General features: G+C 42.8%; 44 protein-coding genes. 19 read left to right on the forward strand and 25 right to left on the reverse strand.

The genetic code is table 11. The features are described 5' to 3' along the window. Positions 1-61 precede the first annotated feature (61 nt). The 3 genes from EO93_RS08970 to EO93_RS08980 are packed head-to-tail and all read left to right on the forward strand — an operon-like array spanning position 62 to position 2,844. A complete protein-coding gene (locus EO93_RS08970) occupies positions 62-586 on the forward strand; it encodes a tryptophan transporter (RefSeq protein ID WP_048135124.1) in 525 nt (174 codons plus the stop codon). Positions 587-589: 3 nt separating this feature from the next. Next, positions 590-2,062: an ABC transporter ATP-binding protein gene (locus EO93_RS08975; RefSeq protein ID WP_048162110.1), complete on the forward strand. Its 1,473-nt coding sequence runs from the start codon at positions 590-592 to the stop codon at positions 2,060-2,062. Next, positions 2,059-2,844 (forward strand): energy-coupling factor transporter transmembrane protein EcfT, encoded by a 786-nt coding sequence (locus EO93_RS08980; protein ID WP_048135128.1) that lies wholly within the window; start codon positions 2,059-2,061, stop codon positions 2,842-2,844. Before EO93_RS08975 ends, EO93_RS08980 begins: the two co-directional genes overlap by 4 nt. Positions 2,845-2,987: 143 nt before the next feature. On the opposite strand, the gene EO93_RS18160 is transcribed toward EO93_RS08980, so the two are convergent. The 4 genes from EO93_RS18160 to EO93_RS16530 all read right to left on the reverse strand — a co-directional run bounded on the left by EO93_RS18160 (position 2,988) and on the right by EO93_RS16530 (position 8,002). Then, a complete protein-coding gene (locus EO93_RS18160) occupies positions 2,988-4,628 on the reverse strand; it encodes a PGF-pre-PGF domain-containing protein (protein ID WP_052735415.1) in 1,641 nt (546 codons plus the stop codon). 295 nt (positions 4,629-4,923) lie between these two features. Further along, the gene (locus tag EO93_RS08990) at positions 4,924-5,232 is read right to left on the reverse strand and encodes a DUF2769 domain-containing protein (protein WP_235284181.1); all 309 of its coding nucleotides are present in this window, start codon (positions 5,230-5,232) and stop codon (positions 4,924-4,926) included. 1,413 nt (positions 5,233-6,645) lie between these two features. Then, positions 6,646-6,957: a hypothetical protein gene (locus tag EO93_RS09000; protein WP_048162116.1), complete on the reverse strand. Its 312-nt coding sequence runs from the start codon at positions 6,955-6,957 to the stop codon at positions 6,646-6,648. Between the two features lie 709 nt (positions 6,958-7,666). After that, positions 7,667-8,002: a hypothetical protein gene (locus EO93_RS16530; RefSeq protein WP_052735416.1), complete on the reverse strand. Its 336-nt coding sequence runs from the start codon at positions 8,000-8,002 to the stop codon at positions 7,667-7,669. Between the two features lie 255 nt (positions 8,003-8,257). Here EO93_RS16530 and EO93_RS09015 point away from each other — a divergent pair, with 255 nt between their 5' ends. From EO93_RS09015 to EO93_RS09030, 4 genes are all read left to right on the forward strand, one after another. Continuing rightward, entirely contained in the window at positions 8,258-9,622 is a 1,365-nt protein-coding gene (locus EO93_RS09015; RefSeq protein ID WP_048162118.1) for an NAD-dependent succinate-semialdehyde dehydrogenase, read from the forward strand. 64 nt (positions 9,623-9,686) lie between these two features. Continuing rightward, positions 9,687-11,324, forward strand: a complete 1,638-nt coding sequence (locus tag EO93_RS09020; RefSeq protein ID WP_048162119.1) for an acetolactate synthase large subunit — start codon at positions 9,687-9,689, stop codon at positions 11,322-11,324. Between the two features lie 169 nt (positions 11,325-11,493). Beyond that, a complete protein-coding gene (locus EO93_RS09025; RefSeq protein WP_052735417.1) occupies positions 11,494-12,261 on the forward strand; it encodes a succinate dehydrogenase/fumarate reductase iron-sulfur subunit in 768 nt (255 codons plus the stop codon). A 34-nt stretch (positions 12,262-12,295) separates the two neighbouring features. Continuing rightward, positions 12,296-13,705 carry an aspartate ammonia-lyase gene (locus EO93_RS09030; RefSeq protein WP_048135157.1) on the forward strand — a complete coding sequence of 470 codons (1,410 nt, stop codon included), beginning with the start codon at positions 12,296-12,298 and terminating at the stop codon, positions 13,703-13,705. Between the two features lie 489 nt (positions 13,706-14,194). Here the strand turns inward: EO93_RS09030 and eif1A (EO93_RS16855) are convergent, their stop codons facing one another. The 6 genes from eif1A (EO93_RS16855) to EO93_RS16860 form a co-directional block, all read right to left on the reverse strand. Then, a complete protein-coding gene (gene eif1A / locus EO93_RS16855) occupies positions 14,195-14,527 on the reverse strand; it encodes a translation initiation factor eIF-1A (RefSeq protein ID WP_082106045.1) in 333 nt (110 codons plus the stop codon). A gap of 299 nt (positions 14,528-14,826) precedes the next feature. Continuing rightward, the gene (locus EO93_RS09040; RefSeq protein WP_048135151.1) at positions 14,827-15,042 is read right to left on the reverse strand and encodes a CxxC-x17-CxxC domain-containing protein; all 216 of its coding nucleotides are present in this window, start codon (positions 15,040-15,042) and stop codon (positions 14,827-14,829) included. Positions 15,043-15,550: 508 nt separating this feature from the next. Further along, a complete protein-coding gene (locus tag EO93_RS09045; RefSeq protein ID WP_048135153.1) occupies positions 15,551-15,751 on the reverse strand; it encodes a CxxC-x17-CxxC domain-containing protein in 201 nt (66 codons plus the stop codon). Between the two features lie 913 nt (positions 15,752-16,664). Beyond that, positions 16,665-16,988 carry a translation initiation factor eIF-1A gene (gene eif1A, locus EO93_RS09050; RefSeq protein WP_082107615.1) on the reverse strand — a complete coding sequence of 108 codons (324 nt, stop codon included), beginning with the start codon at positions 16,986-16,988 and terminating at the stop codon, positions 16,665-16,667. A gap of 481 nt (positions 16,989-17,469) precedes the next feature. Next, positions 17,470-17,685: a CxxC-x17-CxxC domain-containing protein gene (locus EO93_RS09055; RefSeq protein ID WP_048141258.1), complete on the reverse strand. Its 216-nt coding sequence runs from the start codon at positions 17,683-17,685 to the stop codon at positions 17,470-17,472. A 451-nt stretch (positions 17,686-18,136) separates the two neighbouring features. Next, complete coding sequence (locus tag EO93_RS16860; protein WP_082107613.1) at positions 18,137-18,382, reverse strand: CxxC-x17-CxxC domain-containing protein; 246 nt, start codon at positions 18,380-18,382, stop codon at positions 18,137-18,139. A gap of 483 nt (positions 18,383-18,865) precedes the next feature. Between EO93_RS16860 and EO93_RS09065 the strand changes: the two genes are divergently transcribed. Next, positions 18,866-19,192, forward strand: coding sequence for a multidrug efflux SMR transporter (locus EO93_RS09065; RefSeq protein WP_048131401.1), 327 nt, complete (start codon positions 18,866-18,868; stop codon positions 19,190-19,192). Positions 19,193-19,308: 116 nt separating this feature from the next. Here EO93_RS09065 and EO93_RS09070 read toward each other — a convergent pair whose 3' ends face one another. After that, entirely contained in the window at positions 19,309-19,992 is a 684-nt protein-coding gene (locus EO93_RS09070; protein WP_048162125.1) for a class I SAM-dependent methyltransferase, read from the reverse strand. A gap of 1,482 nt (positions 19,993-21,474) precedes the next feature. Here EO93_RS09070 and EO93_RS09080 point away from each other — a divergent pair. Next, positions 21,475-22,023 (forward strand): tetrahydromethanopterin S-methyltransferase subunit A, encoded by a 549-nt coding sequence (locus tag EO93_RS09080; protein ID WP_048162128.1) that lies wholly within the window; start codon positions 21,475-21,477, stop codon positions 22,021-22,023. Between the two features lie 174 nt (positions 22,024-22,197). On the opposite strand, the gene EO93_RS18665 is transcribed toward EO93_RS09080, so the two are convergent. Further along, the gene (locus EO93_RS18665; protein ID WP_394297248.1) at positions 22,198-22,368 is read right to left on the reverse strand and encodes a DUF6544 family protein; all 171 of its coding nucleotides are present in this window, start codon (positions 22,366-22,368) and stop codon (positions 22,198-22,200) included. 447 nt (positions 22,369-22,815) lie between these two features. Between EO93_RS18665 and EO93_RS09085 the strand changes: the two genes are divergently transcribed. Continuing rightward, positions 22,816-23,409, forward strand: a complete 594-nt coding sequence (locus EO93_RS09085) for a tetrahydromethanopterin S-methyltransferase subunit A (RefSeq protein ID WP_082105875.1) — start codon at positions 22,816-22,818, stop codon at positions 23,407-23,409. A gap of 127 nt (positions 23,410-23,536) precedes the next feature. Here EO93_RS09085 and EO93_RS09090 read toward each other — a convergent pair whose 3' ends face one another. From EO93_RS09090 to EO93_RS09130, 9 genes are all read right to left on the reverse strand, one after another. Next, positions 23,537-23,731, reverse strand: coding sequence for a YwbE family protein (locus EO93_RS09090; RefSeq protein ID WP_048131411.1), 195 nt, complete (start codon positions 23,729-23,731; stop codon positions 23,537-23,539). Between the two features lie 58 nt (positions 23,732-23,789). Then, positions 23,790-24,041, reverse strand: coding sequence for a hypothetical protein (locus tag EO93_RS09095; protein WP_048131396.1), 252 nt, complete (start codon positions 24,039-24,041; stop codon positions 23,790-23,792). Positions 24,042-24,222: 181 nt separating this feature from the next. Then, the gene (locus EO93_RS09100; protein ID WP_048162129.1) at positions 24,223-27,105 is read right to left on the reverse strand and encodes a heavy metal translocating P-type ATPase; all 2,883 of its coding nucleotides are present in this window, start codon (positions 27,103-27,105) and stop codon (positions 24,223-24,225) included. Between the two features lie 41 nt (positions 27,106-27,146). Then, the gene (locus EO93_RS09105; protein ID WP_048131394.1) at positions 27,147-27,344 is read right to left on the reverse strand and encodes a heavy-metal-associated domain-containing protein; all 198 of its coding nucleotides are present in this window, start codon (positions 27,342-27,344) and stop codon (positions 27,147-27,149) included. Positions 27,345-27,514: 170 nt separating this feature from the next. Then, the gene (locus tag EO93_RS09110; RefSeq protein WP_255350209.1) at positions 27,515-27,736 is read right to left on the reverse strand and encodes a heavy-metal-associated domain-containing protein; all 222 of its coding nucleotides are present in this window, start codon (positions 27,734-27,736) and stop codon (positions 27,515-27,517) included. A gap of 335 nt (positions 27,737-28,071) precedes the next feature. Continuing rightward, positions 28,072-28,320, reverse strand: coding sequence for an SHOCT domain-containing protein (locus EO93_RS09115; protein WP_082105873.1), 249 nt, complete (start codon positions 28,318-28,320; stop codon positions 28,072-28,074). A gap of 246 nt (positions 28,321-28,566) precedes the next feature. Further along, positions 28,567-28,773: a heavy-metal-associated domain-containing protein gene (locus EO93_RS16870; protein ID WP_156161081.1), complete on the reverse strand. Its 207-nt coding sequence runs from the start codon at positions 28,771-28,773 to the stop codon at positions 28,567-28,569. Positions 28,774-29,054: 281 nt separating this feature from the next. Then, positions 29,055-29,654: a class I SAM-dependent methyltransferase gene (locus EO93_RS09125; protein WP_048162130.1), complete on the reverse strand. Its 600-nt coding sequence runs from the start codon at positions 29,652-29,654 to the stop codon at positions 29,055-29,057. A 16-nt stretch (positions 29,655-29,670) separates the two neighbouring features. Beyond that, positions 29,671-30,153, reverse strand: a complete 483-nt coding sequence (locus EO93_RS09130) for a PGF-CTERM sorting domain-containing protein (RefSeq protein WP_156161274.1) — start codon at positions 30,151-30,153, stop codon at positions 29,671-29,673. 508 nt (positions 30,154-30,661) lie between these two features. Between EO93_RS09130 and argH the strand changes: the two genes are divergently transcribed. The 4 genes from argH (at position 30,662) to EO93_RS09145 (ending at position 35,925) form a co-directional block, all read left to right on the forward strand. Further along, positions 30,662-32,137, forward strand: coding sequence for an argininosuccinate lyase (gene argH / locus EO93_RS09135; RefSeq protein WP_048162132.1), 1,476 nt, complete (start codon positions 30,662-30,664; stop codon positions 32,135-32,137). Positions 32,138-32,305: 168 nt separating this feature from the next. Continuing rightward, positions 32,306-33,580 (forward strand): Glu-tRNA(Gln) amidotransferase subunit GatD, encoded by a 1,275-nt coding sequence (gene gatD, locus EO93_RS09140; RefSeq protein WP_048162133.1) that lies wholly within the window; start codon positions 32,306-32,308, stop codon positions 33,578-33,580. A 428-nt stretch (positions 33,581-34,008) separates the two neighbouring features. Beyond that, complete coding sequence (locus tag EO93_RS17955) at positions 34,009-34,167, forward strand: symporter small accessory protein (protein WP_200894968.1); 159 nt, start codon at positions 34,009-34,011, stop codon at positions 34,165-34,167. Positions 34,168-34,266: 99 nt separating this feature from the next. Beyond that, on the forward strand, positions 34,267-35,925 hold the full coding sequence (locus EO93_RS09145) for a sodium:solute symporter (protein WP_048131389.1): 1,659 nt from the start codon (positions 34,267-34,269) through the stop codon (positions 35,923-35,925). A 414-nt stretch (positions 35,926-36,339) separates the two neighbouring features. Here EO93_RS09145 and larA read toward each other — a convergent pair whose 3' ends face one another. Next, positions 36,340-37,599: a nickel-dependent lactate racemase gene (gene larA, locus EO93_RS09150; protein WP_048162151.1), complete on the reverse strand. Its 1,260-nt coding sequence runs from the start codon at positions 37,597-37,599 to the stop codon at positions 36,340-36,342. Positions 37,600-38,224: 625 nt separating this feature from the next. On the opposite strand from larA, the gene EO93_RS09155 reads away from it, so the two are divergent. Both EO93_RS09155 and cooS read left to right on the forward strand, forming a co-directional pair. Continuing rightward, positions 38,225-39,982, forward strand: a complete 1,758-nt coding sequence (locus tag EO93_RS09155) for a hypothetical protein (RefSeq protein WP_235284183.1) — start codon at positions 38,225-38,227, stop codon at positions 39,980-39,982. A 454-nt stretch (positions 39,983-40,436) separates the two neighbouring features. After that, positions 40,437-42,341 carry an anaerobic carbon-monoxide dehydrogenase catalytic subunit gene (gene cooS, locus EO93_RS09160; protein WP_048162135.1) on the forward strand — a complete coding sequence of 635 codons (1,905 nt, stop codon included), beginning with the start codon at positions 40,437-40,439 and terminating at the stop codon, positions 42,339-42,341. 130 nt (positions 42,342-42,471) lie between these two features. On the opposite strand, the gene EO93_RS09165 is transcribed toward cooS, so the two are convergent. After that, a complete protein-coding gene (locus tag EO93_RS09165; protein ID WP_048162136.1) occupies positions 42,472-43,164 on the reverse strand; it encodes a metal-dependent hydrolase in 693 nt (230 codons plus the stop codon). 166 nt (positions 43,165-43,330) lie between these two features. Here EO93_RS09165 and EO93_RS09170 point away from each other — a divergent pair, with 166 nt between their 5' ends. Beyond that, entirely contained in the window at positions 43,331-44,509 is a 1,179-nt protein-coding gene (locus EO93_RS09170) for a DUF2117 family protein (RefSeq protein WP_235284184.1), read from the forward strand. 171 nt (positions 44,510-44,680) lie between these two features. Then, positions 44,681-45,721: a Fic family protein gene (locus tag EO93_RS09175; RefSeq protein WP_048162137.1), complete on the forward strand. Its 1,041-nt coding sequence runs from the start codon at positions 44,681-44,683 to the stop codon at positions 45,719-45,721. 128 nt (positions 45,722-45,849) lie between these two features. On the opposite strand, the gene EO93_RS09180 is transcribed toward EO93_RS09175, so the two are convergent. Continuing rightward, positions 45,850-46,140, reverse strand: coding sequence for a nucleotidyltransferase family protein (locus EO93_RS09180; protein WP_048162138.1), 291 nt, complete (start codon positions 46,138-46,140; stop codon positions 45,850-45,852). A 184-nt stretch (positions 46,141-46,324) separates the two neighbouring features. On the opposite strand from EO93_RS09180, the gene EO93_RS09185 reads away from it, so the two are divergent. Beyond that, positions 46,325-47,074, forward strand: coding sequence for a KilA-N domain-containing protein (locus EO93_RS09185; protein WP_200898101.1), 750 nt, complete (start codon positions 46,325-46,327; stop codon positions 47,072-47,074). Between the two features lie 1,200 nt (positions 47,075-48,274). Here the strand turns inward: EO93_RS09185 and EO93_RS09190 are convergent. Then, positions 48,275-49,267, reverse strand: coding sequence for a hypothetical protein (locus tag EO93_RS09190; protein WP_048162139.1), 993 nt, complete (start codon positions 49,265-49,267; stop codon positions 48,275-48,277). Positions 49,268-49,543: the final 276 nt, after the last annotated feature.

A 49,543-nucleotide genomic window follows, 5' to 3' on the forward strand; every position in this document is an offset into this window, starting at 1 on the left:
TTGTGGCATTTATGAACTCAGGAAAGTTCTCCTAAAAAACTGATGCAGGAAGATGGTTTTAATGAAATCTCAGGATATTGCTATTGTTGGAATTTTACTCGCAGTCGGTGCAATTGTGCGCTATTTATCCCTTGTTATCCCGGGACCCATAGTCTCGAATCTCGTAATAGCCTTTTACTGTCTTGCAATTATCCTTGTCGTACCCAAATTCACGGAAGTAATAGGGATAGGGATCGTAGCAGGCATCGTATGTGCCCTTCTCAGCCATTCAATTTTCCCACCTGCAAACCTTATCAGCGAACCAATAGGGGCAGTCACATGCCTGTTCACATATAAAGCTCTCAGTAACAAGCTATCGGTCTCTCCGGCCCTTTCAACCCTGCTCGGGACCCTTGCCAGCGGGACAAGCTTTGTAATCATTGCAATGCTTCTTGTTGCCCCTACAATCATGTCAAAGTTTGAGACCATGGGAGCTTTTGTCGGTGCTATAATCCCCATCGTAGTGTTGACTGCAATTGCTAACGCCGTTATTGTCCAGATCCTCTATGTTCCCGCTTCAAAGGTACTTGCCCGGGGGAAAGCATAAATCATGATTGAACTCAAAGACTTCTCGTATACCTATGGCACAGCTGGAAACCCGGCTCTGGATCGCATCAACCTTGAAATCCAGGCCGGGGAACTGCTCCTGGTCACCGGACACAGCGCAGCAGGAAAATCAACGCTTGCCTTTGCAATGGCAGGGATTCTCCACCATGAAATAGGGGGCCGGATCGAAGGAGACCTCTCTTTCAAAAGAAAGGATATCCGGGGCTTTGACGGCATGAAGGAACTGAGCCGGCATATAGGGATGGTTTTTGATGATGCTGAGTCCCAGCTGATTTTCACCACCGTCGAAGAAGAAATCCGCTCAGGGCTCGAAAACCGCTTCCACTCCGAAGCCGAAATAGGGCGCAGGTTAAAAGAGGTAATGGAACTCTGTGAAATCAGCCACCTGAAACACCGGGCTCCTCACGCTCTGTCGGGCGGGCAGAAGCAAAAAGTTGCCCTTGCAGCAACCCTTGCTCTGGATACGGAAGTTCTGATCCTTGACGAAGCTACCGCCGAACTGGATACAAAAGCTGTAAGAAAAGTATTTTCCATCCTGAAGCGCTTAAAAGAAGCCGGAAAGACGATTATAATCGTCGACCACAATATAGAGGACTTCCTGGAAATAGGGGATCGAGTCGTGCTTCTTGAAAAGGGTAAAATAAAGGCCATAAAAAGCCCCTCGGAATTTACAGCAACCTCTCACACACATGAGGAAGGTACAACAGGCCTTCCCCTTTCAAGAAAAGATGGACAGCCGATTATTTCCGTAAAGAAACTCACCCAGCGTTATGGAGAAGTCCTGGCGCTCGATAGCATTGACCTTGATATCTACCCTGGGGAGCTCGTTGCCATCCTGGGAGAAAACGGCTCGGGAAAGACTACTCTTGTGAAACATTTCAACGGCCTTCTGCGCCCTTACTCCGGAAACGTAACCTTAAAGGGTCTAGATGCCTCCGCAGTTCCCATAAACGAGCTCGTGAAGCACACAGGCCTGGTCTTCCAGAACCCGGACAACATGCTCTTTGAAGATACCGTGGAAGCCGAAATTAATTTCGGGCTGAATAATATTGGAGTAAAAGGGCCTGAAGCAGCAAGAGCAATCCTCCATTCCCTGGAACTCGTAAACCTGAGTGAAAAGCAAAAAGTCTTCCCCCGCCACCTTAGCCGCGGAGAGAGGCAGAGGCTGGCTGTTGCCTGCGTAGTTGCAATGAAACCTGAACTGATAGTGCTTGACGAGCCCACCACGGGCCTGGACGCCGAAGAGTCAGACCGGATGATGCAGCTCATGCGAAAGCTCCAGCAGGAAGGCCACACCATAGTCATGGTGACTCATAACCTGCAGATCGTAAGAGACCATGCAGAAAGGGTTATTCGTATGGAGTCAGGAAAAATTGTGGAAGATTCGGTTAACAGGAAAGTTTCCAGTAAAGAATGTGTCAGTAAAGAATGTGTAAGAGGAGGCACATGCGCATGAAAGAGATTATGCAGTACATAAACAGGGACAGCTTTTTACACCGCATGAACCCGCTTTCGAAGATCGCTGCAGTAACGGGCATAATAGCCCTGAGCGTGTTCACAACAAACCCCGAAGTCCTTGCCTTTATGGTGCTTGGGATTTTTCTGGCTTCCTTAAGAGCCGGGCTCCAGCAGGAACTCCTCAAGCAGCTAAAACTCCTGGTCTTCCTGAGCGTCACCCTGATCCTGCTCACCGTCTTCACCCTGAAAAGCGGGGAAACTGTCGGCTACCTGGTTCCCGCCGGTACCCTGACGGCCGGAGGACTTGTCCCGATCACAACCGGAGCCCTGGACTTTGGAACCGTTCTTTCCCTCCGTTTCTTTGCAATGCTTTTTGCTTTCCAGCTCCTGGTGGTCACCACAAAACCAAGTGACCTCATGAAAGCCCTCCTGGCAATCCACATCCCTGTGGACTACGTGCTCATGTTCGTAATCGCCCTCCGCTTCATCCCAAGCCTCCAGATAGAAGGCCAGCGTATCCATGAAGCCCAGCTCGCAAGGGGCTACAACCCCGGTAAAGGCCTCCGCGGAAAAATAATGAGTGTAAAGCCAATCCTCGTGCCCCTGGTCGCAAATTCCCTCGGAAGGACCCAGGTGCTCGGCCTGACCATGGACATGAGGGGCTACAGGAGCCGGCAGAGCGTTGAGAAAAATAAGCTTTCCTGGAATAAGACCGATGTAGCAGCTGTGGGCTGTGTGGCTGTTATGGGGCTTGGAGTGGTGCTGGGCGGGTTGATGTAAGCTCACCCTAACTTCTCCATCTGAAACTCAGAAAAACCTGCAAAATCTGACGAAACTGTAGAACAGAAATAAACTGCAGAAAATTAGAAAATCATCACAATCCAAAAAAAGAATCAAAAAAGAAAATAATAGGAAGTTAAGCCTTAACCTCGCTTCCTTGAAATCACATAGCCAACCAGAATTACTGCAGCAAGCATAACCACTGGCAGTAATACTTTTTTCAGGCTTCCGGAAATTCCGGAATTATTCTCCTCAGCTTCAGAATCGGCAACATCAGATTCTTTCTCGCCTGAAGCTCCGGAAACTGCCTTGAAATCCTTTTCATCGACAGAATTCCCCAGGGGCAAGGATACCCCTGAAACGTCCTCTTCCGGATAAAGGGTCATTATTGAAAAAGCTGAGAACCCGGGAGTATCTGCCTCATAATAGACGTAGTCATCATCTTCACTGGTCTGGCTGGTAGAGAGTTCTACCCACTTTCCGTTGTCAAACTTACAAAGCCTGACGGAAGCCGAATCAATGCCATTTGAATTAATCCAGGCTTTCTCGACCTTGAAGCCGACAACTGCGTTTTCAATGTTATCCGGGCTTGCAGTCCCTTCATTTCCTACCCAGATATTAGTGTTTTCATAAACTTTCCCGGAGGGCAGTTCCGTTACCAGGGTGGATTTTCCCTTAAGCGTTTCGACAATAGTTGTAGTTTTTCCGACGGTCTTTTTGGGATCGAATTCAATGTACGCTATTGAGGTCACATTTTTTGAGAATACGAATTTAGCATGGTTGCCGTTGCTGATAAACTGCTGGGCTAGTTCTTTTACCTCAACATTGCTGGCAAGTTCAGGAGAGCCACCGGCACCTCCGGAGCTTGAAGAAGAAGACGAACCTGAAGAAGAGGTCGTGAAACTTATCACTTTAAATATCCCTGATTTTTCGTTATTCTCTTCATTAAACTCGAAAAACTGGCCCTCCGCATCTACAACTACCTTTAAGTCCATGCTTCCCGGACTGGTTGGGACCCAGTTGAATGTAAAGGAAGTTTTCGAACCCTCCTCAAGCCCGGCAACCGGGGAAAAAGAGATTTCATTTCCATTCAAGTAGCATTTTACACTGCAATTTCCAGATGGTGCAAGACCCACATTCATCAGCGTAACTTTAAATGTCACATTTTCGTTTTCACAGGGATTTGCCGGTTCCCAGGAAATATCCTCGATTATCAAATCGGGATAGCCGGATACGCCTATCAGGTTTTTATAAACGTACCACCCTTGCTGGTCCACATCACTCGATGTTTCGGGATACCTCTCATAATTTCCGGTTGCATCATTCTTCAATGCCACTCTTACCAGGAATACAACCTCATCGGACCCCTTATTTGGCTTGACCTTCAGGTTGATGGTTTCGTTTTTCCCTGTTTCCCAGCCGGACTTTACAAGGTCGACAAAAAGATACTCAGACGAATCAATATTTATCCCGTCTTTTCCCTCAATCGAACTTCCACGCGGATAGAGTTTTACACTGTCCCCGCTTCCTTCCATACTCAATATTTCCTCATTATTCGGAAACGAAACCGTAATATGGCCTTCACTTGATTTTTCTCCGTTGTTTTTTGTTGTTACGGAGATAAGAGCGTATTCATTATTGTAAAGTTTCTTCTCTATATAAACAGCTGTGCCGAAGGTTTCGGAAACCAGGGAATCTGCGGGTCCTGTTCCGGAAAGGTCAATATCAGCCTCATCAAGTTCAACATCTGAATTTGTTTCAGATGCTACAGTATTAGATGGCATCAACAATACGAAAAACAAAAGCAAGAAACATGATACTGTTAAATATATCCTCATAACTTCTTCCCCCAAAATACATAACCGAAAGATCGAATATTAAGACGATTCTCAATGTTTCATTAGTAAATAATATTCAAACAACCATATAATTTAATGGAAATGTAATTCCTAATAAAAATTATGAAACTAAAGTAATCTAATTAAAAAAATTATAAAAATAAGATTTTAAAAAATGAAGAGCTGCTAATTAGAACCCTATTAATTTCTACTGAATCACGTTAATAGATCTCTATGTCCCTCATGCTTTCCTTTCTTCGTTTCTTTTTTCTGCGGCTTTTCCGGTTTCACAGAAGTACAGGCTTTGTAACCTATATTTATTGTAAATGGGACATACAGGGCAGTTGCAGCTCTTTTTCAAAACCATTTCGGATGAACACCCGCGCGCACAAAAAAGGAAAGGTTCAGGTGGAAAGGGAAGACTCGGGCATGTGCCACAGTGTTCCATACAGATGCGAAGGTTTTCAGGAGTGTCAGCTACTACCGACTGGAACTGTTTCCCGGCCTCACTGATTTGAGAAGACTCCATAAGCTCGGATTTATGCTGCATCTTTTGTTTATGTCCCCTGGTTTGAGCAGTTTTTTGGAAAAATAATTCATTTCTGGATTTATCATCTGAGACCATAAGATTCCCCATAGAAGAGTTATATTGATAATAATAAAACCGCTGGCAAAATTCAATTCCAAAACGAGATGTTAAATCATGAAATAAAAATTAAATAAGTGACCCGGAGATCAGGATAACCAGCCCATCGAGAATTAAAAATAAGAGCTACAGAAAAATGTCAAAAAACGTAACATTAAAAGTTAGATTGACCACGCAAAAGAAAGTTCCAGAAACAGACAAAATGATCAAAAAATTGCAAGAGTTTGAAGATTCAGTAATTATAGAGTATGAAGTTTTTGCACTTGTTAAGTGTGAAGTTTCTATACTGGCCCATATATCAAAGAACTTATATATCATAGAATAGTAGGATAATTATTAGAGAGATTTATAAGGGGTCAAATTAACATCCGGGGAGATTCTGTAAATAGTGAATTTTCTATCTATACCATGTTATATTAGTTGTCATTTGTATAAAAAAGTTGGTTGAAATATAAGGTGTTGGTGATTGATTGAGAGCCCGTTGTTATGGTTCATGGGCCCTCAATCGTATGAAACCCCCTTTAAAGAATACTCCCACATATTCTTTACACAACTGTAAGAGAAAGCAATAAAGATTTGCTGTTGTTTGTGGTGATTGATTGAGAGCCCTTTATTATGATCCCTTGGGCTCTCAATCGGATGAAACCCCTATTAATGAATACTCCCCAAGTATTCTACGTACAAACATGCACTAATGTGCTTCTCTTACAATTACTATCTTTCTAATGCTGAAATTCTATATATAATAAATTATGTTAAATATTCAATGATTGATTAATTTTGTTTGCTTATTAACATTTGATCGAGGCATTATTTTATAACCCACTGAAAAATATAGTTTATCTCTAAAATATAGGTAGTTTCGAATTTTTTAATCCAATTGAAATTTTCAAGTAAAGCAAAACGCGGAATAAACGAAATTTCAAGCAACTATTCGGCCACTGATAAAAAAATATGTTTTTTTGATTTTTGACAGTGTTCATTTTTCCAAAAGATGCTGTGCCGATACAATGCGTTTTTTGTAAGAAAAATACTGTATAAATTAGCACAATATGTCAGCGACAGGATAAAATTAAAGCTGCATATTACCCTCTATACGAGTTACAAATCAGAACTATTAAAAAGGCCTCTCGTAGAAATAAGATTCGAACAAAAACTCCGCAGCTGTCGCTTTAAAAATCCCATTCACGATATCAAGAAATATCTGTAGAGCATGGGACTAAGGACAGATTCTGAATTACTACTCCAATGGTTCAGCTCTGGATAGAAGTTGCTCTGCTGATTATTAGATCTCTGTTTTTTCTCAGTGTTACTATTTCAGTAATTCTGGCTAGGAGTTACTTTGATAACTCCGCCCCTATCTGTAGTGTTTCCAGCTTGAGATTCTTCTTCAACCGCAGTTTCGTCTTCAGTTACAGTTTCGTCTTCAGTTATGGTTTCGTCTTCAGTTACAGTTTCGTTCTCAGCTGGAATTGCTTCAACGGGAGTTACTTCTTCAACTGGAGATAACTCTTCAACTGGAGTTACAGCTTCAACCGGAGTTACAGGTTCTTCAGTACCAGTGTCAGTACATCCTATTGCAAGGAATACACTGCATAAGACCAGCAAAATAACCAATTCTCTTCTCATCGTCTCCCCACGCAAAAATCAGATAATATATAAATAATGGTTTGATTTTATAATAGTTCATATCAGCTTCTAAACATAGTTTTTTATGATTTAGAGTATGGACCAGAAATTTGAAAGACAGATATAGTCAATTCAAAGCACTGTTTTCCCCCCGGGTTTAACCATTTCCGGAATGATAGAAGGCTCTTAAAAATAAGACTATTTGAAATGGATTCAGTAACTTGAGAACCAGGAAAAAAATAAATTTGGCTTAATTGATAGAAAAACGATATAGTTTTAATTGCATACTTAAAAGCTGCATATTCCAACCTGAAAAATAAGAGCTGTTTTTGAAAGACTTTCCCAATTAAATTAAGATTTTCGGACAAGCCCCCTATTTCAAATATGATCCTTAAAACAGAGAATTCAATTAACTCTTTGACAATCTTGTTCATCTTTTTATAGATTTATAATCCTCCAATGAAATAACCCATCATAACCGTTATAAACAACTATTCAATACCGGATGGATCGAATAAAGGCATTCATAGATGCCTTTTCGAGAAAAAGATCTTAGATATATCTTATTCTGCTTATTGGACTTAAATGCTGTAGCTGCACCTTCATTTGTTTTTGAAAACCCTCATTCGCCCATATTACGATATTACCTGATTTTATACTGTAATCGGCTAAAATTAAAAGCTGTATTTTGAACTGCCGCTTCCACCATTTATTTGTTAGGAGTTACCTGGATTACTCCAGTCCTTTCTGTGGTGGTTGCAGTTTCAGTATCTTCTTCCTCTGCGGCTGTCATTTCCTCTTCAGCTATAATTTCCTCTTCGACTGCGCCTCCTTCTTCGGTTACAGTTTCGGTTTCAGTTGCATTCATTTCTTCAGTTGCAGTCTCCTCTTCAGTTTCAGTTACCTCTTCAGTCACAGGCACCTCTTCAGTTGCAGGCATCTCTTCAGTTGGAGTTCCTGTTTCATTCGGCTGTTCGGTACCTGCGCATCCTATTGCCAGGAACACGCTGAACAGAACTATTAAAACAAGCAGTGCTTTTCTCATATTTTTCCCCCATGTAAAATTGAGTGCTTTATAATTAATATTCCGGTTTTATAATTGTTACTACCAGCTTCTGAACACAGTTTCGTTATTTAGTTAATTTTGAATCTACCGGATGAAATCTGAGTTCATCTCGGAAACAGATATCGGAAAGCAAATCAGAGCATTTTTTTCCATTTAAGAGTCTTACCTGCCCTTAAATTATAATAGCGGGAATTCCAATAATACTAAAGGACTCTTTTTGGGTGGGGGCAAGTCATGAAAATCAAATCCGTTAATCCTTATACTGAAGAAGTGAACTGGACTTACGATGCATTATCTTTCGGGGACTGCGAAGACCAGATTGAAAAGTCCAGGTCTGCTTTTTCATCATGGGGTTCTTTTTCAGTTGAGGAAAGAACGACGTATATCGCGCGGACAGCTGAGGTGCTCAGGCAGAACAAAAGGGCATATGCCGAGATTATTACAAAAGAAATGGGAAAGCCAATAAGGCAGTCGCTTGGAGAAATTGAAAAATGCGCATGTCTCTGTGACTATTATGCGGAAAATGCAGCAGATTTTCTGAAAGACGAAGTTGTGGAAACAGAAGCTGAAAAAAGCTATGTCACCTTTGAACCCCTTGGAATAATTCTCGGGATAATGCCCTATAATTACCCTTTCTTGCAGGTTTTCAGGTTTGCAGTGCCCGCACTGATTGCAGGAAACGTGTGCCTGCTAAAGCATGCGTCCAACGTGCCCGGGTCGGCTCTTGAAATAGAAAAGGTCTTTAACGGAGCAGGACTGCCTGAGGATGTATTTAAGACCCTGCTGATAGACTCTAAAGCTGCCATGGAAATTCTTGATGAAGACCTTGTGGACGGGGTTTCACTTACCGGAAGCGTAGTAGCAGGGTCTGAGATAGGAGAGCTTGCCGGGAGAATGATCAAGCCTTTTGTGCTGGAACTTGGAGGGTCTGACCCTTTCATAGTGCTTGAGGATGCAAATATAGACCGAGCTGCGCAGGTCGCAGTAAAGTCCCGTTTTCTCAATACAGGGCAGAGCTGTACTGCTGCCAAGAGGTTCATTGTCATTGAAGATGTTGTTGTGGATTTCATCGAGGCATTCGAACTGCATATGCAGGAGCTGAAAATCGGGGACCCCATGGATGAGGAAACTGACATAGGGCCGGTGGCAAAAAAAGAATTTGTTGACAGCCTTGAAAAGATCCTGAAGGATGCAAAAAAGAAAGGGGCGGAACCCCACATTTACGGGGAGAAACCGGAGAACGGCTTTTTCTTTATGCCAACCCTTATCCCTGCAGCCAGTACGGACATGAAGGTCTGCAATGTTGAGGTATTCGGGCCTATTGCACCCGTAATCATGGCAAAGGATGAGGATGAAGCTGTGGAGATTGCAAACTCCACGGAATTCGGGCTCGGAGCCGAGATCTGGTCTGAAGACCTGAAGAGAGCCGAAAGGCTGGCAAAAAGGATCAGGGCAGGTCTTGTAACCATCAATGGAAGAGTAAAGTCCGATCCAAGGCTGCCTTTTGGAGGGGTCAAGAAATCCGGAATCGGAAGGGAGCTTTCATATTACGGGATAAAGGAATTTGTAAACGTAAAGACCGTCGTGGTTAACAAATAAAAATAGATAGAATAAGATTTAGAATCGAGTAAGATTTAGAATCGAGTAATACTTGAGGTTTTTTATGAAAGCTTCGGACCTTTTTGTTGCCCAGCTTAAAGAGGAAGGCGTGGAATATATTTTCGGACTCCCTGGAGAAGAAAATCTTGACTTTCTCGAATCTCTGCGAAACTCGAACATCAAATTGATCATAACAAGGCATGAACAGGCTGCGGCATTTATGGCTGCAGCTTACGGGAGGCTGACAGGAAAACCGGGGGTTTGTTTTTCAACCCTCGGTCCGGGAGCGACTAACCTTGTTACAGGCGTTGCCCAGGCACAGCTTACAGGAGCTCCCTTTATCTCAATCTCCGGACAAAAGGCGCTGATTGACAACTGGCAGGCCCGTTTCCAGCTTGTAGATGTTGTCAGGATGATGGAACCGCTCTGCAAAAAGGCTGTATCCATCACCGACCCGGGGATGATCCCTACAGTAATCCGAAACGCCTTCAAGCACGCGGAAGCCGAAAGGCCGGGAGCTGTACATATTGAGCTTCCTGAGGATGTGGCTGGAGAAGAGACAGATGCAGTTGTGCAGAAGCGGAGCGAGATCAAAATCCCCTGTCCTGATCCTGAAGCTGTTAAAATGGCAGCAAGTATGATCCACGAGGCTAAAACTCCCCTTATAATAGTCTCTTCCGGAGCTAACCGGAAGGCGGTCACTGAAGAACTCGAATATTTTGCCAGAAAGACCGGCATCTACCTTGTGCACACACAAATGGGAAAAGGGGTAGTCCCTGATGACTGTCCTTATAGCCTCTTTGCTACCGGAATCCATGCAAGAGATTACATAAACTGTGGAATTGACGGGGCTGATCTGATAATAACAGTGGGTTACGATATCGTAGAATACCCTCCCTACCTCTGGAACGAGCAGCTGGATAAAAAGATCATAAATATAGATTTCGTGGATTCAGTACCTGACAGGTATTTCAATCCTACGATAGAAATCATTGGAGATATTGTCTCTTCAATCAGAGAACTTGCCGCAAACATCCCGGAAAAGCGAGAATTTCCGATCTTTGAGCATACCAGGAGTTTCATAGAGGAAAAAATAAGTGCTCCTGCCAGGAAAAGTTACCCCCCTCTTCCGCAGGCAGTAGTTCAGAATGTCAGGAAAGTGCTTGGGAGAGATGACATAATCACGCTGGACAACGGGATTTATAAACTCTGGTTCTCCCGCCTTTACAAGACCTATGCTCCGAACACTGTGCTCCTTGACAATGCTCTTGCAACTATGGGTGCAGGGCTCTCGTCCGGAATTACCGCAAAACTTCTTCATCCGGAACGCCGCGTACTTGCAATCTGCGGGGACGGGGGTTTTATGATGAACTGCCAGGAGCTCGAGACCGCAATCCGCCATGGAATCTCTGTGGTTGTCCTGATTCTCAATGACAATGCCTTTGGCTTTATTAAATGGAAGCAGAAAAAAAGGCATTTTGAGGATTTCGCCCTGGACTATGGAAACCCTGATTTTTCACTCTTTGCCAAGAGTTTCGGGGCTGCGGGAATCAAAGTCAAAGAAGACGATGACCTTGCAGAAGTTCTGGAAAAAGCTTTTGCCATGAATAAAGTAGTTGTTATCGAATGTCCTATCGACTATTCCGTAAACTATGAGACCTTCTCGATAGAACTGAGAAACCTTACATGTAAATTCGAATAAGCAGATTTAAGCAGATTTTTCTTCAAGGGTTTGCAGGTTGATATTATGCAAACCCTCCATTGTTGAAATCAAACACCGGGGGATACAATTGGGAGATGCAGAGAAAACCTGTGCTTGAATCTCTGCCTGTAAGGCTCGGAAAATTTTCGGTAAAGGAGCGTGTATACTGATGAAACTGAAGGTATTCCGCTTTGATCAAGAAACCGGGGAGTCCCATTACGATACCTTTGAAATCGAACCCTCGGCAGGGATGACAGTGCTTTCTGCACTATTCAAGATCCAGGAAGAGTTCGATGATTCCCTTGCCTTCCGTTATTCCTGCCGGGGGGCAGTCTGCGGGAGCTGTGCAATGCTAATTAACAAAATCCCAGCGCTTGCTTGTCGGACCCGGATCGAGCCCCTTCTAAAAGGGGAAGGTAAAATAAAGCTGAAACCTTTTAAGGGAATGGAAGAGACCGTTTCCTGGAATCCCGAAAATGAGGTCCTTGTGGAACCCCTCCCTTCCCTGCCAAAAGTAAAGGACCTTATTGTGGATATGGACAAATTCTTCGAATTCTACAGGGCAGTCGAGACTACCTTTAAACCGGTTTCCGAACCCCCTGAGAAGGAGAGGCTCATGCAGCCTGATGACGTAAAGGAGCTTGAGAAGTATACAAACTGCATACTCTGTGCTGCATGTGTGGGTTCCTGCCCGGTCTCGGGAAAAGACAGAGATTTTTTGGGACCGGCTGCTCTTGCAAAGCTGTATAGATTCCATATTGACCCACTTGAGGCTGATGATGAATCGAGGCTCATGCTTGCCAACAGTAAATTCGGCTGGTGGGGCTGTGAATTCCATGCCAACTGCAGGGCTGTCTGCCCTAAAGGCGTTCCACCTATTGAGGGAATAGGGAAAGCCAGAAAGGAAATCAAGGAGCTTGGAAAGAAACCGGATTAAAAATCCGGAAGCTTTTAAAGAAGAATTTACTGAGATGAGGCTAGGTGAGTCTATAATTCTGAAAACCCGAATTGAAAAGGATTCCCTTGGGGAAATGGAAATCCAGGAAAATATTTATTACGGCATTCAGACCCAGAGAGCGCTCTGCAATTTTCCTGTCAGCGGGCACAGGGAAAGGCCTGAATTAGTCAGGGCATACATTCTGATAAAAAAAGCAGCAGCGATTGCGAATATGGAACTTGGAGCTCTTGACAGGGAGAGAGGAAACGCAATCGTAGCAGCAGCTGAAGAAGTGCTTTCAGACCCTGCAGGAAAGTATTCGGACCAATTTCCCGTAGATGTTTTTCAGGCAGGGGCAGGAACTTCCTTTAATATGAACATTAACGAGGTTCTCGCAAACCGTGCTCTCGAAATAATGGGCCGAAAAAGGGGAGATTATGATTTTCTGAGCCCTAATGACCACGTGAACAGGGCCCAGTCGACTAATGATACTTTTCCAACCGCTTCCTACATAGCCATCATTTTTGCAGCTGATAGGCTTCTTGATGTGCTTGCTTCTCTATCGGGAGCTTTTCAGGCAAAGGCCAGAGAGTTTTCAGGAATTCCGAAGTCTGGCAGGACACATCTTATGGATGCCGTACCTGTGACACTTGGAGACGAGTTCGGGGCTTATTCAGCTGCTCTTTTAAGGGCTTCACGCAGGATAAAAGAACGAAGAGATGATCTTCTGGAGCTTCCGTTAGGAGGCACTGCAACCGGAACAGGAGCAAATACATATCCTGGTTATCGGGAACTTGTAATCTCAAAACTTTCCGAACTTTGCAAACTACCTTTCCGAAGAGCAGATAACAGCTTCGAAGCTCTGCAGAGCCGGTCCCAGCTTGCAGCCTTTTCAGGGGCTCTCCGGGAACTTGCACTTGAACTTATAAGAATAGCTAATGACCTGAGGCTCCTTAATGCCGGCCCTACAACCGGAATTTCCGAAATTGAGCTCCCGCCTGTACAGCCCGGATCATCCATGATGCCCGGAAAATATAACCCTGTAATGGCTGAATGCCTGGATATGATAGGATTCCAGATTGTGGGTAACGATACAGCAGTCGCTCTTGCAGCCCAGGCAGGGCAGTTAGAGCTCAATGTTATGACTCCTGTCATGACTTCTAACGTGCTCGTATCTATTGCCCTGCTCACGAATTATCTGCCAGTTTTTCAGGAACGTTGTGTAAAAGGAATTAAGGCGCATGAAGACAGGTGCAGGAATTACCTTAAGCTAAATCCTATTCTGGTAACCTTCCTTGCTCCAAAGATCGGGTATATTAAAGCAGCAGAGATCGCAAAAGAGGTGCTGGAGAAGAAAATGTCTGTTAAGGAAGTTGTATTAATGAAAGGAATTTTGAGTAAAGAGGAAGCTGATGAACTGCTCAAAATTGAAAAGCTATTATAACTGCTTAATTCCAGAGCATATTGCTGTTTTATGCTTTCTAAGTACTTATCTTTCTAAATTAGCATAATGAGATAATTGGAAAAATGAGATAGTTGAGTACAGAAAAGTCGACAGTTAAAACATTGATATTTAAAACGTTGATATTTAAAACGTTGATATTTAAAACGTTGATATTTAAAACATTGATAATTAAAACGTTGACAGTTAAAAAGCAGACCGTGAGAAAGTCAATAGTGAGACAGTTTTCCCACATAAATCCGCAGTTTATTTGTGGGATTTTTAATTAAAAGTTTTTAGTTATATTTTCTCGGTCGTTTTCAATCTGAATTTCAGGCTTTTTAACTTATAAATTTTAATTTGCGCTTCCTAATTTGTAGATATAATATTGCAATTATTCAAAATAAATTGCAATTATTCAAAACCACTGGCTGATTGAGGCTACAGTTAAGGTAGTGCTATGCAAAGCGAATAAGGACTGTTTAAGGTATCTTAATTAAGGTACCCTTTTCTTTCAAGCCATTCAATCTGGGGTCTTGTGTATTTCCAGGTAACATCAGCTTTTGAGTCCTGAACTTCCCAGGGGTTGGCTATGACAACATCGCCTTCGCGGATCCACATTCTCTTTTTCTTGGAACCGGGGATACGGCCCATGCGGACAACGCCGTCCATACACTGTAGTGTAACTCTTTTAGAGCCAAGTAAACTTGCTACTGTTGCCAGTACTTCGTTTCTGTCCTTACGTGGAGTTCTCACCCTTGTTACTTCCTGGGCGCCGTCTCCCGGCCCTACTGGTTTATTAGATCCTGCTTGTCTTTTTCTTATAGTGCTTCTGTAATTAGCCAGATTAATTCCTCCTCTGCTGATTTATATCTTAATAATTTCAATTTAATTGTATTTGTTGATTATCATTCCAGATTCCGTTTGTTTTTCCTTCTTTTATGGATGCCATCAAAGACATTTGCGGTTTTGAACAGATTTAATTAAATTGTTATGTATTTGATTTCTGAACCCATCCATAAAAACAAAAGGCGAAAAACAAAGAAAATAAAAAAACGAATAGTGAAAATGAATTGGGTGTTAATCCAATAAATAATTAAATTAACACTCAAGCCAGATTATCATTAGAACTTCCTGTGGTTAGGAAGGCAATCTCTGCAGTAAACCGGCCGTCCTTCTGTTGGTTTGAACGGAACTTCGGTCTCAACACCGCAGTCAGAACAGGTTACTTTAGTCATTTCTCTGGGGCCGCTGTTGCCGCCTCTGAAACCACCACTTCCACCACGGTTGCCGTCTCTGCTGCCACCACGGTAAGAGTTTCCTCTGTCATTAAAACCCATTTTTGTTTCACCTCCGCTTATAGCGGATATCTATAGAGTAAAAACAAGATTGTATAAAATTTATTGATTAAAAACAAAAATTGGTTTTTAATAACAATTATACGTCTCTTTATTTTCAACTACTCCTACATAGGAGTTTAATTATATAAAATTTTCCATCAAAAAATATAGAGTAGTGCCCGTGAGTTATTGATTATGTCCGGCAAACCGGGCACATCTGCCTTCTTTGACCGGATTTGAGAACAGCACATCTGTATGCGATTTTCATTAACTGACCCCATTAACTGAGCCCATTAACTGACCCCACGAACAAATAGAGTAACAGGATAAAATCAGCTCAATTATAAAAAAAGGATCGAAAGAAAGCTCAAATTTTGAGCAAATGAAAAGTGGAACAGCATAATCATTTAATAAAGTACATTATAAAAAGAAGTAGTCCGTTTGACCTGCTCAAGCTAAGCAAAACGGACATAATCTATCAAGTGAAATTTTTCGAATAAATTCGAAATTAGTAGCGGTTCTCTCTGGGCTTCCTGTGGTTAGGAAGGCAGTCTCTGCAGTAGACCGGTCTGTCGGGATCAGGTTTGAAAGGAACCTGAGTTTCAGCGCCGCAGTCGGAACAGGTTGCGTTGTGCATTTCCTTCGGGGCTCCGAAACCTCCCCGGTTACTGTCTCTTCCCCGGAAGGAGTTTCTGTCATTAAAAGCCATTTTCTTTTCACCTCCGCTTACAACGGATAGTCATTTGCTTAAAAATAAGATTGTATAGAGCTCTTTGATTAAAAACAGAAATTAGTTTTTAATAACAGATTATACATCTCTTTATTTTTAATGTTTCCACTATACAATCAAATTATATAAATCTTGCCTATACGGATTAAAAGACCATAAAAATATAATTCATCTGAAGCCACCTGCTTTTAAATCCAAATCATCCAGATCCTACGGATCAAACGACCGATATTTAAACTCCACAGGCTTTTTGACCACTACTTTTCAGAAAATAATGGAACCTGACTTTTTTAATTACTCAATTTCTCTTTTTAGGTAGTGCCAGAAAGCCCATACACAGACCAGTTCCCAGCCCTCAGCACCAAATCTGTTGAGGTCTTCTGTAGTTCCTCTTCCCATTTTCAGGATTGGAACACACTTATATTCAAATTTTTTCACGCAATATATCCCGGATTTAATGTTTTTAAGACTTACGCACTTGAGGTACAAAATCAAGTTTATTATAACACTGTTGTGGCACTATCCGAAAGCAGGAGTATAATGCATGTATGCATGTTAAGCCGGGTAATACATGAAATAGCAAACTCTGCAAGCAAGTACAATCAGCATACCAGTAAAATAGTGCAATCTGATAAAAGATAAAGCAGGATTGTTGAAAAACCGGAAAGATAAAGCAGGATTGTTGAAAAACCGGAAAAAGATAAAGCAGGATTGTTGAAAAGCTGGAAAAGGATAAGCAGGAGATGAAAAGGGCAGAAAACTATAGATAGCTCTGAATAATGCAGAATTATTGAAAAGAGGAATAAGAGGTTTAAACCGTGGCACTGGTTAAAACCAAATAATATTAAGAAAGTTGTATTTTGTGAATTGAGCCTTATAAATTATCAGGCAGTTATTTAAGGTAGCCTTTGCGCTCGAGCCACTCTATCTGAGGCCTGGTGTATTTCCATATAACGTCGGCTTTGGAATCCTGAATATCCCATGGAGTGGCAATTACGACATCACCTTCACGAATCCACATTTTCTTGTTCTTGGATCCGGGGATTCGGCCCATTCGGACAATACCATCCATGCACTGTAAATTGACCCTCTTTGAGCCTAAGAGACTTCCTACCGTTGCCAGTACTTCATGATTTTCCTTGCGCGGGGTACGCACCCTTGTTACTTCCTGAGTAGTTGGTGCGGCAGTTCCAGTTCCTGCTTTTCTCTTTCTGATATTGCTTCTATAGTTTGCCAGTTTGATTCCTCGTTGTATTATTACTTTTGAGTCTTTTATTCGCATTTATTTTATCAGATCATATTTTTTCGAACTTACTGTGTTCAACAATTCCTTTAGGTACTTTGGTGTGAAAGTTCATAAATGGATAGGAAGTAAAAAACCTCTGAAAAATCTAGAACCTCTGAGAATCCAATATCTCAGGAGACTCTCCTATTTGGAAGGTGGAGTAAATCAGTTCATAACCCATGACTTAGAGTTTACTTCAAAATTCTTCAGAGCAATTCCAGATCCCGCTATATAAATATTAACTAAGATGTAATCAATGAAAATTTATGATGTGACATGATAAATAAACATATAAAGACATAAGAGTTTCGATGCCCTTCACCCAAAGATAAGGTAAAAACACAGAATAAAAAGTGGATTAAGTGTTGATGTAATCAGTTACAGCGCAACACTTTACGCGATAAATTCGAATTTAGAACTTCCTGTGGTTAGGAAGGCAGTCTCTGCAGTAAACCGGCCGTCCTTCGGTTGGTTTGAAAGGAACTTCTGTCTCGACACCGCAGTCAGAACAGGTAACCTTGTGCATTTCTCTGGGGCCACTGTTGCCACCTCTGAAACCACCACTTCCACCACGGTTGCTGTCTCTGCTGCCACCCCGGTAAGAGTTTCCTCTGTCATTAAAACCCATTTTTATTCACCTCCGCTTATAGCGGATACACATATCTCATAAAAATATGATAAGATATAATTTATTATTTAAAAACAAAAAAAGGAGTTTTTAATAACAGATTATGTCTCATTATTTTTACTAATTGTAAAAACCTCTTATGTTATATAAAATTAATCCACGTGAGCCGGAAGACATATAAAAGCCTCTTCCTCAAACATAAAGGGTCAGAGTAACGAATCAGACGTTAGAAATAAGACATAAAAATAAGACATTAAAAATAAGACATTAAAAATAAGACATTAAAAATAAGACGTTAGAAATAAGACGTTAGAAATAAGACGTTAGAAATAAGACGTTAGAAATAAGACATTAGAAATAAGACATTAGAAATAAGAATATTTGGAAACCCTGCTGTCAAAAGGTTTCCATTGATAATAATTAAAAATCAAAAGATTCAGAATTTCTGGAATTAGAATTTCCGGTGTTTTGGGAGACAGTCCCTGCAGTAAACCGGTCTTCCTTCAGTTGGCTTGAATGGAACCTGGGTCTCAACGCCACAGTCAGAACACACTACTGGGTACAGTTCTCTGGGGCCGCTGCTGCCACCTCTGAAACCACCACGGTTGTTGTCTCTGCTACCACCACGGTTGTTGTCTCTGTTTCCCCGGTTGCTTTCTCTTCCCCTTAAAGAATTCCCTCTGTCATTAAAACTCACTCTCGTTTCACCTCCGCTTATAGCGGATATCCTCTAGGTTGCTATAAAAATAAGATCCTATACAATTCTTTTATTAAAAACAAAAATGAAGTTTTTAATAACAGATCATATGATTCTTTATTTTTACTGCCAATATTTCCCAAGACATTATAACATATAAATTTATCTCAAGTGGAAAGGAGCATAAAAAGAATCATTCTAAAACCTTTAAAACATCATTTCGCCTTAAAATCGACCGCTTTTCCAGAGGCAGGAATGAGAATCAAATTTTTCTGATTTGTGCCTGATTTCTCATATTTATACCTGAAATTTCTAATATATTTGTTAAATTTCAGTGTACTTTCAAAAGAAAGGGCCTGATACATAAGAATATATTGATAAACTTGACAGACTGGACAAGATAAATAGACGGGTGATATCCCGAAGCTAGGAAACTAATGAACCAGGGAACTGATTAATAAATAGAAGTAAAATAATCCATTAATGAACTATTATTACCTGCTGTTACTGGCAATAGCATTTGAAGTATGCGGAACCACCTGCATGAAATTATCCGAAGGCTTTTCAAAGTTGCTCCCTTCAGTTTTGATATTCGTATTTTATGCCATCAGTTTCTTTTTCTTTACCCTTGCCCTTAAAGGAATAGATGTGAGCATTGCATATGCAATATGGGCCGGGCTCGGGACTGCTCTTATCACAGTAGTCGGGATTTTCTGGTTCAGGGAACCTGCCACTGCCCTCAAGATGATTTCTCTTGTCATTGTAATTGCAGGAGTTATCGGGCTTCACCTGAGTGATAGGGTTACATAATTGACCTGACTGACCAGAATGACCAGATTTACCTGATTGAAATAGGTTTGTGCAAGCAGAAGTAAGGCTTTGAGGTTTTTCAGTATCTGATAGAAAGAATGCCGGCAGCCCGAGGTTCAAAGCTTTTTAGCCACAACTACAAACCCGTTAATTTTGTTACCTGTCCTGGTTTTGAGCTCTTCAACCCTGAAATAATCAATCTCAAACCCGCAGTCTACAAGCAGGAACACAAGCTCTTTTTCGGAGAAATGGTGTGCAATATATTCAACCTCTCCTGTTTCAGGATTCAGGGCAAGGAAAGAACCTTCTTCTTTTGTAACCGGGAAGTCCTGAAGGTAACGATTTCTGTAAAGCTTGAGGTGCCAGTTCTGCCCGAATTCCACAAGGTAAAGGTAACCCCCGGGTTTCAGGACTCTGAAAGCTTCCTGAATTATCCTGGCTCTTTCCTGCGGGTCCGGCACAGAGGTCAAAAAAGCCTGCATGACTGCAAAATCGAAACTTGATTCGTGAAAAGGAAGATCAGAAGCATCCACAACCTTAAATTCAGCTCTCCCTTCTATCTTTCGATCCAGGCCCAGGTTTTTTGCAGCAGCTTTTGAAAGCTTGACAGCTTCAGTGTTTATATCTATCCCTGTTACCGAATATCCCAGGGAAGCAAGCTCAAGGCTAATTTTTCCAAACCCACATCCGACATCGAGAATATTATAACCTTCCTGTAGATAACTGTGAATCACGGGGTAAAGCTCAAGACTTGAGGGTATGTTCCTTCCGGAAACCATTTCCCAGTATGATTTTGACATAGAGAAACAGAATACAGGTAAACGATAAAGAACATTTCGAAACCCATAAAATACTCTGAGATGCCAGCCTTACGGGGAATAAGGACAAAAGGAGCTGGAAAAAATAAAAAAGGGGGTAGATAAATGAATAATCTGGAAATCAATAAAACAGTATGGAAATAAAACAGTATGGAAATAAAACAGTATGGAAATAAAACAATAAAGATATTTCAGGCAACTCCTGAATCCGCCCTCAGTTGCTGCCTGAAAAATTCTTATTGTTAAGGGTTAACCCCGTTAACACGGACTTTGACACCGCCTCAGTACCGTTTAATTCAGGGTTTTAATCCCGCAGCGATCCTGTGACAACCTGTCCAGGTAGCAATTCACGGGATAACACAGTGGCTTCTGCTGCAAGGTTCCGGAAGGAATCGGATCGTTGACATCAATGTGGATGCAACAGATGCCACCGTTTCAGGATGGAAATGCCCTTAACATTCAGGTTTTTCTCAATGTTTTTGGAGTACTTACTCTTTGGAGATTAGTTCCTTTCTGTTTTTTGAGACCTTTATTCCTTTACGTTTTTAAAGACCTTTATTTCCTTCACTTTCTTAAAGATCTTTTAATTCCCATAGATTGTTTCAAAGCTTTTAGTTTCATTTTGCCTGGAAAACAACTTGGGGTTAGAATTTCATATTGTAAAATTAGAATATAAGTATACTTTTTTGAATAGTTTTGTTACCTTACAGAATTGATGCTTTTAAAACTTGATAATACTTTATTTTCCTTGATAAAAGATCTGCGCAATTCACATTCAATAAAGAGAATACATAAACCCCTTTATCAAACATACAAGGGCGGTATAAAAAAAGAAACAACTATTGATCCTTTCTTATTCCTCTATGTACCGTTAAATATGAAAAATAAGCTGTATTAATAATGAAGAGAATTTAAACGTCTTAAAAAGCTTTAAATTTCCTTATCAGGATTTAAAACCCGAAAGAACCTGGCAAGCTATTTGCACTCAGCATTATCCGCTGAAAGAGCGAAATACTTGCGGAAGGCTTGAGGAAGTTGCGGAAGGCATAAAAATTATCGAAAGCCTCCATCTACCCTGCTTTCCAGCTTATTTGAGCTCCTATTCAGGGATGGGGGGCTGACCTGCGGGGCGTTTTTACGATTACTCTTCCCCTGCTTGCACTCTTTTTGCAAGGGCTCTTGAGGGATTACAGGAGGAAACGTATCTGTTGCCAACGCAGATCTCGCTGACCTCACCTCCGAAAAAGAGAGAAATAAAAACTATGGCAGGATGTCTGTTGCCTCAAATCTGGGATACATCTTTGGCCCTACCCTTGCCGGAGCCCCTGGAACAACGGTATATGACGAGCTTCTGCCCGTGTCTGTGGCCCTCCGATTTCAGTCGAAAAGAATAAACCATTTTCAATTAGAACTTATAGGATGAATTCCAGAAAATAATCAATTCTGAATCAGGAGTGAAACAATATGGAATGGCCTGTAACTTCCGGGGACTACGTAATAGAAGACACGAATTCGAGCGTAGCTGTGGTAACTCTTGCCTCTGACTACACGGCATGGGGACTTAAGAACTATGCAATCTGCGGAACCTGTTTTACTGAAAACTTCGGGATTGAAAAGATAATAACCAATGTGCTTGCAAACCCGAACATAAACTGTCTGATCGTCTGCGGAGCAGAAAGCGCCCACCTTGCAGGCCAGTCCCTGATTTCACTTGCCGAAAACGGAGTTTCCACAATGGCAGGCTCAAGAAAAATAGCCGGCTCAAACTCCCCTCTGCCCTACTTAAATGAAATTCCCATGACTGCAATCTCCCGCTTCCTCAGGGAAATTAAAATTATAGACCTTGTCGGAAACAAAGACCCTGCCTCCATCCAGAAAGTAATCGATTCCTGCACCGGCCCGAAAAGAAGCGAAGCTCACATCATCTCAATGCCCGAGATCGATGAAAACAGCTGGAAAAAATACGAGAAACTGGTAAAGCAGAATGTAATGTCAAAAATAAAGAAAAGGTGACCAGAAGATTGCCTTTGACTCTTCAATAAGGCTCATTTGGGGGTACTTTAAATCGGTTACGGTTACATCAATATATCCCAAGTAACCTTCATTTAAATTCCAGACCCCTGCCCCTTTTATAGGGAATTTCAATTTATCAAATTCCCCATATTCCCGAATTGGAGTGGACCAATTTTATAATTCAAATTTATCATTGCCCATATCTCGATAACGTGGAACTATAAAGTTTGTCACTTTCCCTTCGTCGTCAAAATATATTGTCGCTGTTACACTTTTGCCCATGTCCTTTAACGTTACTCTAGCTGAATTAGCATCAATGGATTCGAGAGAAACATTATTTCCCAAAAGCCGATGGAAACCACATCATTTCGTTAAGATAACATATCATTACTCCCTGATCCATTTCCTAACCTGCAGAATTCGGGCCATATCCTTGAGTAATTGACTTGTTTTTATATATTCTGTAAATTCGATTGGTTCCATATTTAAATTCCAAAATATGCTCAAGGGAAGTGAAGCAACTATTATATTTTTTATGAGATTGATAATCAATAAAATTTGAAGAGGATACCATCTGTAATTACTGAATTTAATACCATTTTTAATTACTGAGTGGATTATGATAGTCACTGCTGCAGTAAAAGATTTGCAGCAGACCGGACATATATCTGTTCAATCATGCAGTATTCCATAAAATTATTATGTTAAATAGGTCAGGAAATATTAAGAGACTGTCTTAAAATTAAATTTGATTCTACAATGGAGACAGAGGACTTACACATTAGAACTAAGATGAATTCCAAAAAAGAATCTATATTGGATAAGGAGCAAAACGAGATGGAATGGCCTATAACTTCCGGAAACTACGTGATAGGAGACACAAATTCGAGCGTAGCTGTGGTAACTCTTGCCTCTGACTACAAGGCATGGGGACTTAAGAACTATGCAATCTGTGGAACCTGTTTTACTGCAAACTTCGGGATTGAAAAGATAATAACCAATGTGCTTGCAAACCCGAATATTAACTGCCTGGTCGTCTGCGGAGCAGAAAGCGCCCACTTTGCCGGGCAATCCTTGATCTCACTTGCCGAAAACGGAGTTTCCACAATGGCAGGCTCAAGAAAAATAGTCGGCTCAAATTCTCCCCTGCCCTACTTAAATGAAATTCCCATGACTGCAATCTCCCGTTTTATCAGGGAAATAAAAATTATAGACCTTATCGGAAATAAAGACCCTGCCTCCATCCAGAAAGCAATCGACTCCTTCACCGGGGAGAAAAGAAGTGAAGCTCATATAATTTCAATGCCTGAAATCGATGAAAACAGCTGGAAAAAGTACGCAAACCTGGTAAAGCAGAATATGATATCAAAAAGAAAGAATAAATGAGCTATTAAGAAAAAATTGGCTGAAAAGAAGAGATAAGCAGTAAAGAAAAGGTAAGTTAAAGACAGGTTTTTAGAAAAGATAGAGCGCTTGAAAGAGTCAAAAAGGATTTGAAAAAGTTTGAAAGGGTTTAATAGATTTCCTTAACCCTTCCAACCTGCCCATCCGCTAGTTGAACTTTTATCCCATGCGGATGAGTTGAAGAATTGGTTAAAATTCTCTTTACAACGCCCTGGGTAATTTTCCCGGTTCTCTGGTCCTGCTTCAGGACAATTCCCACTTTTAGTCCTTCCTTGATATTTGCTCTGATACTTCCATTGTTCATGGCAGAAGGTAAATTCATTGTTATATAAAGCAGTACGTTTTTAAAAAATTGAGATTCATTACTTATTTGTTTCTCTGCTTTCAAGCCAGTCAATTACCTTAGGCCAGAGGGACAATGAGATAATCATGGTAATCACAAAAACGAAAATAGAACCCGCAGCGATATCTACCAGAGTGTAGGCTGTTTCCCCCAGGTACATGTTGGTCAATAAAGCCCCAAACAGGAAGAGATTCATTAGCACTATCGAGGTGGCAATACTTGAGAGAAGCACGACTCTGGTCCTTTTGTCTTTGGATCCAAATTTTACCATATAATTCACCAGCAACAACCAAGTGTTCAGAATTCCCGAAAACCTAACCTTCAAAAGGTTCATCCGGAGAGTTTTTTAAGTACGCATGCAGGAAAGTTTTGTTAGCAACCTCCCACACATGCGGCGTTCATTTTTTGACATTTACCTTAAATTATAAGCTTCAAAAGTATCTGCTCTGAACTTATTTAATCCTGCTTCTTTTCATTAGCAGGGAATTGGTTGTAACAGAAACTGAACTCAATGCCATGAAAGCGGCGGCAAGTTCCGGCGTAATCATAATCCGGAAGAAAATGGGGTACAGGATTCCTGCTGCAATAGGGATGCCCAGCATATTGTATCCGAAGGCCCAGGCCAGATTTTGCTTGATCTTATTAATGGTAAGCCGGCTCAGTTTAAGCGCTGCGACCACATCTCTCAGGTCATTTTTGATAAGCACTATTTTTGCAGATTCCATTGCTACATCCGTACCTGCTCCCATAGCGATTCCCACATCGGACTGAATGAGGGCAGGTGCATCATTAATGCCGTCACCTACCATGCCAACGAGCTTGCCTTCCTTCTGGAGCTTTTTGATTTCATTTGCTTTGTCTTCAGGCAGCACCTCCGCAAGCACTCTCGGGATCCCGACTTCTGCTGCAATTGCCCCGGCTGTAATTGCATTGTCTCCGGTTATCATAACTACTTCGATGCCCATTTTTATCAGGGTCTCAATTGCCTCTTTAGAGTTCTCCTTCAGAGTATCGGCAACAGCAACAAGACCTATGATTTCACCTCCAAGAGCTACAAGCATTGCAGTTTTCCCATTTTCCTCAAATTTTTGCATTTTTACTTCCAGCCCCTCGAAAGAAATCATGTTTTCTTCCATAAGTTTGCGCGTACCGAGCAGAATTTTCTTTTCTTCAAGGTATGCTTCAATACCTTTTCCGGGAATAGAACGGAAGTTTTTTGCCTCTGCAAGGCTTATTTTCCTTTCATCCGCACCTCTTACAATGGCTTCTCCCAGTGGGTGCTCTGACCCTTTTTCAGCCGTTGCAGCAATAAAAAGCACTTCGCTTTCTTCGCGGCCAGAAACTGCAAATACATCTGTAAGTTTCGGAGTACCTTCAGTAAGGGTTCCTGTTTTGTCAAACACAATAGTATCAAGTTTATGCGCCCTCTCAAGGGCTTCCCCACCTTTGATCAGAATTCCGTTTTCAGCACCTTTACCAGTACCAACCATAATGGCTGCAGGAGTTGCAAGCCCAACTGCACACGGACATGAGATTACAAGGACAGTAATAGCTATGAGCAGGGAAAAAAGGAAAGGGCTTATTCCTCCGAGTTCTGCGGATTCCCCTACCCCGTAACGCCAGTAACCGATGAAAAACCAGAAGAAAAAAGCCAGAAGGGCAATTATATGTACGGCTACGATGAAGTTGCCAGCAAAAACATCTGCGACCCTCTGGATGGGAGCCTTGGTTGTCTGGGCTGCTTCTACAAGCCTGATTATCTGGGCAAGGGCAGTATCGGCTCCGACCTTTGTAGCCCTGAACCTGAAAGACCCTGTCTTGTTAAGGGTAGCCCCGATAACCGTGTCCCCTGCACCTTTCTCAACAGGGATGCTCTCGCCGGTAATCATGGACTCGTCTATTGCAGAGCTTCCTTCAACCACAACCCCGTCAACAGGTATCTTTTCACCCGGACGGACCACAACAATGTCTCCAACGACTACCTCTTCTACAGGAACCTCTTTTTCCACGCCGTCTACAAGGATCCTTGAGGTTTTAGCCCTTAACCCCATCAATTTTCGGATGGCTTCCGAGGTTTTGCCCCGGGCTCTTGCTTCGAGGTACCTGCCAAAGACGATGAAAATAATCAGAAACGCTACAGTGTCATAGTAGAGGACATCATATCCCGGTCCCAGGTCAAGGAAAGTTGCTGCAACACTGATAAGATAAGCTGATCCGGTCCCTGCAGCAATCAAGAGATTCATATCGGTTACGCCGTGCTTGAAGCCTTTGAAAGTCCCGACAAAAAACTGCCTGCCCGGAAAAAGAAGGACAAGGGTAGACATTATAAAAAGTACAATGTGATTGGAAAAGATTGAGGGCACAAACGACAGGAAAGGAAACATCATGCTCATGTTTCCGAGGGATATGGGAATGCCCAGCAAAAGGGCAACAATAAGGTTATTTCTCTGCCTGCGGATCTCAGCGTCCCTTGACATCTGCTCTCTGTCTTCATACTCAACCGTTTCAGCAGGGACCGATGCCCCATACCCGATTCCCTGAACTGCAGCAATAATTTCCCTGACAGAAATGAGGGAGGAGTTAAATTCCACAACGGCTTTTTCAAGCGGAAAATTTACGGAAACCGAGATTACGCCTTCGGTTTTAGTGAGGATCTTCTCAATATTTGCAGCACAGGACGCACAGCTCATGCCCTGGAGGTTCAGGGTTACTTTATCTTTCTCGACTTTATACCCTATGGATTCAATAGCTTCTTCAATTTCCTGAGGAGAGATCAGGGAAGGCTCAAAGCTAACCTTTGCCCTGCCAAGCTCCAGATTAACGGCTACGGAATCCACACCCTCTTTTTTCTTCAGGACCTTCTCGATATTCAGGGCGCATGCCGAGCAGGTCATCCCGGAAACTCCGAGGGTGATTTCTTTGGGGCCTGCTTTTTGCCCGGACAGCCGAGTTACTTCTTTTTCCGCCAGTTTGCACGCTTCGTCAAGGGTGCAGGAAATTCCCGCCGCCTCACTTTCAACGGTTCCCGAAACCTTTGATTCAGCTTCGATCTCAGCAACTTCCGGAGCTTCTGCTGTCTTTCCGGTGCTTTCGGAGGTTTCTACCTGAGCCTCCGCTTCGGCCTCTCCTTCCTTTTCGGTTGAGTAGCCCGCCTTCAGGACAGCTTCCTTAATATCATCAAGGCTTACCTTTTCAGGATCAAAAATAACAGTTGCACTTTCGGCTTCAAGATTGACATCTACAGACTCCACGCCCTTAAGAGAAGAAATGGCATCCGCTACACTTTTCTGGCAGTGACCACAGGTCATGCCATAAACTCCTATCGAAATTTCCATCGGATATGCCGCCTATCCAGATTTTCAGACTGCCTTACCACTTAAAATGCGTTTAAAGATTCTCTGATATTTTTATAACCAGCTTCGAGCAGAGTCATCCTTATGACATGCGCATCAGTTATCCGGCTGTCATAGGTTACATTTACCGTCCTTTCAGGGACGTTTACGTTTACACGGGAAACCCCGTTAATAGAGGCAATGAGCCTGGTAACCGTGTCTTTGCAGTACCTGCAAATCATATCATCTACTACAAGTGTTGTCTCCCCGATGTCTTCACCCCCAGATCATCAGCTGCTTTTAAACAGGCGTTCCACCCATATTATAAAAATCTGTACCTTTTACTATATAATAAATTCCTCGAGATGAATAAATTGAGTATTTTGAGACTATTTAAATACATTATTCCAATTCAGACAGGCTCATATCCTGTTTCCTTCACCACATCCTTTATTTTCACCACATCAGTAATTCCTTCATCGAATTCGACAACAGCCTGTTTGTTTTCAAGGCTCACGTCTACTTTCTTTACGCCTTCCAAACCTTCAATTGCCTTTTTAACCCTCATGACACAGTGTCCGCAGGACATGCCTTCAACTTTTATGGTTTCCTGAGTAATTGTTTCAACCTCCACTGATTTTTACTGGCAGATTTAACATAATAAGTTTATGGAATACTGCATGATTGAACAGATATATGTCCGGTCTGCTGCAAATTCTTTGCTGCCCATAGTGACCGTCATAATACCTCCAATAATAAAGATGCGTCAATTTATTTCAATTTCACCCGATGCCTTCATCAGGTCTCGTATAGCTTTAGGAAAGAACTGGTCGCCCATCCTGGAGACCTGAAAAGGACATACCCTCGTGACCGAGGGACCTTACAGATTCATCATGTATCTCATCTTCCAATGCCGATAAGGATTAGCAGAAAGCTAGAAGAGGAAAGATTTCATATTTATTTTCCCTCTCAGACCAGGCGCTTTTTAATTTCTTCAAATTCTTCTTCAGTAATTTCACCTTTCGCATACCTTTCCTTTGCAATATCCAGCGCAGACTTCTCTTCACCACCACGGGTTTTGTTCTGTTCAACAAGCCATTTGATTAGCAGATAAGCTACCACAATTATAAGAATCCAGAAAAGAATTCCGAAAAACATACCTCCATACCCCATCATGCCGTAACCGTAATTGTCCATAAATCCATTTATTGCAACCACTCTCCGTATAGCACTTAACAAATATTATTTGATTATTTTTATATATGACATCGGATGCAAAGATCTACGATTAGTTCTCAATACGACAAAACGACCTCCATCCTTCACATTTGGCCAAATATGAAGCAATCCATCCTCCTGAACATGATTTTTCAGTAACTGACCCCACGACCTGAGTTTGCGGGAAGTTTTTTACTACTACCCGAGCCAAACAGAAAAATATAGATCAACATAAGAAAAAAGGAATCACAAGGGCTCGTACCCTGCTTCCCGGATAGCAGCCTTAATTTTTTCCAGGTCTGTCATGGATTCTTCAAAGTTCACAACTACTTCTCTTTTCTCCAGGTTTACATCCACTTCTACTACTCCCTTCACGGAAGCAATAGCTCTCCCCACTCTTACGACGCAGTGATTGCATGCCATTCCTTCGATTTTTAAGGTTTCCTCGACCAGAAATTAACCCCCCATTGCTGAATCCTGAATTTGTAATTTTTACATTTATTTTACTATTTTTATTACATTATTTTATATTTTCATTTATTAGAGCTTTTGTATCCTCTTCAAATTGTATGGGGAAAAATAAGTTTCACAGATTTGCTGGAAAATTAAAAATTTAGCTAGGTATAAAAAACATACTTGTGAGACACAATCAACTTCATAAATGTATGACAAAATTATTGTATATTTTTCGGGGTAGAAAATTCCCCCTTGAATTTGAAGAGGATACGTAACTTTTAAGGTTTCGACCTTATCTTCCTGAAAACGTCCTTAAATGCCAGTTTTTTTGCTTCCTGAATGATAAAGCCAGCTTCTTCGAGATTCTTCAGGGTATGTCGGGTCGTATGATCCCCAAGCAGGAAAAACAGACCAGGATTGATTAAGTCTTCAAACAGGGCAATAAGGGAATTGCTGCTTCGAACGTGCTCTAAATTGATCATTTCCCCCGACGGTTTCAGGACTCGCCTCATTTCTTTAAGAGCTTTCAGAGGATCAGGGATCGTGCAAAGGACAAAAGTCGTAACCACGTAATCGAAGCTCTTGTCCGGAAATTCCAGGTGCTCGGCATCCATAAGGAGAAGAGTGATATTTTGCATTCCTCCGGCTTTCTCCCGAGCTTTTTCAAGCATCCCTTCACTGTTATCTATTCCTGTAACCAGAGAGCTTGAAGGATAGTATTTAAGATTCCTTCCGGTCCCCACTCCAACTTCCAGAACTGTTCCGCTCAGGCCTGAAAGTGCCTCTTTTCTCCATCTCCGGAAAAAGAGAAATTCCAGAGGCAAATCTATTAGCTCATAGATCGGTGAGATTCGGTTGTACTTTGTGGCTGCGGACATTAAACGAATTTACGCTTTATTTCCGGATATCTCTTCTCATCAGGCACACTACTGCTAATAACCCGACAACCACAGGAATAGCTTCAAATCCCGGAGACTCCTGTTCCTCAGTTGCGTTGTCTGGGACTTCGGTAGTTGGTTGTTCCGGAGTTGCATTGCTTACTGGCACTTCAGTAGTTGGCTGTTCCGGAGTTGCATTAACTGATGGTTCAGTTACGTTTACGGGTGTTTCAGGTATAATTTCTGATGTGGTTTGTGGATGATCATCAGGATTTCCAGGAAAATTCAAGGCCTTGATCTCAGCCAGATTCGTAAATCCATCCCCATCCGAGTCAAGATTTTCGATAGATGTAAAATCTCTCCCACTTCCTAAATATGCTCTGCCATAAGGATTTATGGCTTCCCCGTTATGACAGGTAGTGCATGAATCAAGCCTTGTGCCTGCAGTTTCATAGTGCTGATTGAAAGATGTCAAAAAGCTGGGTTTAGCTGATGCCATGGGTGCCCCCATCAAAGCTACCACTGCTAACAACGATATAATAATTAGTTTATAGTTCATATTTTCCCCACTCCTTTCCCTATTATTATGCTTATCAATGAGTTGTCCACTAGATATTTAACTATTCTCAATGTGGAGCCAGATAGAAATTTACTTCAAATTTTTCGCCGCAGATACCGTAATCAAGAGACATATTTTATGAAGAACCTTATGAAGAATAGAAAATTAGCGAAGTACTGATTCGGATGTTTTTGTAAAAATAGCAAGAGTCCTCCTTAAAGAGTCCTCATTATTACACTTACCCTAAGGAAACTTCCTGAAAACCGATTCATATTTAAGTATTTGGAATAATACCACGCTGCGGATTTTATACGTCTTGTATGCCTGCAAATTAAGAATGTGATAGAGACTTCATACAAGCGCACAATATCATTTATCCCACAGAACCCTTATTAAATAAAGACTCTCACAATATAGATTTACTTCACAATTATACAGAGGAAAACCGATGAGCAACATTTTACGCAGAGGCAGGCTTGAAGCTGCCCCGGACAAAGAAATTTTACATTATACCTCCTCTATGGAGGCTGACAGGTGGATTTTTAATGCTGATATAGCAGTGGACCTTGCCCATACGGTAATGCTGAGAGAGCAGGGGATTATAAAGGAAGAAGACTGCGGCAAAATCCTTAGCGGGCTTTTGAAAATAAGGGAAGAAGGGATGGAAAAGCTCGACTTCAGCTACGAGGACATACACATCTCTCTTGAGTCCAGGCTCATCGATATGGTTGGGGAAGATGTGGGAGGTAGGATGCATTCCGGGCGCTCGAGAAACGATGAGGTTGCAACCTGCATCAGGCTGACCCTGAGAGAAGAACTTACCGGACTGCTCGAAGAGCTCTTTGCCCTCAGAAAAACTCTAGTCACCCTTGCAGGAAAACACACTGAAACCCTCATGCCAGGCTTTACTCACCTTCAGCATGCCCAGCCAACTACTCTTGCCCATCACCTCTGTGCCCACGAAGCTGCTCTCGGCAGGGACTTTGACCGAGTTCAGGACGCTTTTTCCAGGGTAAACCTCTGCCCTCTCGGAGCTGCTGCATTTGCCTCTACGGGCTTTAACCTGAACAGGAAACGGACTCAAGAACTCCTGGGCTTTGATGGACTGCTGGAAAATTCAATGGATGCGGTTAGCAGCAGGGATTTCCTTATTGAATGCGCCTCGGTGTTTTCAAACCTCATGATAAACCTGAGCCGGATGGCTGAAGAACTTGTAATCTGGTCTTCTTCCGAGTTCAATTTCATCGAACTGGATGATATGTATGCCTCCACTTCTTCGATTATGCCCCAGAAGAAAAACCCGGATACTGCAGAATTAATGCGCGGGAAAACAGGAGTGGCTGTGGGAGCTCTTATGTCCCTGCTTACAATCTGCAAAGGCCTGCCCCTGAGTTATAACCGCGACCTGCAGGAAGCAACTCCCAATATCTGGCGTTCGGTAGAAAATTCCAGGGCATCGGTCAGGGTAATGGAAGGAATGGTAAGGACCATGAAAATCCATAAGGATGTACTTTCAGCCCAGTCCATTACAGGGTTTACAACGGCTACTGAGCTTGCAGATACATTTGTAAGAGAAACCGGAATTCCGTTCAGGACTGCCCACCAGATTGTCGGGATACTTGCAAAGGAAATGGAAAAACCCACAATGGAAAAAATCGACTCCGTGGCTGAAGTTGTGCTTGGAGAGTCGCTTTCAAGCAGGGGATTGACGGAAAAGATGGTAAAGGAAGCCCTTGACCCGGTCTCCAATATAACGAGAAGAAAGATTGCAGGAGGGCCTGCTCCGGAAGAAATGCAGCATTACCTTGGAAAGCGGCAGACTGAACTTGAACTGAACGAGCAGGAGATTGCAACTATTAAAGATTCAATCGACTCGGCTTTTGAGAACCTGCTTGCAGTAGTTGAAGAATACAGGAAAGCCTGAATAAAGTGAACTAAAAGTAAAAAGCACATTCAATAACACATTTAATTTCAATAACGCCTTTAACTTTAATATTATTTAGATTTCATAGTATCATACAAATTAGTATCATACAAATTAGTATCATACAAATTATACAGCATCTCAAAAATCAGCAGAAAGGGATCATTCATGGAATTCAAACAGGGCGATCGGGTAAGCATTGAAAGGAACGGTACTGTCTATGAAGGCAAAGTAATGCCTTCCATGGAAGGATATATCGCAATAAAAATGAACAGCGGGTATAACGCCGGTTTTTCCATTGATAAGGTAAGGGTAACTCTTCAGGAAAATAATGGAGAAACTGTAAACGGAGGAGGAAACGGCGTAAAAGAATGTAAAACAAGGGGAGAAAAACTTCCCGAACCCGGAAAAAAGCTCCCAAAAATCGCAATCCTTTCTACGGGCGGAACGATTGCCAGCAAGATCGACTACCGTACAGGCGCAGTCACATCCCAGTTTACTGCTGACGATATCCTCGCCGCAATCCCGGAACTGAAGGAAATTGCGGACTTTAAAGGAAGGGTAATCTCAAGTATCCTCTCCGAAAACATGGACTCTGACTCCTGGCAAAACCTCGCGAAAGCAGTTGTCGAAGAAATAGAAGCCGGAGCTGAGGGAGTAATCATCACTCATGGAACAGACACGATGATGTACTCTGCTGCAGCCCTATCCTTTATGATAGAAACGCCTGTACCTATCGTTTTCGTGGGTTCCCAGAGAAGTGCAGACCGTCCGAGCAGCGACAACGCCATGAACGCAATCTGCGCAGCCAGGGTTGCTATAAGCGAAATTGCCGAAATCGTGGTGGTTATGCACGGCACAACCTCTGATGATTTCTGTGAAATCCACCGCGGAACGAAAGTAAGGAAGATGCATACCTCCCGCAGGGATGCTTTCAAGTCCGTAAACTCCCTTCCGATAGGGACTGTAGACTACAGTACAGGAGAAATAAAGACTTTCATTGACTATACCAGACGTGGAGAAAAGACCCTCAAATTCAAGCCGGGAATGGAACCGAAGTGTGCCATTGTGAAGTTCACTCCGGGGGCAGATCCGGCAGTCCTTGACTATTATATAAATAACGGCTACAGAGGGCTTGTTATTGAGGGCACGGGTCTGGGTCACGTTTCCACAAAATGGATTCCCCTGCTCCGGAAAATTGGAGACGCAAAAATGCCTGTAATAGTTACATCCCAGTGCCTTAACGGCAGGATCTGCGACCGCGTTTATGATACGGGCCGTGATATGCTGAAAGCTGGTGCAATCGAAGGAGAAGATACTCTTCCCGAAACTGCCCTTGTCAAGCTTATGTGGGTACTTGGCCAGACAGATGATTTTGAAAAAGCTGTTGGTATGCTCAGGGAAGACCTCGGCGGGGAAATTACTGAGTGTACATTGAAATAAAGACCTTCCGAGAAATACCCTCAATAGAAAAGAATGAGCCCCGAAAGGGGTTCACCTACAATCTTCTTTTCCCTCCTGAATCTTATTCTCACCTCCTGAATCTTATTCTCACCTCCTGAATCTTATTCTCACCTCCTGAATCTTATTCTCACCCTCCTGAGTCTTTTTTTGCACATGAGTTCCAATTAACATTCAGGTTCATAGTTACATGTTAGTTGGGTTCATAGTTGATATCCGGGCCTTGTTCATTATAAAAAGGATCGTATTCAGTGTGGCATGAAATTACATTACATAACATTACGCCTTATGTCTACTCCGATCTTGAATTACCTCAGACAATATACTTAAATAACAAAAAGCTCTTATGTACTATGCTAACAAGTGTCATGTTAACTAGTGGCAGAAGATTATATTGGTAGGTGTAGTAGATGTTAGGAATCGATGATCCACAGATCTGGCTTGCATATGTTTCTTGTGTATTAAGTGCTCTCGGATGTATGGTTTACGGGGCATTGAACTGGAAAGGCGAGGACGAAGAGCAGACAGTGAAAAGCAGCACTCCAAAAGCAGCGGTTCAGGACCAGTAAGCTGTGCCGGGAACCTCAGCTCAAAGTGCCTTTTTAATCAGACTTTTTTGACAACTCCTGCGAAAAAACAGCAACTTGAATTCTTCAGGAATGATTTTTATGGCAGTCAATACTTCAACTCTTATCCTGTTTGTTCTCATTTATCTTGCGTGCACTTTCTACGTTGCCCGCCTGGGGTATAAGAAGAATTCCCAGACCGATGGGTATATGCTTGCCGGCCGACAGGTGCACCCGGCAATTATGGCTCTCTCCTACGGAGCTGCATTCATCAGCACTTCCGCAATTATAGGGTTTGGAGGAGTAGCCGCTTCACTGGGAATGGGACTTCTGTGGCTAGTCTTTATGAACATCTTTTTCGGCATCTTCATCGCCTTCGTGGTCTTTGGCCCTCGAACCCGGCGCATGGGGCTGAACCTGGGGTCCATAACTTACCCTGAGTTTATAGGAAAACGCTTCCAGTCCAGGTTCATCCAGGGTTTTTCCGGGCTTCTAATAGCAATATTCATGCCTCTCTACGCTGCAAGTGTGCTCATAGGGGCCGGAAGGTTCCTTGAGACCACGCTTGGAATCAACTACAACCTCGCTCTCCTTATCTTTACAATTATAATTGCTTCGTATGTGATTAAAGGTGGCCTCTTATCAGTGATGTACGTGGATGCCATGCAGGGTACCCTCATGCTGCTGGGAATGGCTTTTCTGCTGGTGTTCACCTACAGTAAACTGGGAGGAGTTGTAGAAGCCCACCAGGCTCTTACTGATATGGCAAGCCTTGTTCCTCAGGCCCTTGTTGACCAGGGACACAGGGGCTGGACTGCAATGCCGGCATTCGACTCCCCTATCTGGTGGACAATGATTTCCACAATCACCCTGGGAGTTGGGATAGGGGTGCTTGCCCAGCCACAGCTCGCAGTGAGGTTCATGACGGTAAAAGATGACCGCTCCCTGAAAAGAGCAGTCCTTGTGGGAGGCCCCTTTATCCTGATGATGGCAGGAGTCGCATACGTTGTGGGAGCTCTTTCCAACGTCTACTTCTACAGGACTACAGGCATGATTTCCCTTCAGGTTGCAGGCGGGAACACTGACATTATAATGCCCGAATTCCTGAACCAGGCCATGCCCGAGACCTTTGTAGCACTCTTCATGCTCAGCCTGCTCGCAGCTGCGATGTCTACTGCAGCTGCCCAGTTCCACACAATGGGCACATCCATAGGGCACGACTTCTACCAGCAGGGCCTCATGAACGGAAAGTCCACGGGAACAGCCGTCCACGCTACGAAGTTAGGAATTGCCTTTACCATCCTGGTCTCGGTCGCTCTGGCTTACATCCTCCCAGTAAGCATCATCGCGAGGGCTACTGCCATGTTCATGGGCCTGTGCACTTCCGCTTTCCTGCCTCTCTACATGGGAGCACTTTTCTGGAAGCGCACAACAAGAGCCGGAGCAACTGCGAGCCTTGTTGTAGGCTCGATAAGCAGTCTGTTCTGGTTGATCTTTGTACATGCAAAAGAAGCTGTGCCTCTCAAGATCTGCCTGGCAATCTTCGGAAAGGAAACTTTACTTACCGGCACCTGGCCCCTTGTGGACCCTATTCTGGTTGCAACCCCACTCGCTTTCCTTACTCTGATAGTGGTAAGCCTTATGACAGTCCCACCTTCAGCCGAATTCCTGAAAAAGGCTTACAGGCTCAGGTTTGAAGACGAAGAAGAGGAAATGTCGGAGCCAGTGTCACACAAGGCAACTGAATCAACAGGCGTTTAAGCCTGTTCCCTTTTTTAAAAAATCAGGCGCATTTTTATGCGCCACTTCTTTTTCTATTTCCTCTCTTTTTGATTTTCCCTGATTATTGGCACATCTCTTACGGAATACCGGAGCTAAAAGCTTTTAGTTCTCTCTCCCTGCACAGCACCGTATCTGAGCCGACCTGTCAGCCAGATAAAAAGCGCCCGACAAAATGACACCACAATTAAGAGAAACAATACATTGGAGAAATACTCCGGGGCTGAGAGAATACTTTCCTTAGCCCCGATAAACGTTTTTTAATTCACAGGTAAATACAAGCGCCTCCACCAGCCTGTCTGGAGGCCCTGAAAAAAAGAAAGAAATACAGATTTTAAAGAGAACTGAGACCGAAATTTCTGCCGCTTTGACCTGTTGTGTTCTCTTTAGAATCCTTCAATTTTCTTTTCGGACAGGCAGGGTCTGCCCCCCATGAGGCATCAAGTGAACCTTTGCATCAGGATTTTCTGAAAGGACTGCAGCCAGGGCTTCCTGCACACTTGCCATCGGAGTAAAGAATGCGGTTCTGGCTTTATCTTCCGGAAGCTTCGAGACAAGGTAAAGCTTGAACTTCTTTGCGGCTTTTGCAACGATTGCACTCTTGTGCCCTCCGAACTCGAAGCAGTGCTTGAAGCGCTCTATTGCATCTTCCGGAGTTTTGCATTCCATGTTCCAGCACTCATAGATCTGGTTTCCTATCCCTTCGGCACATTCCGCTACAAGGATGATCGAGCCACCGTCTTTTACAGCCTGGGTTGCGTTGTCCAGGGCTTTATTTGCCTGGTAGAGGTTGATGTCCTTAGGATAGCCTCCGCAGGAAACGACCGCAGCATCTGCAGGTTCTACGGACACTTTATACATGGCGTCCACAATCTCGACCCCTTTCCTGTGGGCTTCGATAAAATCACCTGCAACGGCAGCAACTATCCCTTTTTTGCTGTCAAGCACAACATTAAGAATAAATTTAAGGCCAAAGACCTTTGCAGCTTCTTCCATATCCTGCCTTACAGGACTGTCTACCCTTCCGGAAACCGCGTTTTCCTCGATCATCATTTTGTGGTTGGTAAGCACAGACTCCTCAGAGCTTACGCCGGGAAGTACGGACTTTGCCCCACCGCTATATCCTGCATAGTAATGGAACTCGATTCCCCCTGTCCCAATAACAAAATCAGCATCAAGAACTTCTTCGAATATCTCAATGGGAGTGCCACGGCTGGTTACCCCAATCCGTTTGCACCTGGAAGTGTCGTGCTGGATGCACCGGATTTTTTTGTAGATATCCTCCCCAACCAGTTTCTTTGACTCCTCTTCAGTCTGCTGGCGATGAAGCCCGAGAGCAAAGATAATTGTGATGTTCTCATCCCTTGCTCCCCCTGAATAAAGCTCTTCAAGCAGAGGAGGAAGAATTTTTGCAGTGGGAGTGGGCCTCGTAACATCACTCACAATAATTGCAATTCTGGATTCCGGGTTTACAATCTCGGAAAGTCTCTTGCTTTTTATGGGATTCTCGAGCGCTTTCCGGATTAAAAGAGCCCCATCCTCCTTTTTATCAGGTTCCGAAGGCAGGATCAAGCTGGAAATGTTTTTCTCAGGGATATTCAGCTCAAAAACTCCGCTTCCGGAAGCTAGTGGAATCTGTTTTATATTTGTAGTCATGTTCATGCCGGTGATTTCGTATTGATGCTATAAAATGTTATAGGTAAACAATAGTTAGGTAAACAATAGTTAGGTAAATTATAGTTAGGTAACTATAGTTAGGTAAACTATAGCAAAGTTATGTTTTAAATATAATTTAAATCTGCGCTTTAAACCCCAAATTCAGACCGTTATTGAGATATAGATGAACATTACTCACAAATTCACATAGTTATTCCAATAACCCTATGATTCCCTTTCCTGGCATAAAAGTACTGTAACTTGAGAAGTACTTTCATTTCCTTGTGCCTGTTATTTGAGGAAGTTCATGATTGTATTTATATAAAAACAAATCGAATGGAAAAGAAAACATTAATTTACAGGTGATAATAGATAAAATGAAGTTTTTACTGGAAAATATAAATTTCGGATAATGAAAAAATTTACATACATCAGCAAGACCCAAACATTCCAAATATAATTTTAAAAACAGTTAAGCGGAGAGCTTCCAGAATACCCTTCCGAAGGTTGTTGAGTCAAAAGGTATAAAACTTCATGGTGAGTGTAGAGATGGAAATTATAAATTAATTTTGGTGATTTAGTGAGGAATTGTAGTCATCTAAAAGTGTTTATTTTCATACTACTTATGATAAGTTACCTGTGGATAGGAGAGGCATACGCATCCCCGGATACGGATAGCTCAAAAATGGTTGAGAATATTAATCAGGGAAGCATCATCCTGTTTTCACAGAACTACTCTGAAATAAATAATCTTCCAGCTAATGTTTTTATCGCAAAGGTTCAGAGAGAAAAGGCTTACGATAAACTATATTCAAGTATATATGCAACGCAAGAATCAGAATTGTTTTTCAACAACCCTTCAACAGGGCTGAAGTATAGTAATGTAAGAGACTTTCCTCTAATTCCATGCAGTTTGCTTCCGGGTATGGATACTATCTCTTGTTTTGGAATCAATGAATACCTGGAGCACTTTAGAAGCACCCTGGATATTTTTACTTTTTGTGAATGTACCTCTGTCCCGATAATTCACTACCTCGAGGAACCAAGGCAGGCAGGGGCCCTGTACATATGCAACCTTACCCCAATGGTAAAATGTGCCTATGAAATCTCAATGGACATAAATGCAGATGACCCGCAAAGCTTTGTTGAACTGGATAGTCCGGGTTCAAGACTGATTATACGAGAAAGCGAGGGTCAGACTATACTTAAAAGTTATTACAGAGACTCTTCTGGAGAAACCAAATACGAAAAAGTTATTCTTGGTGACGCGTCAGAAAAAACAAGTTTCAAAATAATATTTGACGGTTATAACAAAACAAACACAATTTACGCACAGGATGGAAACTCCATAGTTACCCCGTTCTATAATATAGATAGGCAAAAGCTTCCTTATATCGATTTTTCAAGTGGATATATCAAGTTCACCGCTTTTATCCTTGGAGAAGGAACTTACCTTGACGTTGACATATACGATATAAACCAGACAACGGAGAGGAAACTCGTAACTGCAATCGGGGATAGTAAGATGATCCCGTTCGGACTTGACGGACCTTTACCAATGAATACAACCGGGGAAGGAATCGACTACCTGAACAGCAAAGGGTATAGAGGTACGATGTGGTTTGATAAGGGAATGTTTGAGAAATCAAATGACACATACGTTGAGTACCTGCGCAATCTGGTTGTTAACGATTCCTGGGAAGTTGGCATACACTATACAAAGGAGTTAAACAGCCTTCCACTTGAAGAAGCATACAGGGTAATGGATGAAGAATACCTGTACGTGTCTGAAAAACTAGGCCAGAAACCAACAAGCTGGTGCTGCCTGAGAAATCGTGATAACCTTACTCATGCAATTTATGCATACGAAAACTTAGGAATGACCTGGAGAAACGGAGACGCAGCAATTCACGCGGAAAGGGATGTAGGAAACCTGTACGATGATACATGGGAATGGTGGGAGCCAGCGTCAAGAGCAGGCATGTCCTATCCGGTATTCTCCCATCAACTCGACGTGGAACCTGCAATAAAATACTCAATAAGCCGCTCAAAGTTCCATGACTGGGTGGATAACTATGAATCAAACAACATGACCGTAGTGTCATTTTATGAATACAACCAGATCAGCAGGAATACATATGATGCAAGTTTTGAAAACCTGCAATATAATGAGAAACTGGTTGCATTCGACGCACATACAAATGGTGCCAGCGCTCTTGTAAACGTAAACATAACTGCAGGAAACGACACACAGGTCTACGACACTACACTCGAAAAGTCCCTCGATTATGAAACGGAACAGGATAAATCAATTACTTTCCGGGTTGAGGACAACCACACTTATAAGATAGATATAAACAGTGTTGAAAACAGTGTTGAATAATGTATAACTTTGAGTAAGGTATAAATTCCACAAACCATGGAAGGCACAAAAAACTAACGCAGGTACAACTTCTTCCTTTCTTATTGTGCCTTCCAGGATCAGCCTTTTTTTTCTGCACCTTCTGGGATTAGCTTTTTTTCCGTACCTTTTCTCAAATTCGGTATAATGCAGTATAACAGTCAGCACGCTTCTAATTTAAACAGTCAACACATTTCTTATTCAAATAGTTAACACATTTCTTATTCAAACAGTCCGCATACTTCCTTAACAGCTACCGTGCTTCTAATTAATTGTAAATATTTCCTGCGCCGATATACTGATAACTGCAACCAGGCTTACTGATGGATATTTGCTTCATAAGAAAATGTTCATACAATGTAATGCCTGGAGGGGACCTCCTGATCTTTGAGGTAAGAAGGAGAAGGGAGCGGCAGTTAGCCGGGGAGTAATAACCATGGACAAAGAAAGGATTTCCTATCACGAGTCCGTTCAAAAGATGTATGAGCGGATAAAGGAAGATAATATGACAAATGTCTGGGACCGCTATGAGGCTCAGGGAATAGGTGGAGTTCCGGACAAGAGATGCACTTTCTGTATGGCAGGAGCCCGTTGTGACCTGTGTTCCAACGGGCCCTGTCGTTCGGACGCTGAAAAGGACAAAAGAGGGGTATGCGGGATCACTGCTGATGGGATGGCAATGCGGATGATGCTGCTCAGGAACGTAATGGGGGCTTCGACTTATCACTACCATACAGACCAGACAATCCGGACTTTGAGGGAAACCGCAAAGGGCAACACCCCTTACAAAATAAGTGAACCTGAAAAGTTGAGGACATTTGCAAGCCGGCTGGGGCTAGAAACCAGCGGGACGGACTCCGAAGTTGCTCTCCGCCTGTGCGAGTTTGTAGAAAAAGAATTTAACAGGCCTGCTTATGAGCCGAGCCGGATTGTGGAGCTCCTTGCCCCTCCGGAAAGAAAAGAGAAGTGGAAGGAACTGGACATCTTCCCGGGCGGGATCTACGGGGAGATGATGTTTTCAACAAGTTCCTGCCTGACAAACGTGGACGGGTACTACGTGAGCCTGGCCTTAAAAGCCATGCGCCTGGGAGTTGCGATGGCATACCAGAGCCAGATTGTAAATGAGTACTGCCAGGACATCCTTTTCGGCATCCCAAGACCTCACATGATGAGGGTTGACCTCGGCGTGCTGGACCCTGAGTACATAAATGTGCTTCCGAACGGGCACGAACCTTTCATAGGCTTTGCCATGGTCCAGCTTGCCCGGAAGCCCGAATGGCAGGAAAAAGCAAAAGCAGCCGGGGCAAAAGGCCTGAGGATCATTGCCAGCATCGAAACCGGGCAGGAAATGATCCAGAGGTGGGAGGAAGACAATGTATTTTACGGTTTTACCGGAAACTGGATTTCCCAGGAAGCGGTGCTCGCAAGCGGGAGTGTGGACCTTTTTGCCGCAGACATGAACTGCTCGCTTCCGGTAGCTCCCCTCTACGCCAAAAAATACGGCTTCAAACTAATGCCCGTAAGCGAACTCGTGGCTTTTGAAGGCATCACCGAACGCCTGAACTACAACCCGGTAGAAGCCGATAAGCAGGCAGCAAAACTCCTGGATATGGCAATTGAAAACTTCAAAAACAGGAAAAGCTCGGTTGGAACCGCCCTGAAACTCCCGATGAAAGAGGCAGTTGTCGGCTTTTCAACCGAGAGCATTCTTGACGCCCTCGGAGGCACCCTCGACCCTCTCCTTGATGCCATAAAAAGCGGTGCAATCAAAGGAGTGGTCGGAATGGTATCCTGCACTACATTAAGGGACTCCGGGCAGGATGTGGACAGCGTTGCGGTGGTAAAAGAACTGATCAAGAGGAACATCCTGGTCCTGTCTATGGGCTGCGGAAATGGAGCCATGCAGGTTGCAGGCCTCTGCTCCCCCGAAGCCAGGGAATTTGCAGGGGACAGCCTGAAAGCCGTATGTGAAGCCCTCGGAGTCCCTCCCGTACTCAGTTACGGGACCTGCACCGACACCGGACGGCTTGCCGACCTCCTGGGAGCAATCTCCGGAGCCCTCGGAGGAGTCCCTGTCCCGGACCTTCCTGTTGCTGCCGCAGCCCCCGAATACATGGAGCAAAAAGCCACAATCGACGCCATCTTTGCCCTGGCTCTCGGGCTCTACACCTATGTAAATCCTGTCCCGACCGTCACCGGAGGCCCGAACCTTGTCAAACTGCTGACAGAAGGTTGCCGGGAAGTTACAGGCGGAGTCCTGAGCGTGGAAATGGATGCAGTAAAAGCAGTTGAAGGGATCGAACAGCACATCATGGAAAAGAGAAAGAAGCTCGGGATCTGAAATCCCGGGTTTTCTACTTCTATTTTTTCCACTTCATTTTTATTGAGAAATAGAAGAAAAGAAAAAAAGAACGAAAGAAAAAAAGAACGAAACGGAACAAAGAAGAAAGAAAAAAGAAAACCCCTGAAAATCAAAACTTGATCGATTCCCCGGGTTCCATAATAATTACTTTCGTATCAACTTTTGCTTCCACAGCTTTTCTGAACTCTTCAGGGTCCTGCTTGATGACATCAAAGGTGTTATAGTGCATTGGCACAACGATTTTGGGCTGGATCAGTTCCACAGCTTTTACGGCTTCCTTTATTCCCATGGTGAACCTGTCTCCTATGGGCAGCAGGGCGATTTCGGGTTCATAGAGTTCTCCTATAAGCTGCATGTCCCCGAAAACACCCGTATCTCCGGCATGATAAAAGGAATGCCCGCCAATACCTATCAAAAACCCTGCCGGGCTACCTCCGTCGAAACTGAAGCCTGAAGCATCAATTGAGGAGGAATGAAGCGCCTGAGTCATGGTAAGGGCCACACCTTCCACTTCCATTGTGCCCCCCTTGTTCATGCCTTCGGCAAAGACTCCTTTTGATTTGATATAGTTTGCAACCTCATGAATCGAGATGATCCGGCAGCCGGTACGGGCTCCGATCTCGATGGCATCTCCAAGGTGGTCGCGGTGCCCGTGGGTTACGGCTATGATGTCGGGGTCCAGAGCGTCAGGGGTGCATGGAGCTTTCGGGTTTCCGGAAATAAAAGGGTCAATCAGCAATTTCTTTTCGGCTTCGAGCAAAAAAGCAGCATGCCCAAGCCAGGTAATTTTTACGTCAGCCATCTCTTTGCCTCTTTCCTTATGTTTTTGTCAGAACGTAACAATGCGTAATGTAATTTTCGATAATAATCGGATAATTATTATACAACACGTTGTTCAGGCAGGTATCAGGAGCACACAAGGGGATGAATAAAGGGTAATATAACATGTGCCCTTAAGTGTTAATCAAATGAGAATGAAAATCAGCCTGGTAATCCACGGGCCCGAAGTAATCGATTCGGGAGAAGCGGAAATCGTTCTGGAAAAGCTTTCCTGCATAGGTGAAGTAGAGGCTCAACTTGGCGGAGCCATGGGAAAGACAGCTGTCCTTGATGCAGGGCTTGAAAATGTTATAAACATAAGCCGGCACCTCAAGCCGAGCGCCTGCATTGAATCCTTTTTTGAAACCTCAGACCTTGTATGCCTCCTTAACAGGGGGAAAACGCCCGAAACAGGCATGATTTTTGGAGCAAAGGTTGCCTCTCGCCTGAAGGACCCTGAAAAGAAACCACTGATCCAGATAGAAAGCCCGGGCTGTACCGGCGGGAAGCTAATACCCCTGAACAAAAAAGCCGGCAGCTACATTGAAAAACTCTCTGAAGCCTTTGGACTTCCTGCCGAAAAGCTTCTGAGCTTTCATAATCCTGTTTCCAGAGAAAACGTCTCGAAAACCGGAAAAGCCCGAATCATCCGCGAAATCTCAGGTGTATTTCCGGGAGAAAACATCCTTGTAAACGGGCTTGTAATCGGAAAAGCTCTATCTTCCGAGGTAAGAATAATCTCCGAAAACGGTTTCATTACCGCAATCGAAGGAGGAGAAATAAAGGAGCACGGACTTGAAAAGCTCCATAATTACGAAAAAAGGGACCCTGTTGACCTTTCCGGAGCCTGGGTAAAAAGCGGGGACATCCGAAGAAGCAATTCCTTACTCCCGGATGCCAAAAAACAAAATTCCAGTTCCCAAAAATCAGGCCCTATTTCCTGGGGAGGGGGAAGGGTAGGAGCAGGAAAAGTTGTGCTTATAGACCACGCCGCCGAAAATTCCTATGAACTGGCTTCCGGGGCTGAACTTGCAGTTACAGTTGGAGACGACACCACAGCCATTGCAGGCGACATCCTCTTCAGGCTTGGAATTCCGATTATTGGAATCACAGACGGGGACTGCGATAATGTCACCTGTGAGACAAAAATATTTCCCGGCTCGGTTGTTCTCAGGCTGATAGAGGGAAGCGATGATATCGTGGGCAAGAGAGTGAAACAGGAACTCCTGAAAGGACAAAATTCAGCTATTTTTGAGAACCTGTTCGCCTTTAAAGAAGATGTGCTGAAACTGGCAGAGCCAACTACTGAAGCTATTTTTGAATACTAACATAGCAAACTCCCTTGAAATAGAACTCACGGTTCCCGGGTCTCGGATTCAGTTTCATCTTTTGCAGCAATTTTATGGAAATATCCGCAATGAGTGCGGAAATAAATTCCCGCTAAGTTAATAACAAAAGGAGTAACTCTTTTAATAAGGGATGGAAAGGCGGATAAATGGATGTTTCAGCCAAATTTCAAGTACACAAACAAAATCGTGCGCCTGCTTGCAAGGATCCAGGCTGCCAGAGAAGTCATCATAAACAGCCCTCTGATTCCGGCATGGGAAAAACAACTCCAGCGAGAAGCCCTGATAAAGCAGGCCCACCACACGACAAGCATCGAGGGAAACCCCCTTACTCTTGAGGAAGTTGAGCTTATTATCGAGGGAAAAGAGGTCCTTGCAAACGAAAAGGACAAAAAGGAAGTCCGGAATTATGTAGATGTACTGAAATATATCGATTCCTTACCTGAAAACGGACCCATAACCGAAGAGTTTCTCCTGGAAATCCACAGGCTTACGGCAAAAAATATCCTTCCTGATGATTCTGCCGGAAACTACCGGAAAGTGCGGGTCGTTGTCGGAGACCCTAAAACCGGGAAAGTCACCTACACCCCACCGGGACCTGCTGAAGTCCCTGCCCTGGCAAAAGCCCTTGTCGAGTGGCTTAACAGCGAAGATGACCTTGACCTCATGCCCGCCGTGCAGGCAGGAGTCGCTCACCATGAACTTGCCAGAATCCACCCCTTCGTTGACGGAAACGGGAGAACCGCGAGGGCTCTTGCCACCCTGGTCCTGACAAAGAGAGGCTTTGACACAAAACGGTTTTTCGCTCTTGAAGAGCACTACAACAAAGAACGCACCTCTTATTACTCCGCCCTTTCAAGTGCGGATGCCGGGGACAGGGATTTGACCGAATGGCTCGAATATTTCCTTTTCGGCATTGCCGTGGAAATTTCCAGAGTCGAAAAAACGGTCCTGAAGCTGAGCAGCGACCGTTCTATGAAAGAGAAATTCGGACAGATAGGGTTGAGCAGCCGGCAGATAAAAGCGATTGAATATTTAAAAGAAAATGGTAAGATCACAAGCAATGAGTATCAGGAAATATGTGATGTCAGTCAGCCCACTGCAAATCGTGACATACAGGATATGCTTGACAAAAAACTCCTGAAACAAAATGGGAAAATAGGCCAGCAGGTAATTTACGCGCTCAATTTCTGATAGAAGGGTAGTTCAAAAGCTATTCAAAAGCTATTCAAAAGCTATTCAAAAGCTATTCAAAAGCTATTTAAAAGCTATTCAAAAGCTATTAATTATATATAGGATTTGAGCAACTTTTATATAAGGCATCATTCAGAGATAACTCTGTCTTCTTTTTTAATTTCATCAATCAGATAAGGACTTATCGATTTCTCAGTAAGCAAATCGACTTTTATGCCCAGGTAGTCAGAAAGCTCCAGTTCTATATTTACCAGAGTGAGCAGGCTCTTCCGTTCGGCAAACTCAACCAGGACGTCAATATCACTTTCTGGTTTCTCTTCTCCCCTAACGTAAGACCCAAAAACAGATACTTTAGTTGACCCACCCGAGTTTCGCTTCGGCACCCGAATTGCGCCTCGGGAGTACGCGGTCCGTTTCACTCGCTCCGCTCGTTCAAGCGGACTAATTTATAGATCTCTCGACCCATACAACATCATTCACTGTATCATATCATTCTTGTCACGCTCGACGCAGGAGAGCGGTCTTTCAGACAAAAAAGTGAGAGAAGAACATAAAAGGAAAAAGACGAAAAATAAAAGACAGAAACGAACCCCGATCATACCGATGATCTCATCCGCAACTGGATCAGAAACCGAAATACTGTGGAATTCCTGGGCATGTGGGAGCAGCTCAATAACCCGTAATCCCGTCGAATTCGACGGGATTAGAATGCAGGCAGGTTTGAACAGCTTTACCCTGACCCCCAAGCAGTGGATAGAAAAGACAGGAGCTGTCGGGATAATCTCCAAAACCGGACGCTATGGCGGCACTTACGCCCACAAGGATATCGCATTCGAGTTTGCTTCCTGGATATCCGTCGAATTCAAACTCTACCTCATCAAGGAGTTCCAGCGGCTTAAAGAAGACGAAAACCGCCGCCTCTCACTTGCATGGAACCTCAACCGCACCCTTTCTAAGCTCAATTATCGCATTCATACGGATGCCATCAAGGAGCACCTCATTCCTCCAGAGATCACGCCTGCTCAGGAATCTATCACCTATGCCAACGAAGCCGATGTACTTAATGTCGCTCTTTTCGGGAAAACAGCTAAGCAGTGGCGTGACGCCAACCCCAAACTTGAAGGCAACATGCGCGACCATGCCACCGTAGAACAGTTGCTCGTGCTGGCTAACATCGAGAGCATGAATGCTGAGTTTATCCACATGGAACTGGAACAGGTAGAACGCCTCAAGCGCCTCAACCAGATAGCTATCCGCCAGATGCAGACGCTCACCACCCGTGTTGAGTCGCCCGTCTTCCCACAGGCAAAGAGGAGAAGCCATGAACTACCTTCTGCTGGAACCGACGCATAATTCTCGCTTTCTCACGCTAATGGACCAGTGCAGGTCAAAATGGCAATTCTACAGGGATAAATTGAATCAGTTACCAGTCAGCCATCAGAACTGGATTTATTGATACAATCCCTTTATGTTCTCGTATAATTAATCTATTCAATGTTGTACAGGTTTTTGAGTCTTGTACTGTTATAATACACCATATTTCTGAATACACCGATATTCTTTTTGAAATTTTCCAAAATTTTTGGCCTTTTGCCTTCATTGAAAACTTCCAACAGCATTTCTCTAAGCTTCAGTTGAGATAATAACTGTAAATTTTCGAATCATTCTCCAAAAACAATAGCAGAAAAAATGTTCTTTTTTGAAGATATCTGTGGAAAGTCAGTTAAAAGGAAATAGGTTAGTTAATTCAGAATGCGAGTGTAAAGGTAAAAATAACCAAAGCAGGCCATCTCAAAACTCAGACCATTTCTACAATTGGATTATGGATACGGTTGACTGTAAATTCAAATCATTGGTCATCGGTTAAGGAGTTTTCTTGTCTGTGTCCCTAATTTGACAGAAGCATACATTTTGTAATGTATAAATGGGCTCCATGCCATCTGTGGTCTTCACACAATTTGAAGTTCTATCAGGTGTCTTTTGATTTTAGACCGCCCTCATGTTCCCAAAAGGTGCTGTGCCGATACAATGCGTTTTTTGTACAAAAATACTGTACTAACCTAACTTCCGCCTTTTTAGGCGCATATATTCTTTTCCGCAAATCGGTGATGTCTAATGATTGCGGTTTATAGATTCTACCTTGCAACTGATGTGCTTAAGTTTAAGCACATGAGCCGATATCAGGCGACATTTATGCGCTTAAAAATGCGGAACTAAGGTACTAATTAGTAGAATCTGTCAAACTTGGGCTGTATGCTATCGATTTTAGAGCAAAAATTAGTCCCAAGTTTCGAACAACAAAACTAAAATCGATTCCCTGTTCCAACTTCACATCAATATGTGCTTTTGAGAAATGTTACAAAAATAGAGTAATTTATCATGATTCCTCACTTAACCGAAGACGCATGAAATTCAAATAGAATATTTTTCCGAAATTCAGATGTGAATTGACCTCATAATAGAATATTTTATCCGAATTGTAGAATCAAGTTCACTTTTGAGATCGCCTGTAAGTTTTACTTTTTACATTTAAAAGCAAAAGGCATAAGTAATTTATGTTGAGGAGATAGTAACGTTCTGGATAGAAAATGTGGTATCTTGAATAAATCCTGGCAACCAAAACGCAGAGAAAATAGCAAGTACAGCGATTATTAGATATATTGCGATATTCGTGAAAAACCACCGTTTAAATCTTTTTTCACTATCAGTTATCTGCTTGCCTACAATTTCATTCACTTTATCTGGATATAACCTCTCTTGAAAGCGTTTTTTTCTTACATCACAATTGTTACATATCGTCTTGTACTGTTCCCATTGATATATCATATTGTAAATCAAGGGGAAAAAAAGTACATAAACTGCATAGGCTAGCATACCTATTTTAAAGATTTGGGGATTAAATGTAGTTTTAAATAATGCAGCGATGAAAGAGCCTATTAACGCACCTACTGCTGCTAGCATAGTATCTGATAAACTTTTATTCATGCCAGTTATTTGATCTGCAAATTTTTGGACGGTATTGGCAACATAATCTTCCAGCATTTGTACTTGTGAGGTATAATTGTCAACTTTACCATCAATGAAAGCTTGCCAGTGCCATTTCAATTCATTTAAGATGTTTTTAGTGTTATAGAAGAACATCTGATAGCGTGTAACAGGACTGACAGCATGTAAATATTGAGTTGCAACAGTCTGTATGAAGCCTATACGATCACCTGACCATTTAATATCATACACCCATTCCAATATTTCCATTAGATCAGTAGCGTTAGCAATGATATCACTTCCGATTTGATCTAAGGAATTCTCAAATGTCAGCTCAACACTCTGATTAGCACTAACATATGTAGATGAGGTTGGATTATTCTCAGTCCCTTTTGTTCTATAGGCGGTGTATAAAATGATTAGATTGACCTGATGAATAAGTAAAGCTTTAGATATAGGATCTTTATATGGAATTTCTCCTTTCATTTTTAGATGCAATGGTGTAAGAAATTTAAGCCACTGTGATTGCCAATGTAAGTTTTTCTGACGAACGTCATACATATTCTGTATTTTTTCGTTATTTTCTCTTGATGACTTAGAGATTACATCATACCATCGCGAAATTTGTTGACTACCAAGTATAGCAATGTAAGTTCCATCGAGCCAAATATCGTGATTTAATACGAACAGTATAACTTTATATGTTGATTTTAGCTTCGACCCCCACAGAGATCTTTCTAGTGTCGTGGCAACTTAATTTTGAGTCCTATTTATAAGCTTTGAATCCCATCTGTATCTTCATTCATGGCAAAAATAAAACTTGAAGAAGATGAAGTG

This window comes from Methanosarcina sp. 1.H.A.2.2, assembly GCF_000979975.1.
Taxonomy (GTDB): domain Archaea; phylum Halobacteriota; class Methanosarcinia; order Methanosarcinales; family Methanosarcinaceae; genus Methanosarcina.

Bases quoted from the DNA above. Each gene is read 5' to 3' on its own strand.
- EO93_RS09080 (WP_048162128.1), top strand. From the start codon at position 21,475: ATGGAATGGCCTGTAACTTCCGGGGACTACGTAATAGAAGACACGAAT.
- EO93_RS09175 (WP_048162137.1), top strand. From the start codon at position 44,681: ATGTTTCAGCCAAATTTCAAGTACACAAACAAAATCGTGCGCCTGCTT.
- EO93_RS09170 (WP_235284184.1), top strand. From the start codon at position 43,331: ATGAGAATGAAAATCAGCCTGGTAATCCACGGGCCCGAAGTAATCGAT.
- EO93_RS08980 (WP_048135128.1), top strand. From the start codon at position 2,059: ATGAAAGAGATTATGCAGTACATAAACAGGGACAGCTTTTTACACCGC.
- EO93_RS09045 (WP_048135153.1), bottom strand. From the start codon at position 15,751: ATGGCTTTTAATGACAGAAACTCCTTCCGGGGAAGAGACAGTAACCGG.
- EO93_RS08990 (WP_235284181.1), bottom strand. From the start codon at position 5,232: ATGCAGCATAAATCCGAGCTTATGGAGTCTTCTCAAATCAGTGAGGCC.
- EO93_RS09070 (WP_048162125.1), bottom strand. From the start codon at position 19,992: ATGTCAAAATCATACTGGGAAATGGTTTCCGGAAGGAACATACCCTCA.
- EO93_RS08970 (WP_048135124.1), top strand. From the start codon at position 62: ATGAAATCTCAGGATATTGCTATTGTTGGAATTTTACTCGCAGTCGGT.
- EO93_RS09130 (WP_156161274.1), bottom strand. From the start codon at position 30,153: ATGGCATCAGCTAAACCCAGCTTTTTGACATCTTTCAATCAGCACTAT.
- EO93_RS09040 (WP_048135151.1), bottom strand. From the start codon at position 15,042: ATGGGTTTTAATGACAGAGGAAACTCTTACCGTGGTGGCAGCAGAGAC.
- EO93_RS16530 (WP_052735416.1), bottom strand. From the start codon at position 8,002: ATGAGAAAAGCACTGCTTGTTTTAATAGTTCTGTTCAGCGTGTTCCTG.
- gatD (WP_048162133.1), top strand. From the start codon at position 32,306: ATGGAATTCAAACAGGGCGATCGGGTAAGCATTGAAAGGAACGGTACT.
- EO93_RS09025 (WP_052735417.1), top strand. From the start codon at position 11,494: ATGAAACTGAAGGTATTCCGCTTTGATCAAGAAACCGGGGAGTCCCAT.
- EO93_RS09090 (WP_048131411.1), bottom strand. From the start codon at position 23,731: ATGAACAATGGAAGTATCAGAGCAAATATCAAGGAAGGACTAAAAGTG.
- EO93_RS09030 (WP_048135157.1), top strand. From the start codon at position 12,296: ATGAGGCTAGGTGAGTCTATAATTCTGAAAACCCGAATTGAAAAGGAT.
- EO93_RS18160 (WP_052735415.1), bottom strand. From the start codon at position 4,628: ATGCCATCTAATACTGTAGCATCTGAAACAAATTCAGATGTTGAACTT.
- EO93_RS09105 (WP_048131394.1), bottom strand. From the start codon at position 27,344: ATGATTTGCAGGTACTGCAAAGACACGGTTACCAGGCTCATTGCCTCT.
- EO93_RS09165 (WP_048162136.1), bottom strand. From the start codon at position 43,164: ATGGCTGACGTAAAAATTACCTGGCTTGGGCATGCTGCTTTTTTGCTC.
- EO93_RS09015 (WP_048162118.1), top strand. From the start codon at position 8,258: ATGAAAATCAAATCCGTTAATCCTTATACTGAAGAAGTGAACTGGACT.
- EO93_RS09185 (WP_200898101.1), top strand. From the start codon at position 46,325: ATGATCTCATCCGCAACTGGATCAGAAACCGAAATACTGTGGAATTCC.
- EO93_RS17955 (WP_200894968.1), top strand. From the start codon at position 34,009: ATGTTAGGAATCGATGATCCACAGATCTGGCTTGCATATGTTTCTTGT.
- EO93_RS09020 (WP_048162119.1), top strand. From the start codon at position 9,687: ATGAAAGCTTCGGACCTTTTTGTTGCCCAGCTTAAAGAGGAAGGCGTG.
- EO93_RS09000 (WP_048162116.1), bottom strand. From the start codon at position 6,957: ATGAGAAGAGAATTGGTTATTTTGCTGGTCTTATGCAGTGTATTCCTT.
- EO93_RS09055 (WP_048141258.1), bottom strand. From the start codon at position 17,685: ATGGGTTTTAATGACAGAGGAAACTCTTACCGGGGTGGCAGCAGAGAC.
- EO93_RS09065 (WP_048131401.1), top strand. From the start codon at position 18,866: ATGAACTATTATTACCTGCTGTTACTGGCAATAGCATTTGAAGTATGC.
- EO93_RS09190 (WP_048162139.1), bottom strand. From the start codon at position 49,267: ATGTATGACGTTCGTCAGAAAAACTTACATTGGCAATCACAGTGGCTT.
- larA (WP_048162151.1), bottom strand. From the start codon at position 37,599: ATGACTACAAATATAAAACAGATTCCACTAGCTTCCGGAAGCGGAGTT.
- EO93_RS09125 (WP_048162130.1), bottom strand. From the start codon at position 29,654: ATGTCCGCAGCCACAAAGTACAACCGAATCTCACCGATCTATGAGCTA.
- EO93_RS09145 (WP_048131389.1), top strand. From the start codon at position 34,267: ATGGCAGTCAATACTTCAACTCTTATCCTGTTTGTTCTCATTTATCTT.
- EO93_RS09085 (WP_082105875.1), top strand. From the start codon at position 22,816: ATGAATTCCAAAAAAGAATCTATATTGGATAAGGAGCAAAACGAGATG.
- cooS (WP_048162135.1), top strand. From the start codon at position 40,437: ATGGACAAAGAAAGGATTTCCTATCACGAGTCCGTTCAAAAGATGTAT.
- argH (WP_048162132.1), top strand. From the start codon at position 30,662: ATGAGCAACATTTTACGCAGAGGCAGGCTTGAAGCTGCCCCGGACAAA.
- EO93_RS08975 (WP_048162110.1), top strand. From the start codon at position 590: ATGATTGAACTCAAAGACTTCTCGTATACCTATGGCACAGCTGGAAAC.
- EO93_RS09100 (WP_048162129.1), bottom strand. From the start codon at position 27,105: ATGGAAATTTCGATAGGAGTTTATGGCATGACCTGTGGTCACTGCCAG.
- EO93_RS09155 (WP_235284183.1), top strand. From the start codon at position 38,225: ATGATAAGTTACCTGTGGATAGGAGAGGCATACGCATCCCCGGATACG.
- EO93_RS09095 (WP_048131396.1), bottom strand. From the start codon at position 24,041: ATGGTAAAATTTGGATCCAAAGACAAAAGGACCAGAGTCGTGCTTCTC.